The organism is Pseudomonas sp. NPDC098747 (assembly GCF_044760045.1).
In the GTDB taxonomy this organism is placed as follows: domain Bacteria; phylum Pseudomonadota; class Gammaproteobacteria; order Pseudomonadales; family Pseudomonadaceae; genus Aquipseudomonas.
Map to the genome: position 1 here is coordinate 1 of NZ_JBIWAL010000015.1, position 57,671 is coordinate 57,671.

Sequence of the window (57,671 nt, forward strand, 5' to 3'; positions counted from 1 at the left end):
TGGCGCGACCACGATCAGAAAGGGGTTGCCGAGCAGCGGAATGAAAGCCTGGCTGCCCAGCGGATGGCGTTCCAGCATGCAAACGGTCAGCGGCATGTCCTGCGCGTCGGCGCGGAAGATGCTGATGATCGCGTTGTCCTCAGGCTGAGCGGTTTCGACCGTCGCCAGTTTATGGAAGCGCATGGTCGAACCGTTGTTGATCATGAAGTGATCGCTGCCGTCGGTTTCGATCACGTCACCGAAAGGGGCGAAGGCTTCTTTGCTCAGCGGTTCAATCGTCAGTGTGCGCATGCTGGTCTTCTTACCTTGAATTCTGTGTTGTTGGTTCTATAGCCATCGCGAGCAAGCTCGCTCCCACAGGGGAATGCATTTCAAATGTGGGAGCGAGCTTGCTCGCGATTGGCCTCACCGCTTACTTCGCTACCTTGCCCAATACGCGCAGGCGACTCACGCCACCATCCGGGAACACGTTCAGGCGGATGTGGGTGATCGGGCCCAGTGCCTTGATCTGCTCGACGAAGGTGTGTTCGGCGTGCATTTCCAGCTTCTGGCTTGGCAGCAGATCGCGCCAGCACCGCGACTGGGTTTCGATCTGGCTGTCGGTGCCGCCCTTGACGAACGCGCCCTGGATCGAGCAAGTGTCCGGGTAGTTGCCCTTGAAGTGCAGGGTGTCGACGATAATTTTTTCGATCTCGCCCGGGTGGCCCAGTGCGACGATCACCCAGTCATTGCCTGGCGTGCGACGACGGGCAGTTTCCCAGCCGTCGCCCATGTTGATGCCACGGCCCGGGTTGAGGATGTTGCTCATGCGGCCGAAGTGTTCGTCGGAGCAGGCGAGGGCGCGGCCACCATTCAGGGCTGCTGCCAGGTCGATTTGCTCGTTGTCGCCAACCGCCGACCAGTCGCGATGCGGCACACCGTACACACGCAGACGGGCAACACCGCCGTCCGGGTAGATGTTGAAGCGCAGGTGGCTGAAGGCTTTGTCGTTGCTGATTTCGTGGTAGTGGTGGCTGTTGCCTTGCAGCTCGACGGCCGACAGCACTTCAGTCCACTGGGTGTTTTCGTCAGGCTCGCCCGACGCCAGGAAGCACGCTTCCAGAGAGGCCGATGGCGGGAAGTTGCCGGTGAAGAATGAAGTGTCGATGTCCACGCCTTTGATCGAACCCGGTACGCCCAGGCGGATCACTGCGCTGTCGAAGCCTTCGAAGCGCTTGCGGCGCGATTCCCAGCCGTCCATCCACTTGCCGTTGTCATCGAACACGCCCTCCTTCCATACGGCCGGGGTCGGTTGGAACAGACGATTGGCGTCTGCGAACCAGTCATCGGTGACCGAGATGATTTTGGTGCCCAGACGGGCATCGGCCAGGTTGACGAACTTCTCGAAAGGTACGGCGTAAGCTTTCATTCTTCTTGTCTGCCTTTAAATAAGTTGGCTGGGGATGCTTGCAAGGCCCAGGGTGCTTTCCGCGTTTAAGACACTCGGGCCAGGCTTGCTAAAGGGTCAGTAAACGGAACAGGGCGATCTTGTTGATCTCCGCCAGCGCGCACTTGAATTCGGTGTCGACCGAGTTGTGAATGCGCGTTTCGAACGCCGCGAGGATCTGATGCCGGTTGCTGCCTTTTACCGCCATGATGAAGGGAAACTTGAACTTGGCTTTGTAGGCGTCGTTCAGCTCGGTGAAGCGCTGGAACTCTTCGGCCGTGCATTGGTGAATACCGGCGCCAGCCTGTTCATTGGTGCTGGCTTCGGTCAGTTCGCCCTGGACGGCCGCGCGGCCTGCCAGGTCCGGGTGAGCGTTGATCAGTGCCAGTTGACTGGCGTGATCGGCGCTCAACAGGATGTCGCTCATGCGCTGGTGCAGGGTTTCGATCTCGTCGATCTCGTCGATCGAGGCGTCTGCGCCCAGGTCGTAGGCCTTCTCGGCCACCCATGGCGAATGCTCGTAGATGTCGGCGAAAGCGTTGACGAAAGCGTCGCGGCTCAGGGTCGACGGTTGCAGGGTTTGAAAGCAGCTCATTTGGCGGCCCCTTGGTACGGGTGGGTTTCGTGCCAGTGGCGCGCGATGTCAACGCGACGGCTGAACCACACCTGTTCATGACTTTTGGCGTATTCGATAAAGCGCTTGAGTGAAGCGATGCGACCCGGGCGGCCGATCAGGCGGCAGTGCAGACCGATCGAGAGCATCTTCGGCGCCTCGGCACCTTCGGCGTAAAGCACGTCGAACGCGTCTTTGAGGTATTCGAAGAAATCGTCGCCCTTGTTGAAACCCTGCACCTGAGTGAAGCGCATGTCATTGGTGTCCAGCGTGTACGGGATCACCAAGTGCGGCTTGCCGGTCGGGTTGTTCAGTTCCCAGTAGGGCAGGTCGTCGTCGTAGGTGTCGCAGTCGTAGAGGAAACCACCTTCTTCCATGACCAGGCGACGGGTGTTCGGACCAGTGCGACCGGTGTACCAGCCCAGCGGACGTTCACCGGTGAGTTCGGTGAGGATGCGGATCGCTTCGAGCATGTGCTCGCGTTCCTGCGCCTCGTCCATGTACTGGTAGTCGATCCAGCGGTAGCCGTGGCTGCAGATCTCGTGACCGGCCTCGACCATCGCGCGGATCACGTCCGGGTGGCGCTGGGCGGCCATGGCGACGGCGAAGATGGTCAGCGGAATATCGAATTCCTTGAACAGCTTGAGGATCCGCCACACGCCGGTGCGGCTGCCATACTCGTAAAGTGATTCCATGCTCATGTTGCGCGCGCCTTGCAGCGGCTGGGCGGCAACCATTTCAGAGAGGAAGGCTTCGGATTCTTTGTCACCGTGCAGAATGTTGCGCTCGCCGCCTTCTTCGTAATTGAGCACGAAGGACAGGGCCACGCGGGCATTGCCCGGCCAGTGTGGGTGAGGAGGGTTACTGCCGTAACCGATCAGGTCGCGTGGGTAGTCAGCGCTCACTGCAGTCTTCCTTCTTGTTCATGACTTATTCAAAGTCGGGATTACGTGGCTGCCTGGCGATGAGATTGCAGGCTGGCGTCACAGCGATGGGCTGATTGTATACAACTTTAATCGCACTTTGTAAGCCTGAATTTTCGCATTTTTCACCGATTGTCATCTTTTACTGCTATTGGCGTGAGCCTGCAAGAAACCTGCCTGACCAGTCAGTTAATGGTTGTGAGGTGCAATGCTCAGGCGCTTCAAGGGAAGATTGGGAGAAAAGTCCCGAATGGCGGGGGTGAAGCAAAAAATGTCGTTTTTATTGTGTACAATTTTTTTGAAAAGTGTCTTAATCAGTCGCTCGCCGCAGCTTTTCGTGCTCCGAAACGGTGCGGTCTCCTTTTCAACTGACTTCGGGAGGCGCGAAGTCTGACTGCTCCATGCAGGCAGGCGCGCAGAATCAATGGGACGTTTGACTACACACGTTTTGGACGCTGCACACGGTTGCCCGGGCAGCTCGATCAAGGTCGAGTTGTACCGCGTTGAAGGTTCTCAGCTGGAATTGGTCGCCAGCGCGACAACCAACAGCGATGGCCGGGTCGATGCGCCGCTGTTGCAGGGCGATGACTACCGTACCGGGGTTTATCAGGTTCAGTTTCACGCTGGGGATTATTACCGCGCCCGTGGTGTGCAACTGCCGGAGCCGGCGTTTCTGGATGTGGTAGTGCTGCGGTTCGGCATCTCTGCCGAACAGGATCACTACCACGTGCCATTGCTGATTTCGCCTTACAGCTACTCCACGTACCGGGGCAGCTGACCCCCAAGCAGCTGTCCCCACCGGGAAGCGACTGCGCATATAGCTTCTTTGGTCTTTCGCCCGCTCACACTGCGGGCTTTTTTTCGCCTGCCAATCAGCCGGCCTTCTCTGGCAATCAACAAAAGAGATGGCTGATCATACGCTCACTGAATCGGTCGCTGATGCTCGCAGCGATTGAGCACGCGCAAATCCGAATAGCTGATGTCGCGCAATGGATCACTCTCCAGAATCCACTTGCACGTTATCAGGCTGTATTTCAGATAACCCTCAGTGCCATCCGCCATGGCGATATGTTTGACGTCCACTTCCTTGTCCGCGATCTCGGCAAACTCCTCTGGCCAAGGCGATTTTTTATCCTTGGGCGGTTCAAAGAACCTTGCGTCGAGGCCGCCGGGATAAACCATGTCAAACGACAGGTCGACCGTATGAATAATCCCGTTGGCTGCGGTGACGAAGATCTGGTCGACCAGGTCTTCGGCGCCGTATTCAGGCACATGAAGGGTGGTCGACCCGAGATGCAACTGCGTGCCGCGCAATTCGATTGCACACTTGCCGAGCTGCGAAGCATCAAGCTCCCAGGTGGACGAATGGCTCAACCTGTTGCTGGCGCTGGCAAGGCCACCGGGGGTCGAGATGCGCAAGATCATGTTTTTGCAAAGATGCATGAGATAGGTCGCGCCTTCGCCTTCGATGCTGTCGATTCTGGTTCGCCCTGGAATGGATGTCAGCTTGCTGCAAGAGTTTTGGATCCCTAACTCAAAAGGCAATCTCTCGGGCAGTCGGAAGAAGTACGGTTCGGGCTTCATCTTCAGTGGCAAGGGAATATTGCTGACAGAGCGAGAAGTGCGTCCGGTGCGATGGATATATTGTCTCGGTGCCACCGCGAGTGCCTCAGTCAATTGCACGGTATGAACCTTGCTGTCCCGGAAGACCAGAACATAGCCATGATTGATCTTGTTATTCACTATTTTTGGCAGCGCATCTTCAAGCGTCATTTCCATGTGATGGGCAAATTCGCTGATTTCCAGCGACTTATTGCCGAAACGGAATTTGAACTTGCAGGAAATATAAATCTTGTCACTCGGCGAAGAGCGTATCCAATCGATGTTCGTATCGAAAATAACTTCGGCACCGGTCAATTCGGTGCTGTCGAAATCGAGAAATATCCGCGTGCCATACAGTGCTTCGCTTTTGCCTGTGATAAAGGTAGTTGACGGGTTATTACGCTGAACATAGTAGTCGGTGAGTTTGTTTGCAGGGACCGTACACAAACTGTCATAGAGAATCGTGACAGGCTCTTGTCCACCCTCCTGGGTCACCACGACCATGATGTCTACGGATTTGTCGTGTTCGATTTTTTCAGGGAAGTCGGGTTTCAAATGAAACTTGTCCCTCGTAACAAGGGTGAGTCTGTTATTGATCAACTGTCGGACATCATCGGACTGCCGGTAAACATCGTGGATGTATAGCTTGCTTAGGCGAATGTCATCAAAGTCGAATTTCAATGTGATTTCAAGGGTGGTCTTGACGACTCGCCATGTTTCAATTTGATCCATTCTCCAGTCCAGCACGATGGCGCTTTCCTCAATGCCATCTTCTGTGATCGATACGTTGTTGGCTGTTTGCGGGAGATGGTAGACATCCCTTCCTGACTCACCGAATGCAGCGGCACCGTCCTTGTACAGATGAATCGTGTCGTCCCCATCGCCCGTATGGATCGTGTCTTTACCCCGCGACACGATCACATTGGCTTCCTTTGAACCAGTGACGGTAGTTGTGCCGTTGCTCAGCGTATGAACATCATTGATACGCTCCAGCAGCGCTTTGAAAGCGTACGTGTTGCCATCTTCCGCCGAGGTGTCCGGGGTAAAAACATGCAACGTCCCGGCAGACAGGTCGAGGTCATATCCGCGACCGTTGGCTGGCGATATCTGCTCGCCATCGAACTCCAGCGTATTGCGCCCGGCACCGCCTCTCAATATCGAGTATTGAGTATCTTCGGCGTCGGCCTTATCGAGCACTTGAGCAGCGTTTTGCAGAACGAATCGGTCATTTTCAGCGCCACCGGTCAGGTCCTTCTTGCCGTTGGTGAAGTAAAAAACGTTGGGCTTTTTTTCGACACCGGTGATCGTGTCGTTACCGCCGCCGATGAGCCATAAAATACCTTTGCCGTTGCCAGCGGTGCCCAGTTCCGCACCGGGCGTTTGCGCTGTAATTCCATCACGAGCGTCGATCATATCGTCAGCATCGATGATTTGCGGGACGTAGACGAGTTTGGATGTCTTCAAACCCCAGTTAGTGATGTATTCCCTGCGGCGATGCATCTGGACCTCGAATGCACCATTGACCACAGCCTCGGTGGTGTTTTTCACGGTGTTGTCGAGGTACTTTCTGGCCGTTGCTTTCAATTGGCGAGTTTGTTCGGACCTGGCTTTGGCACTTTCATAACGATTGAGGATGTCCTGATCGACGTTTTGGAAAACGAACGTGAACCAGCCGGTACGCCAGCGCTCCTCCAGTGTGAGTTCGATGTAGTCATCAATGTCATCGACCATGCGTACCGCGCCGTAAATCTGCGAGCCGATGGCCATTATCCCCGCGGCCACCAGTCCGATCGGGCCGGCGAACGAAAAACCGGCCATTGCCGCGGAGCCCAGTACCACCGTCATCGCGGCACTGGCAACATTCAAACCTGCGCTCACGTAGTGGTCCGCTGCTGCTTTGCCGGATTTGGTTTCGGCTGCCTTGAACTCCCTTACCGCACTGTAAATGTCGAAGGGCAATGTCACCGCCCCTCCGATGAGCCCACCCGCGCGGGTCAATCTGAGTCCCGCCCTGGTTTTGGCGAAATCCTTGAAGGCACCGTTACCGGCTTCGATCATTCCCTTGCCCAATCGCGTCGTCACCACGTCGGCAGCGATTGAGACACCTTCTGTCGCGAGACCGATGCTGTTGAAAATGATCTCGCCCCGATCATTCGCTTTCACGGCGTCAACAATCCCGCGCAGCCCCATCAATATCCCGAAGAGTTGAATACCGACGCTTGCACCCAGAGTGCTGAAGTTCTTGATCGCTGCCCAACCGGGATAGTTTTTTCGTCCGGCACTGACCAGACGTAAATCAATTTTCTGTGCTGCATTCAATAGCTGGATGGTTTTCTTGCGAAAGCCACTTTCATCCGGCGATATATTCACTTCTTCCCTGATGATCGGGGGGGCGTCCGCGGGGCGCACCGTCGCAATCTCGTAGAGAAAGGTGGGCAGCAAATAATTTTCGCCAAATGAAGTTACTTTGATGCGCTTCTCTATTTCGCTGTAACTGAATTGCAGCGAATTGATGAAAGAACGCTTGGGGATACGGAATTGCGTGTTATAGCCCGTCAGCGGTTGACCATTAAGAGTGGCGCCGAGGGCATCCAGCGATCGGCGTGTGATTGTATAGGCGCCGATTTTCATGGGGCCGTGTAAGTCGTCGAGCACTTGCAGTTGGCTGGGTTTGCGTTTGATCTCAGGTGTATCACTGTTGCTGTCGGTGTCACTGAAGAAATCAATCGTAGTTGCAGTGTAGGGGGTGGGGTGATGATCAATGGCTGTAACTACAACAGAATCCTGCAGCAGAAAATTATGTTTCGCGGAACCACTCATTTGAACTTCCTTGTTCGATAACGCTGTAATAAATTTGCGCGTTCATGCTATTTGCAAGTTCAATATCTGTACACCAGTATGTCGTTACTGTGCGTTGCAAGGGTTTTTGCAGATGTTGCTTTATAAACTGGAGCAGCGCAGTGCTGCCCCAGACTCACTCTGTGCGGTTGTTTGGCCGCAAACACATTTTGATCAGGCGATGTACTTAGCTCTCCCGCACGATGTAAAGCGTGGGAGATGCGCGCTTCAGCTCAATACCGCCCACCAGGTAAATGATTTTTCCCTCGCTCAAATATTCAATAAATCTTTGATGCGTCGTTTCACCCACCGTGGCGCGAAACTGCGGGGTGGCAATTTCGAATCCCGGCAGTGCAGGGCGTTGTAACAGGTTGTGCGGATCGTCAGGAATCTTCAGAACAAATACGGCATCCAGTTTTTCTCGGTGAAACACCAAAGCGTTTTCGCTGAGTACACGACCACTGGAAAACACGCTGTAGCCGTTGTGCTGCAAAACGGTTCTGAACAGTGTCTGCAAGTTGGCGCTTACAGGTGCAGACAGGTAGGCGCTCCAGACGGGCAGGCTCGTTGGATCAAAATCAAGACGATTGAACTCCGTGGCACTGCGCGCCGGGAGGTGGATGCTCCAGGGCGGCGTTGTCGTGCCAAAGGTTGTCGGTAGCGTGGGCAACAGCATCAGTGGATCGCTCAGATCTCGGCGCGGTGAAAAGGTATTGGCTCTATCGCGCCAGTGGCGGAAGACCTGATTGAGTCTCGCCAATCCATTTCCGTCTATTGGCGCCTGATAGGCGGCCCGGTCAAATACATTTCTGGCAATGGCACTTGCGGAGTCATTCGCCAGGTAGTTGTAGGCGTTGGCGACTTGTTGAGTCAGGGGCGTCGCAAACGGCACGCGATTCTCCATGACCGTCCAGCCTTCATCGCGCTTTACCGCCCAAATGGGCTGTAACGTGGGTTCGTCCCCCAGCATCCGCTCGAATGCATCAAAACGCTTCGGCGAAAATCGCGGATGCTCCAGGTAGACCAGACGTGGATTGGCCTGCAGAGACTGGGAAACGATCCGATAGTGAAGCCCGTTTATTTCTATCGAGGCGGCCTCCGCCGGTTTTTGCGGTTGGCCCCAATTACGCCAATAAGCGGTGGAAAGGTTCATCGCGCCGCTGGCATCCAGTAGCAGGCGATCGGCGAAGATCTCCGTATCGGGCGTGATACGGTCCTCCGGTTCCAGTCGTGGACGCTTGCTCGGACCCGGTTGTGCGGATTCGGATTCGCCAGTCTGCTGGTCGACATCAAGTCGCGAACGCGGCTGTTCGGATGTCGTGGCGCGAGTGAGTTCTCGCCAGAGTTTGGTGCCGGGAACCTGCTCTACCAACGGACCGGAAGGCGTGCGCTCATCCGCACTGCATTGTTGATAGATACCGTCGGAATTTCTTCGGACCCTTACGGTGCTGCTCAAGTCCGATTGCGGGTCTGGCGTGCCTTGCATGTCCACGTAGGTTCTTTTTTTCCTGTCGAAGCGAAGCCCGTGGCCCGAGTCTTTTGCGTGGGTCAGCGTCTCTGCCAGTTGTTTTGGCAGAAACAAGGTTGAAGCAGGCCTGGGCGCCGAGGCTGCCTGGGGTGGCGGGTGGGCCGTAGGTGTTCGGAACCAGTCTGGTGCCTCGATCCGCCAGAGCGCCTGCCCGTCTATTTTTCTGAGGATCGGGCCCGGCAAGTGCGGGGTAGTGAGCATAGGCACCTGATAGTCGCCGGCGGCGTTACGCTCTGCCAGAAAGTAGCCCTCTTCGCCAACGTTGGCATAGGTGCTTCCGTCCTCACTCTTGAACAGCCCCGGTTCGTTTTCAATCGCGCGCAACGAGGCAATCTGCTCCGGGCGCAAGGAAATCATCGCGACGGCAGCGGCGACCTGCTCGGAAGCCGCGCCGGGTAACTGGCTGACCACCACTGACGGTTGTCGGGGTGTTTCGCTGGCGAGTGTTTCGACCGGCCGCCCACCACCAGAAGCATCGGATTGCCAGCTCGGTCCCGGCCCGCTAACCGGAGCGACGGGATGAGTGTTTTCCTGTGTCGCTGACCAGGCTGACGACGTGGCATCGTCCGATGAAACCGGCGATGGTGTGAGTTTTCGTGGAGGTTTGGCCATGGGGGTGCACCGCTGATAAATGAATCGCCATGATCTTCGAAGCGATTTTTTGATCGGCGGTACATATGTATAGGGCTGGAAAAAAACCTCGGCTTTTGACCACCCCTCGGGAGGTGCTGCCCAGCGCGAAGCCGCGCACAGCGCGGTTGAGAAACGTCTTCGCCGTGTAGCGGTTTTCCAACCGATTGGCTCTGCGTCAGAGCAGCGATATGCAGTGTTGCTTCAGTGCCACGAGCTTCTCGGCCTCAATCGGCGGGTCGGCCTGAAGTGCGAGCTGCAATAGATCCCGGCAAACATCGAGCTGATGTTCGCAACGGTTAAGTGCTCGCAGTTCGGTGAAGGCGAACGTTGTCAGAGGGTTGCCTGAAGTTGTCCAACTGCGATCACGCGGATCAAAAGCCAATTGCGCAAAACCGTCTTCTTCCCGAACGACGGCATTCTGAACGGCGAGACTCCCAGCTTGTGCAAACTTGCCCGGTAGCGCCTTGACGTAATCGAACTCGGGATCGAAGTAGCGTGCGTCGATGCTCTTGACGTAGATCGTCTCGAACTCGATGTCGACGGTGTGCACGATCCCCCCGCGAGTAATGACGTGTACCCGGTCGACCAGATCGTCCGGATGACTGTATTGCGGCAGATGGACTAAAGCCTCGCCGATGCGCAGGAGATGGTTGGCAAGGGTAATTTGCACCGCGCCAAATTGCGTCGCATCGAACTCCCACACCGAGGAATAGGGTAATCGCGCCGGGGCGCCGGCCAAAGCACCGGGGGTTGAGATACGCAACGTTATATGGCGGGTCAGGTGCACAAGATAGGTCGATCCCTCGCCAACCAGATGCTCGGTCGCGCGTTGCTTTGCGAAAGACGTCAAGCCAATGCAAGCGTTGCCGGTGCGCAACTGCCGCCCGGGATTGTCCGGTGGCTGAAGAAAAAGGTCACTGCTCATCTGCGATTTCAAGGGCAACGCAACGGCTGTTTTCCACGCTTTGGAGGTGCTGCTGCGAAACGTTTCGCTGGAAAAAAAACGGTCGGCCATGGCCGGTTGTTCGAGCCTCCAGGACACGCCGTCGTTCATCACCAGAATAATGTGCTGATTCAATGCCAGTGCGGGGCGGGTCAACCTGTCGTTGATGGCGATCGTCCCGACACTGTGGGAACTGGCCAGATTCTTGATCGCCACTTCATGCTGGCCGAACTGGATAGTCAGGCCGCACTCGGTATACATGATGCGATCAAACGCCAACTCGCGTTTGATTGTTGCGGTGTAGTAAGCCTCGACGCCGGACATCTCCTGGCTGTTGTAATCCAGATAAACCATGGTTACGGCTTTCGGTGAATGCGCGGTTACGCGCAGCGTGGTCAGGCGTTCGCCTCGAGGGATGTAATAGCGCTCGAATTTCTTTCGTGGATTTGTCTGTTCATCACCGTAAACAATCACGGGGTCAACGTAGCGGCCAAGCTTGCTGATCGTCACCTGAATGTTGATAGGCCCTTGCGTGTCGAGGATGCCAGGCAGCTCCGGTACGAGCTGGAAACCATCTTGTGTGATGAACAGCAATTTCGCGTTTTGCAGCACGCGTTGCCGGGTTTGCTGTTTGTAGACATCCTTGATTTTGACGATTCGTGTCAGGGCGTCATCCAGATCGAACCGCGAAACGATCAGCAGATGCGAGCCATCCAGCGTCCAGCTGACAATCAGATCCTGTCGCCAATCCAGTCCGATGATGCTGTCTTGCGCGCCGTCTTCGATGATCGACACATGACCGGCAACGTGAGCAATGTTGTAGGTATCCCTGCCGGTTCCACCGGCCACTGTGGTATGGCTGCCGAACACGTCGATGCGGTCATCACCGCCTGCGGCGTCGATATCATCATGACCCCACGACTGAATGATGTTGGATTCCTCTGTCCCCGTGACGTTATGGATGGCGCCGGCGAGTGTCGTCACATTCTCGATGCTCGACAGGGAAGTGTGAGGCGTGAGTTCTCGCTGCTGACGGGAGGGGGCGAGGGTGATGACGGACATCAGTCCGACGTTCAAGTCCACGTGGTAGCCAATTCTGCTGGCGTCTGGTTGATCAATGCGGTTGGCCAATACCAGCGTGTCGTTGCCAGGCCCACCGTCGAGGGCGGATAGCCGACTCTGCGCCGAATCGTTCTTGAGATGATTGGCCGCTTCTTTGAAGACGAACTGATCGTCGCTGTTGCCACCCGTCAGCTTCTTGGTGCCGTTTTTGTAATGGAACACGTTGGGTTTTTGTTCAACGCCTCTGATCTCGTCGTCGCCACCACCGATGAACCACAGCACGCCTTTGTGCTCGCCCACGGTGCCGATTGACGCACCCGGTGTTCGTTCATTCACCCCGTCACGAGCGTCAATGTTGTCATTGCCGTCATGGATCTGCGGGCGGTTGACCGTCGCGTACTCCAGCGTTTCACGCGACCAGTTGTAGAAGCGGATTTGCACCGGGTTCAATTCAGCGACAAAGCCACCATCGACCACTGCTTCAATCTGCTCCTTCAACGCTCCGTCGAGTAAGCGTCTTGCTGTAGCTTGGAGCATCCTCGCGTGGTCGGCCGTGGCCTTGGCGAGATCGTAACGGTTCTGCACAGCCGCGTCGGGCGCGATTCCCCAGACGGCAAACCAGCCGCTGCGCAAGCGTTCATGGGCGGTCAGTTCGATGTAGTCGTCAATGTCATCGACGGCGCGTATCGCCGCCCACACGCGGGCGCCTGCCACCAGGAACAGTCCGGCCAGCAATCCCACGGGACCCGCCGCCGAGAAACCAGCCAATGCTGCGGCGCCAAGCAGAACGGTCATGGCGGCGCTGGTGACACTCAGGCCAGCCTCGACGTAATGGTCAATCGCTTCTTTGCCGGTGGCCTTGGCCGCTGCTTCAAAGGCGTTGACCGCGGCAATGATATCGAAGGGCAATGTCAGTGCGCTGGCGAGCAATCCAGCGGAGCGCCCGAGTCGCACGCCGAACCGGGTTTGCGCGAATCCCTTATAGGCGCTGCGGCTGGCGCGGATCATCTGCTCGGCTTTTTTGGCGACGGACACTTCAACCGCTATTGAGGTGAACTCTCCGGCGAGGCTTGCGCCATTGAATACGGTTTCGTACCCATTCTTGTTTCTCAGGGCATCGTGCAGGCCCATCAAGCCGCTGTAGATGCCGAATGATTGCAGGCCCATGCCCATGCTGGTCATTCCGGCACTCTTCACTCGATTGACCCAGTGCGGCAGTTGCGTGGGCAGTTGCGCATCGCGAATGTCGAGCCGTTGTGCGGCGTTCAAAAGCTTGTACAGCGCCTGGCGGTTTCCGTGCAGATCGGTGTGCGCCGGGCTGTCTTCTCTGAGCATTGCGGGGGCGTTCAATGGGCGCGTGCTCGACAATTCGAAGAGCAGCGACGGCAGCAAATAATCCTCGGCACCTGTGGTTGATTTCATGTGCGCTTCGACGGCCGCCGGGCTGAACTGCAACTGGTTGAAAAAGGATTTTTTTGGCTGACGGAAAAACGTGTTTTTTCCATTCAGGTATTCGCCCCCAAGGGTTGCCCCCAACGCGTCGAGCGACGTTCGGGTGACTGAATAGGGACCGATTTGCAGTGGGCCGAAGAGTTCGTCGACTATGCGCAGCTGCGACAGTTTGCTGTTGTGGGTTGATTGCGTAGACGCATCACTGATGTGAGTGAGGTCGAGCGTTGTCGGCGTTTTTGGATTGGCGCGTAGGCCAATATCGGTGACGACAACCGTGTCATCCGCATCGATAGGTGGGGAAGACGGAGGGGTAGGCAATGTGAGCATCCTTGTTCATTTTTGCTGTCTTTTTTACCGCTGTTCAGCGAGATCGGTCGGTGGGTGACAGCATTCTTGCGTAGGTAATCGCAGGAATGCTGCCATCCATCCCGAGTGTCAGCGCTCTCTGATAATGAACACGGATTCAGGCTTCGATCTGACGTTGAGAACGCCGCCGAGCAGCCAGATCAACTTGTTGTTCGCATGTGCCGTCAACACCGCTTGATAGGCTTCTTTGCCAATCCTTGCGGGCAGGAAAGGGTCCGCGAGTTCGGTGCCGGGCTGGGTGTGCAGGGTAATGGCATTGCCCTCGACCGCTCCCAGTTTCAAAAAGAACACGTCATCTGTCGCCGGCCCCCGGAAGATCAAAGTCGGCCCTAGGTGTTGCGGCGTCAGCGGGAAAACGTCGTAACCGGCACGCACCAGCAGACCACCGGTCAACTGCCGCAAAGCCTGATTGGAGAGGGTTCTGCAGTAGTAATTCCAGTCTTCGGGGAAACGTTGCGGATCGAAGGTCAGGCGATGCAACGGTGCGTCTGTTGCCGCGTCGATCGAGAGGTAGGTTCTCGCGTTTTGTTCGACTCTCGGGGCCGGTTGCAGCATAAGCAGTGGATCGCCGAGTGACGGAACGCCGGCGGTGGCCCGCCAGTTCCAATGGGTCAACACCTGAAGAATATTGTTCAGACCGGTGGTCGTGATTTGTTGGGAGTTATCCGCGCGCTCGAACAGGTTTTTGGCGACCGACTGTGCCGTCGCTTCCGAGAAGTCGGTAAAGCGCTCGGCAACGGACTGAGACAACGGTTTATGAAAGAGCTTTTGCGACGGTCGAACTTCCAGCGGATCGTTGGTATAGCGGTAGATGGCGACGGGTTGCAGCGCGGGCGCTTCGCGCAGCATCCGTTCGAACTCATCGAAGCGGCTCACCGCATATTCCGGGTTCTGTAAAAAAAACAACCTGGGCTGGTTGTGAGACTCCGAGCCCAGCGGCACGACCGAATAATCAAATCCGCCGAGCCTGACGGAAGCACCTGAAGGAGGCCCTTCATAGTGTCCCCATTGCATCCAGGAATATGGACTTTCGACGGACGCTCGGGAAACTTGCGCTACGGTTTCCGGGCTTTCAACGGGATCGGACGAAGCGCGACTCTCTTCCAGCCGTGGCCGTTTCGTCTGGCTGGCACCCGTATCGGCATCGATGTCGGGCGACTCATGGATATACAGCCGCGGACTGTCGGGGGCAGAAAACGATAGTTCGGGCGTGCGTTGCCACAGACCGGTGCCTTGGATTCGCTCAACTAACGGACCCGATGGAAGCCGCTCGTTGAAGTCGCTGACCTGATATTCGCCATCGGCGTTTTTGCGAATCAGCACTGTACCTTCGTTAGGGATATCAACGTAGGCCCTGCCCGTTTTATCGTGACGAATGCCATCCATCGGCCTTGCAGGCGACAACAGGTTGGCCAGTTCCGCAGGCAGTACCTTGAGCGGTGGTGCGGTCTGGGGCATGGCAGTTTGCGCGGAAGCCTTTACCCAGCCCGGGCGATCAATGCGCCAGTGCGGCTCACCGTCGATCCTGGCCAGAATCGGCCCTGGCACGCCGGGTGCGAACGGGAAGGGCACCTGATAGTCGCCCAGGCTGTTTCGCTCGACCATCGTCTTGCCAAGCCCCTTGATATCGGCGAACAAGGTGCCATCGTTGCTGGTGAACAATCCCGATTTCCCCCTGAACGGAACCAGTTCGTCCAGACGGTCTTTCGGCCAGGTGATGGTGCTGAGCGCGGACTCGACCGTGACGGTGGCGGCACGCGTGGGCGACCCTGGCATTTCAGTCACGATGACCGCGGATTGGGGCGTTGTTTCACTTGGAGTCTCGGTATTGAAGCGTCGGCCGGAATCAGAGTCAGCGGCGTTTGCATGCAACTCCGGAAGTTGAGTATTGACTCGGGTTGTTTCGGTTAAGTCGTCCGTGGTTCTGTTGGGGTTCGCAGAGTTGTCTTTGCTGGATGGGTTGATTTTTTTTATGGGCTTTAACATTTTCTATACTTCGAGTTGATAGGTTATAACTTGGTGGTGACCAAGTTTGATGTTGTTTGACGCTGAGGGCGGGCACAGCAGACAGCAGCTGTCGCACATCAAGTTTTGTCAGCTTTGAAGTCTGCGATCCGGATGGCTGGATTGAGTACGGTGTGTTGCTGAGGATTACCGGCCGGTAGATATAGAGAATGAAATGCAGGCGGGGAAGCAGGGGCTGGATGCTGAGGTGTTGAAGCGGCTTCCATGAAGCATGGAGAGTTGCAGGAGCTTGGCCATATAGAACTTCCTTGTTCTGGCGTTGATGGTCAGTTGCGCTCGTATATTAGGTAGGAAGTTTGATTGGTGTATATCGAAGTGTTGTTGCGTAGTGTTGCGCGTATCGCGAAGTGAAATTTTGTAAGTTTATGATTTGGTTAAATCCAGCCGAGCCAGGGTTTGTAACTTCTGCTATCCGCACACTCAGAAAGGCAGTCGTTGCAAACCCGTCGCCATAGGGCTGTTTTTTCAGGAATGGCTGCCGAGCAGGGAAGCCGCTCCGGCCCCGCCGAACAGACCTGCGCTGATCCGGTTGAACCAGCTCTGTCCCTTACCGCTGCGCAGGTAACGTGCCGCACCGTGGGCACCCAGCCCGTAGGTCAATTTGCACAGCAGGTCCAGCACCGTCCAGGTCACGATCATCACCAGCAGTTGCGGGAAAAATGCTTGCTCGGCGCTGAGGAACTGCGGGAGGAATGCGGCAAAAAACAAAATGTCTTTCGGGTTGCTGGCGCCGAGCACGAACGCTCGGCCAAACAACGCGCGAAACCTTGGCACAGGTGCTGCTTGCGGCACTTCGGCAGCCACCGCTGGCTGACGCGATTGCTGCCAGCTCTGCCAGGCGAGATAAAACAGATAGATCGCGCCGACGATTTTCAGTGCACTGAAGAGTTTCTCCGAAGCCAGCAGCAAGGCGCCCAGCCCCAACGCCGATGCGCTGAGCAGGCAGATGGAAGCAATCACGCCGCCGAGAAACGCCGGGTAGGAACGACGCAAACCGTAATTCAGACTGTTGCTGATCATCAGCAGCGACAGTGGCCCCGGAATAAGGATCACCACCAGCGCAGCGCCGCTGAACAGCAGCCAGGTTTCCAGACTCATCACTTTCTCCTTTTTTTGTTGTACTCAAGAATGTGCAAAAGCCCCACCCGCAAGGGTGAGGCTGTTTTGACGCTTGAACCGCGTGACGCTTACAAGAAGATGAACTTGGCGATGAAGATCGCGCAGAGCACCCACAGGCTGACGGAAATTTCCTTGTACTTGCCGGTACCGGCCTTCAGCGCCACGTAGGTGATGAAGCCCAGCGCGATGCCGTCGGCGACCGAAAAGGTCAGCGGCATCATGATCGCGGTGACGATGGCCGGAATAGCGTCGGTGGCTTCGTCCCACTCGATGTGGGCCATACCGCCCATCATCAGCATTGCCACATAGATCAGTGCACCGGCAGTCGCGTAAGCGGGAATCATGCCGGCCAGCGGTGCGAAGAACATCGCCGCTATAAATAGCACACCTACGGTAACCGCGGTAAGACCAGTCCGACCACCAGCGGCCACGCCGGCAGCACTTTCTACGTAGCTTGTGACTGGCGGCACACCGACCACGGCGCCGAATACGCTGGAAGCGCTGTCGGCTTTCATGGCGCGGGAGAGGTTTTCGATGCGGCCGTCAGCGTTCACCAGGTTGGCACGCTGGGCAACGCCCATCAGGGTGCCGGCGGTGTCGAACATGTGCACGAAGAGGAAAGCGAGGACCACGCTGATCATGCTGACGTTGAATACGCCGGCCACGTTCATCGCCATCCAGGTCGGTGCCAGGCTTGGCGGGGCGGACATGATGCCCTGATAGTGCACGAGGCCCAGGCCCCAGCCGGCCAGGGTGACGGTGATGATGCTGATGAGGATCGCGCCAAATACGCGGTGGTAGCTGAGAATCGCGATCATCAGGAAGCAGATCGCAGCGAGCAGTGGGCCAGCTTCATGCAGGGAGCCCAGTTTGATCAGCGTCGCCGGGCTATCGACAACGATGCCAGCGGTTTTCAAACCGATCAGCCCGAGAAACAAACCGACACCGGCGCCCATCGCGTGGCGCAGGCTGACCGGAATGCTGTTGAGCAGCCATTCGCGAATCCGCGAGAAGGTCAGAATCATGAACAGCACACCGGAGACAAACACCGCACCCAGGGCGGTTTCCCAGTTGTAGCCCATGGTGCCGACCACGGTGTAGGTGAAAAACGCGTTGAGGCCCATGCCCGGCGCCAGACCCACCGGCCAGTTGGCGTAAAGGCCCATCAACAGACAGCCCAATGCGGCGGCGATACAGGTGGCGACGAACGCGGCACCGTGGTCAATCCCGGCATCGGCCATGATGTTGGGGTTGACGAAGATGATGTAAGCCATGGTAATGAAGGTTGTCAGACCGGCAATCAGCTCGGTCTTCACCGTGGTGCCATGCAAGCTGAGTTTAAACAGGCGCTCAAGCAAGCCATTGCGTAACGGCGGCGAGAGATCCTGCGTCGATGCTTCGGATTTGCGGCTTTCCACAGCGAGTACTCCTCAAGAGTTTTATTGTTATTTCCAGGGCCGGACCCATGAGGGGTGGCAGCGGCCCATTGAGGCATACGCGAATTTGTTGACCATGCGGTCAGGAACTCGCACGCTGTGGATTATGCTTTTGTGTACAAATAAAGCAAATATTGTTTTCTGTTTTGTTTACGAAAAGTCCGTCGATAGGGATATATCGCCCTTACTGGCCTCATCGCTGGCAAGCCAGCTCCCACAATGATCATGGGTGTTCACGATAATTGTGTTCACCCAAAACCCTGTGGGAGCTGGCTTGCCAGCGATGAGGCCAGACCAGTCAATCGAGAACCGCCTGACTGTCCCCCAACGCCAGATTCACCGCCAACCAGCCATTCACCGCCGCCTCCCCAGCCTCGGCAAACACCCGCTCTAGCAATTTCACCTGTTCACGCCGCAACACCTGTTCAAACTTCGCGCCTTCCGCCGTCAATTCCAGCAACCGTTTACGCTTGTCCGTCTGCGACGCGACGCTGTCGACCAGATGCATTTCCTGCAATTGGCGCAGCGGCATGTTCAGCGCCTGCTTGCTCACGCCCAGCAAGGCCAGTAGTTCCTTGACGCTCAAATTCGGGTAGCGGGCGATGAAAAACACAATGCGCTGATGCACCCGTGACAAGCCTCGGCGCTCGAGCATTTCATCAGCCTTGGCGGTGAACGCCTGATAACCGAAGAAAAACGCTTCCATGGCCTGCTGCTGACTGCTGGGGTTTTTAAGGTCAAGCATATTGACGTACTCGCTCAAGCTGTCGTAGTTTCAGTCAACAAGTTTGACTCATTTTTCACACGCCTTGCTACCGGTGACCTCCATGGCTTTTTCCGAACGTGTCTCGCGCCTCAAAAGTTCTCTGATCCGTGAAATCCTCGCCGCGGCCCAGCGCCCGGAAGTTATGTCGTTCGCCGGTGGCTTGCCGGCAGAAGCCATGTTGCCGAAAGTCGAATGGGCCGAAATGCCTCTGTCGCTCGGCCAGTACGGCATGAGCGAGGGCGAGCCAGCATTGCGCGAAGCCTTGGCGGCAGAGGCGAGGGCGCTGGGATTGGCCTGCGAAGCGAGTCAGGTGCTGGTGGTCAGTGGTTCCCAGCAAACCCTCGATCTTGCGGCCAAACTGTACATCGACAAGGGCACCGAAATTCTGCTGGAGGCGCCGACTTACCTGGCTGCATTGCAGATCTTCCAGCTGTTCGGCGCCGAATGCCTGACCGTGGCGCAGGAGGCCGATGGTCCCAACCTCGCGCAACTGCGTAGTCGCCTGGAACGGCATCGTCCGGCGTTCATCTATCTGATTCCGACGTTCCAGAACCCGTCCGCCGTACGCTACAGCGAAGCCAAGCGCGCAGCCGTCGCCGCTTTGCTCGACGAATTCGGCGTGACCCTGATCGAAGACGAGCCGTACCGCGAACTGACTTTCGACGGCGGCAGCGCTAAACCGATCGCCGCACGCCTGAAAACATCCAGCTGGATCTACACCGGCACCGTGTCGAAAACCCTTCTGCCCGGTCTGCGCGTCGGTTACCTGATCGCCAGCCCGGATCTGTTCCCGCATCTGCTCAAACTCAAGCAGTCGGCAGATCTGCACACCAATCGCATCGGCCAGTGGCAGGCGTTGCAGTGGATCGGCAGCGAGAAGTATCAGCAGCATTTAAGCGAGTTGCGCAGTTTCTATCGTGAGCGCCGCGATAGCTTTCAAGCGGCACTGGAAACGCACTTTGCCGATCTGGCCGATTGGAATGTCCCGCAGGGTGGGCTGTTTTTCTGGCTGACGTTGAAGCAGCCGCTGGATACGCGGACGTTGCTCAACCAAGCGTTGGCCAATGATGTGGCGTTCATGCCGGGGGAGCCGTTCTTCCCCGATCCGGACAACCATCATGGGCATTTGCGTTTGAATTTCAGCCACATCGATCCGGCGCGACTGGATGAGGGGCTGAGGCGATTGGCGGCAGTGGTGCGCCAGGCGCAGATGGAAAAAGCGGCCTGAAAATAAATAAACCGTGGGTGGGATGGGGCAATTTCCGGATCTCGGGACTGAGCTAAACCCTGAAAGTACTGCACCTCCATTGAGCAAGGTGGAAGATGGGGGGAAATCATACCGATACGCCAGGATGAAAAGCGCGATGTACGACTTCTTCCGGACTTAGTAGGCTCTCTGATGATGGTAATTCAAGATGTTACCAAAAGTGTTCGGCAACGAATTACTATATTCGATTGTGAAATAATCGAGCGCGCAATTATTCACTCGCCGAGTGGCCGTGCAGTGCCCTCATGTTTCATGCACATGTTGCCGACTCGTTGGTTTCGCTTTTTTCCTAGAGATTTTCCAATCCATGTCTAACACGGACGCCTTGAGTGGTCAGCGGGCAGCAAAGCTCCCGCTGCAACCCACCTTAAAATCGCACTTGGTCTACACCCTGTTGTGTGGCCTTGTAGTCATGCTGATGCTCAGCCTGGTCCGCTTGGGCCTGTTGATCTACAACAGCGACATGATCGGTGACACGCCAATGTCGACGGTCGCAGAGGGTTTCCTCAATGGCCTGCGCTTTGATCTGCGCGTCGTCGTCTACCTGGCTATTCCGCTACTGCTGGCCACTCTCAGCGTCCGCGCCATGGCTGCCCGTGGTCTATTCCGGGTTTGGCTGACCCTGGCCTCAAGCATCGTCATGCTCCTCGGCCTAATGGAACTAGACTTTTACCGTGAGTTCCATCAGCGTCTAAACGGTCTGGTGTTCCAATACATCAAAGAGGATCCGAAAACCGTGCTGAGCATGCTCTGGTACGGTTTCCCAGTAGTACGTTACCTGTTGGCGTGGATTCTTGGTACTTGGCTACTGAGCCTGCTGTTCAAGGGCATCAATTGCATAACCCTCCCACGTGTCTGTCCAGATCAGATGGCCCACGGCAGCGGGAACGCCCCGTGGTACGTGCGCGGCGTAGTGTTCTTCGTGATCCTGCTGGTGGCGATCATCGCCGCGCGCGGTACCTTGCGCCAGGGCCCGCCGCTACGATGGGGGGATGCATTCACGACCGACTCGATCTTCGTCAACCAGATAGGTCTCAATGGCACCCTTACCTTAATCGATGCGGCCAAGAGCCGTTTTGGCAAGAACCGCAGCAACGTCTGGAAGTCGACCATAGAGGAGACAGAGGCAACCCAGACCGTACGAAACATGTTGTTGACCGACAACGACAAACTTGTCGATGGCGATAGCGCCGCTGTGCGCCGTGATTTTACCCCACCGCTTGCCAATACCCTGCCGATCAAGAACGTCGTAGTGATCCTGATGGAGAGCTTCGCTGGTCATTCGGTTGGCGCACTAGGCAGCCCGAACAACATTACACCGTACTTCGACAAACTGGCCAAAGAAGGCGTGTTGTTCGACCGCTTCTTCTCCAATGGTACCCATACCCACCAAGGTATGTTCGCCACCATGGCTTGCTTCCCCAACCTGCCAGGCTTTGAATACCTGATGCAAACGCCCGAGGGCGGCCACAAGTTATCAGGCCTGCCGGCGCTACTCAGTGCCCGCGATTACGACGACGTTTACGTCTACAACGGTGACTTTGCCTGGGATAACCAGTCCGGCTTCTTCGGCAACCAAGGTATGACCACTTTCATTGGCCGTAATGACTTCGTCAACCCGGTATTCTCCGACCCTACTTGGGGTGTATCCGACCAAGACATGTTCGACCGGGGTGCCGAAGAGCTAGCGAAGAACTATGGCAAGAAGCCGTTCTATGCTTTATTGCAGACCCTCTCCAACCACACCCCGTATGCGCTGCCCCCCCAATTACCGGTAGAGCCGGTTGTAGGCCAGGGACGTCTGGATGAACACCTGACCGCGATGCGCTACTCTGACTGGGCTTTAGGACAGTTTTTCGAGAAGGCGCGCAAAGAGCCATATTTCAAGGAAACCCTGTTCGTCATCGTCGGTGACCACGGTTTTGGCAATCACCAGCAAGTAACCGAACTGGATTTGGGCAGGTTCAACGTACCGTTGTTGCTCATCGGTCCAAGCATCCAGGAAAAATTCGATTCAGTGAACCACACCGTGGGTACGCAAATCGACATTGTGCCGACCATCATGGGCCGCTTGGGTGGCGAGACCCGTCATCAGTGCTGGGGTCGTGACCTGCTCAATCTGCCGGCTGGCGATCCCGGTTTCGGCATGATCAAGCCGTCGGGCAGTCAGCAGATCGTCGGTCTGGTCCAGGGGGACCGCATAATGATTAAGTCCGAGAACCAGTCACCGCGCGTGTACCGCTATGAGCTGGGGGCCAACTTCAAAGCCGAGCTGATTGAAAGCGCGGACCAGAAGGACCTGACTCACAAGGTCGAGTCGTTCATCCAAACCGCAACCAAAAGTTTGCTGGACAATACCGCAGGTATTATCCACGGCGTACCAGAATAACGGTGACTGTTTTGCGTTGGGTCTAATCCTGAAATAGGTCTATACCTTCCATTTCAACGCCCGATGCACCATCGGGCGTTTTATATTTCGAGGGCAGCTGGAAGCGTTCCGATACTTATCTGCTGCGATGCCTGTCGGTTTCTATAATTTTTGGCTACGGCGTAAAGCAACATTTCGCTTTTCATTACTGGTACCCCAATCACTAAATTAAATCGGTAACTGTACCGGAGGTTTCCGAGGACTCGTAGAATAGAATCGGTTACATGATAAGTAAATGAAGCACGGGGACTCTACAGCAAACCCGTCTATCGTCACGAGCGGCCCCAGCATAATTTTTGGGTCTACTCACTAGAACGATTAAATAATGTACTTCCAAGTGAAAGTATTCGTGGGGGGATGGGGCAATTTTCCGAATTTAGTGACTGAGCTAAACCCCGAAAGTACGGCGCCTCCATTTAAATTTGGAGGCGTCGTCAAATGTTCCAACCTTTCGGAAAACTGGGTGATTTTTGGGTAAAAAATGGATAAGAAGTGGGCAATAATGGGATAAAACACCGCCCGACCGACTTATCCCGAAATGGCCAATCCATCACGACCTGCTGTAAACCCAACACACCTGACGGCGCAGCTTTCCAACGTAGTGACTATCAGACTCGATGCGGCGAGCACGATGTAGGTCTGGTAACGGCTATGATCCAAGCGTTTGGAGCAATCTGATGTTGCGCTTTGACGAAGGCCTGAAAGTCTACCCGCATCGGGATGCCGTCGATTTCCGAAAAAGCATCAACGGCTTGTCAGCATTGCTCGAGCAATCACTGGGACTGGACCTTTTTGCCCTGGCGGTCTACCTGTTTCGCAACCGCCGAGCCGACCGCCTCAAACTGCTGGGCTGGGACCGTAACACCCAGCACGGATTTTTAACCGCAACCAACAGGATGCGAAATTGCACTCCACTTGAACACCCGTTTGCTTTCGACCTGACCAGTCGTTTGCATTCGTTCTGATCACCGATTGCATCGGATTTGACCAGCACGCTTTGTAACTATGATCGGCAAAGAACGGCCAAAAGCGGGCAGGCAGTCTGATCCTGCGGCGAACGCTCAAGCGTCTGCTCCCCTCCAAAACCGCCGGATGCAGTACTTCGGCTTCTAAACCGAAGCTGGCTCAGCGGAAAGAAAGGTTGCTATGTAACTGCCTTTTGTCACAAAACGCACTTGCAGTCTGAACGGACAGCATTCACGACCGTCGGCCGTAGTACACGTCGCCCGGCAAACATGTCAGAGGTCCGCAGAGCCGCCATCAGGCCTGCGGGGCCTCGATCGCCTCGTCAAGCTTGATAACGGTCTCAAGCATGCGTCGAACGATAACTGCATCGAACTCTTCCGCCCGATCCCCTTCATGGGTCCCTTTGTTCAGGCAGTTCCACTCGACTTTGTGCTTATCGCGGTATCCAAGTATCTCACCCAGGTGCGGCACGGCCTCCTGGAAAACGGCCACGTCCTTCCCGCCGAGGAACTTGTGGAGCCCCGTCGCCAAGCTCATAAGGTCAGGGTCTCCCGGCCCCCTCAGAGCGGTTGTTTTGAGTCGAACCGTCAATTCATTTAATGCAAGCTGTCGAGTTGTGGTCAGACGCGTCACCATACCTTTCGTAGTCTCCGGTCCCTAGATTTACTGTATGGTACTGAATTTCGATAAGATTAAATTCACGGGTATTTGTCCATATAAAATCATTTCCAAATGTTGAACTGACATCCCCCCACTCGCTATAAAGCGTGCCTAAGACACGTACTCCATCATCGCGTGAATATTCGTCGCGGAGTCCTAGCCGACCTCCCACGCTTACGCACTTGTTTTTCACCTCCTGATGTCTGGCATTGTAGTTTTCATTGGTAAACCACTTGCTCGGATTAACGGTGCAAATGGTCGGGAAGCCGCCGGCCACGTTGTAAACTTCAATATTCACAGAGCCTTTTGACTGCAGATATATTTGTGCCCGATTAGGAGTGCTATAGCTAGGGAAGGTCTGAAGTAGCCATGTGTTTTTGGCTGACTTCGGATCGGCGGTCTCAAGGAAAAAGTGCAACAGTCAGTTAATTATCTTGAGCTTGCTAATCACGAAGCTGAATGCAATCCCGTCTTCGAAACATAATTACCACTTGGCGTCTGAACGAACCGATCCTACCTGACTAAGCACAATTCCACTGCCGAAGGCTTGGCCGTGATCAAGCCCCTCGGTCGCTTAAATAATGGCTATACATACCCCCCTCCATCGACGAGGTGACGGCCTGGAATGACACGATAGAAACAGCCATTAGACGCATCCACCAGGTAGCTTGGCGGGGGGGGGGGGGGCTTGCCCTTACCGTTCAGTTTATCGTTTCAAGCTTGTTGGTCGCGGAAAACTGAAGATGATCCACCAGCACCTCAACTGGACATTTCCAGGCCAGTGTCTGACGGGGTCAGGTGTTGGGCAAATCAGCGATTTCGTCCAGTCGTGCCTGCGTCACCTGAGAGGATCTGAGCCTTTTTGGGCGGTGCTGACGTAACAAACCGTTCGTATTTTCATTGCTATCACGCTGCCAAGGGCGAGTGTGGATCGGAGAAATAAATCTTCATCCCCGTGCGCGCAGTGATTTCGGCATGACGGGCCATTTCGCTGCCTTGATCATGCGTCATTGTTTTTAGTAACGATGGCGCCATCCGCGACATTTTCCTCACAATGGCTTCTGCCGCCGCCTCTGCGGTGGGGGCTTCGAGCTTGGCGAGAATGACATAACGGCTCGTACGCTCGACCATTGTGGCAACCGCTGAGTGATTACTGGCGCCCATAATCAGATCACTCTCCCAATGCCCACGGACCAGACGATCCGCGACCTCAGGGGGGGGGGGGCGTAGATGAATACTCAGTTGCGCGGGTAGCGTTCTCGACGCTGTTTGCTCTGTGTTCGCTTAGGACGTTTACCGTCAGCCTGGCGTAGATAACTGATCAGCTGGCGTTTCAGCTCACCGCGCGGATAGGCGTAGATGGCGAGGTAGATAGTTTCGTGGCTCACATGTCGCTCGGATTGGTCGGGCCAGATACTGCGTAGTCTGCGGGCAATTTGTTGCGGTGACCAGCCGATGCGGAGCATTTCGACGACCACTTGAAATAGCTCTGAGTCTGGAGATAAACGCCGCTGACGGCGAGGCACTGAGTCCTGCCGGTAGCTTGGATGGCGCCATAGTGCGACTGCTGGGGGTTGCGTTTGATCTCACAACTAACGGTGTTGGGGTGACGGCCTAGCAACGCGGCAATAGCTCGCAGCGTCTGTCGTTGAAATAGCATCACCATAATGGTGACGCGTTCCTCGGTACTCAAGTGTTTGTATTGGGTAGACATGGCTACACCTTACATCAGATGTTGCACTTGTTCCTTGAAACCGCCTTACCCCAGACAACTGCTGAATGCCGCTTTTGTATGGCTTATTACCTATATTAAACACATATCCACGGTGTACTGATGGTTTACTATGTTCTTGGCATCAATTGCCTCCAACATCCCTAGACTGTAGCCTGGCCTAAGGGCTAATTCATGCACACTGTCCATTGAGTTGAACTAGCCCAATTATCATGCCATTTGCCATCGGTAAGCCTCACTATTGTAACTTGTGCAGGTCCCGCATGTTCACCTGCCTGTGTCCAATAATGACTATCCATGCCTGGCCATCCATACGCCCCCATATTACCCCATTCTGAAAACAAGCCCCCCATCATACGTTGTTCTTGGTTCTGGCTCAACGTTTGCTTTGTAAGTGGAACTATTCCTTTATCTATAGCGGAGCATTTAGATTTCGCCTGCCCCAAATTAGCTTTATAATTAGCCTGTGTAAACCAATCTTTCGGATTGACGGTGTAAATGGTCGGGTTGCCGCCCGCGACGTTATAAATCTCAATGTTAACTCGGCCTTTTGACTTCAGTTTTACGCCCGCGTCCTCACCGTCATCACTCTCAGCATAAGCTTTGGAGTTATCGGTGGAAACATAAGTAAAGTCTTGGCGCCCATTCAAGCCCTCAAATTCAAAATAAGCCCCTTCAAAGCCAGTACTAGGGAAGTCGCTCTCACTGAACGAGGCCCCATTGGCCCATTTTCTGCCGGCAGCGGGTGCAGCGGGTGCCGTACCGCTCACACATAACCCGCGCTCGCCTGGTCTCGAGTCTGTATAAGAACCGTTTAAACTGCCAGTATTAAGATTTACAGTTTGATGCTCGTACAGATTCGTGCCTTTGGTGCCGGTCCAATAGCTATTGGCTGTGTTCACACCATAGGCGGCCATGTTGCCCAATGACGCATGCAACGCTTGCAGCTCGGCGGTGGTGCCGGGGCGCTTGTTGCCATTGCTCTGCCTGGCGCAGGTTTTCGCTATGTCGAACCAGGTGCCTTGGCCGAGCGGTGCGTTCCAGGCAATCGAACTTCTCAAGCCTAATGTCGCGGTGGCCAAGGCGGCCTTTTCTTCAGTGACCCGATTAAGCCGATTCGCTACAGCGGGACGTTTTGAGACTTCCACTTTTAGCTCTTCGGCTGCGCTGGCCGAAGGAATGGTCAAGGTCGAGAAGGCAAAGGTTTTCGCCGTCGCACCGTTTACGGCGGCGCCTTTCCAGTACCATTGATAGGTCAAGTCGGCTTCGGTGCCACCAGTGATGGTGGTGTATTTGGCCTCGAAGGTTCCACGGGCAGCCGTCGGCTTCTCGATGGTCAACCCGGTGATGGTCAGACTCGATACGATTTGCGCACTGACCACCGAGACTATCGTGCCCACCACCGTGTCGTAACTGGCTGGGGTGATTTCGACCATCAGGTACTTGCCCGCATCAGCAGCGTCGGGGGTATAGGTTTTGGTCGTGGCACCGGCCCCGGTGGCGAGGACTTTGCCGCTACCATTGTTGGCGGTGGCGGTGTACCACTGAAAGCGCGAGCGATCCGGAATGGTGGCATTGCCGTTGTAGGTATAGACCGCCGTGACAGGTGTACCGACCGCGGCGGTGGCGGGCACGCTGGCGGCTGTTACTGAGGGGACCCTCTCTGGGGCGCCAAATTTGGCGCAGGCAAACCTGTAAGTGTTGGTGATGACGTTGCTGGAGCTGCGGCCATTTTCGCCCAGATAGACATATGTGCCTCGGTCGACGGTAGCAGCGCTACTCCAGTGAACGTTGCCCCACCCATAAGTTTTATTGATATCGTTTTCAGAATCTTCACCTGCTGTATTGGCGCGGGTATAAGTCGTAAACAACGTTTGTAATTCGGTCACGGAAGGCAGGCGAGAATTCAGCCCCGCACAATGCATGTAGGCATCCCCCCAGCTCTTGCTGCTTGATACTTCGGTATATTCACCGGCCAGTTGCGTACGCGAAGGCAACACTGGTGCCCCACTCTGCGGGCTGGTCACCGCCGCCACGGCGCGAGCTGGGTCAGTGGTCAGCGGGTTGGTGCCGGGAGTGGCATCAAAGGTCAGGAACTGCTTGAGTTGAGTGGTGGTAGGCGTAAACGTCTTGGTGGTCGCGTTGGCAATGTTGCTGCCCTCGGCCTTCCATTGGAACACGCCTTTGGTCACATCCTCGGCGTCCCCGTCGGGATCGGCAAAGACATAGGTGGCTTCCAGCTGATCCCCAACGGCAGGGTTTTTCCCTGGGGCGGTCTTGTTGGTGAAGGTTGGGGTGGTGGCGGTCGGAGCGCGGCCCATGACTTCCAATGTTGCTGGCGAAGCAATATCAGCGGAGAACGCCGGAGCACTGTACAAACACGCGATCAGGAAAGGCGAGCAAGCCAGTGCAAGACGACTTTTAGTCGGCGCAAACGCATTTGATTTCAGTATGCGGCGCCCCACGCTTTGGCTGGCTGGCATTTTAAGTTTCCTTTAATCAATTTTTTGTCGGGGTTGACGTTGAGCATAGTTCCTTATGTGTCAACGCCGCCCCAAAACTGCCCCCAGGGGGATGCGGACGAAAACTTGGACTCTCTAGGAGATCATCCATGTATTCGTACACAGACCGCATGAAAGCCGTGCAACTCCAGGTCACTGGTGGCTTTACGTCAGGGAACAATACGCGCAGCGGTACGGTTGACCTCGCTCGCCGCAAGGATGCAAAGGCGTGGATAGACGGCTATTGCGCCTACCGCGACGAGCCAGAAAACCGGCAGGTTTGCGGTAATGGCGAGGCTGTATATGCACCAACTTACGGCCATCACTCCCGCGACACGGAACTACAGGCGTCTTTTGATGCTGGCTACTGGGTCGCCCAAAGAAGGCAAGCCCAGCGAGCTGCGAAAAGCGCCTAAAACGACCTCGCTCCGGTTTGCCGGGGCTTCAAGGAAAACGAGCCATGAGGCTGACGAAGAAACAGCGCATCGAGCTTCACGCGAAATTCGCGGGTTGCTGCGCGTACTGCGGGGTTTTGCTGGGCGAGAAGTGGCACGCGGATCATTTTGAGCCGGTTGTGCGTAATTGGGGTGAAGAAGCAAAGATAGTGCCTGCTCTGCGCCCGAATAATCACAACCTCGCCAATATGATGCCAGCCTGCATCCCCTGCAATCTGAGCAAGAGTTCATACACCTTGGAAGGATGGCGTGCGTGGATCGCTGGCCACGTTAACAGCCTGAACAGCTATCACCCGATCTATCGACTTGCGAAAGCTTACGGCCTGATCGTGGAGACGGACAAACCGGTAGTATTCCACTTCGAAATAGTGGGTTTGCAGAACCCCAGCCAGCTGTAGGAAAAGTGAAATGAAATATTCTTGGCCCTCTTTTTTGATTTATGTCCTTGTTTGTGCGGGATTCGCCGTAGCGAACTACTCCCAGGGAGTCGCCCTTGAAGTGCTGTTTCAGAGCTGGGGAGGGTCGGTGATTTTGGGGGCAGTGTTCTTTGGCGTAATAGCCATTTTCAGATCGCGACGCGCTAGCTCCCAACGTCAACCAAAGATCTAGGATCGACCGCTATGCAAGACGTAACTGAAAAAGACGAACAGGTGGTGATGGCGGTAACGACTGAGCCAGCATTCGCGGTGGATGGTCGGACTGTTCAGGTGAAAATCACCAATCCGGACGGCACCACTTACAGACAAAAATTTGACCTTGTTGAAGGCCAGTTCGAGTGGATTTCGGTGCCGCGGCGTCTGGTAAACGGCAACGTTCGTTTTGGATAGGAAAACGCACCAGGTACACCACAAGCCCGGCCTAAAAAACTGGGGCCGTGGACGTAGAAGCGCCGGACTGGCCGGCGCCGATTGAAGGAACGATCCGATGAAAGCACGTATTACCTTGGGTGAACGGTTTTTTTCCTGATGCGGTGAAGAAGCTATCGATGTCCTTTTTCTGTACCCGGTACTCCTCTGCGTACAGTTTGCATTGAATGGCGTGGTACTCGCCGGTACCTCGAGTTTTGGCAACCAAGTCGATGCCGGTATCACGTCCGTCTACACCCTGCTCCATAGCCCAATCACAGAACGACCACACCTGTTCGTACAGATCGCGGTAGGTCGCTTCATTACGCAGGTAGGTGCAGATCAGTTCCTCGAAATAGGTCCCCTTTTCACGCTCGGAAAGTGAAGCTGCGCGGTAAGTGTTTAGCAGGACGGATAGGGCGGACATGGATGGGAATTCCTTTAGGCTAAGCTGGTGCATCACGGACACCAAAATTTGAGGGAGTCTATCAATTGACAAGGCGGGAAGCAGCCTATAGAAAACCCCGGGAGTACCTAGCCATCTCGTTTTTTAGGTTAAAGCCAGTAATTTTTGTCAGCCGGACTCTATCTGAGCGGGCTTTCCTACCTAGCTGCGTGCTCAGTACTGCTGCTAAAATATCAGTGGCAATGAAGTTCAACGTTGCTATCGACATCACTGGAGGGCATTGCGATCCGATTAGATGGATAATCCACCAGTTCAACAACATACAGAAAGCCACAGTGGATTCGGGGCGGAATTTTATAGTGGTAATTTTTTCTGTGCTAACATATTTGGCAAGATATAACGCCCTGTAATAATCTAATGTAACTAGGCGCGCATGCCAAAATAGTTTTGGTCGAACTTTTTTGCTTAGTGCGTTTTGTTATCATGCTTGCCTCCAATTTTTTTTAATTCGAGCCGGGTGCGTTGATCAGCGTAGTGTCCAGTTTTGTTCTGATTTTCCTCGTGCGCGCATAGGTTTACGCATATGCTGTCAACTTTGCCACGGACGGGTAACTTCAAACAACTTTCTCATCCGAGCAGCCCGCTATTGGTTCAACTTGTTGTGGTACGTATGCTTGCGCTCTTCCGAATCAAAAGTGCGGTGTTTTTTAAAATAGGCGATTTTTACCCGATCAAAATGGTGCGAGCTTCCAGCTCACGGCTTTTCTATCACCCAGATATAAGGCTTTGCTCTGCAGAGTAACGCTATGGGCTTTTTTTCTGAATCTTGTAGACCGCGCGGCAAAGCAGACTCGACTATCGATTGGGCAGCGAGCTTCGATATGGCCATGATTTTGATCTCGAGGCCTGCGGCCTTGCGTTTAAGATCTGTAAAGGAGCGACGTTGCTTGGTCATTAGACACCTCTACAAGAAAAATATTCTCGCCTAGAGGTGTCCGAACTCCTTAGGAAACTACAATTATGGATGTGCTGAATGCTCGCGAGATTTACACTTACGGCGAGGAGCAAAACCTACTAACATGGCAGTCAACGGACTTAGGCATGCTAGCGGGATCCACCATAATCCGCTTCGCCCGGCTCCTCGTAAGCATTTAATTTGAAGTACAGCTAATGACCAACACAAGGACAACAGAATCAGCAGACCAATTATTTCAAGCCACAACATATTGTTGTACTCAATGTAGGAAGATACTGCTCCGGAACTGCGATCAAAAATTCCGACAAGGATTCTTGCAACTCCATACTTCCATGGGTAACTTGAAGCAACAACAAACACGGGAATAAGAATGAACAATATAGTGGCGTGCAACCAATAATTTTGCTTACTGATGCTGCCAAATGGCGAAAAAAGCAACTCTAAGGTAGGGCTTAGCCGATGACGTTTTTTTTCAGATTCAACCGTTGTTGTGCCTTGAGCAAAGTGAAATTTAACTGCAGCACTTGATGCGCCAAATGTTGCGCTTTTTCTTTTGCGGGGAACAAGTCCGACGAGCATTGGCGCGAGCCAATGTAAAACTGTTAACGGCAGCCACCACAGAATATGGCGCTCGGCGTCTCTCAGGCGCTTTATTTGAAGGAAAAATAGCCCCCACCAGAGTATGTAGTTTGGCAATAATGATAGCAGCCCAATAAATTCAAAATCTGGATTTTCTGATATCTCATTTATGAAAATAAATGTTGTTTGCCCCAGCAGCCCGCCGTCTCTTGGTTCGAAATACAGATTTAGATAATCCATTATTCCAAACTCCCAGCCGGGGTAGATTGGGGCGCTCGCATTCGTTTCCGGCATATACAGGTTTCGCGCGCGCCAAAGGCTCTGCACTACTAAAATCACAACGGACCACATCCAAAACTCTTTTGCACCAACTGTTCCCGATGGCAAAAAAAGCAAGCGGACAACATCCAAAGCTTTTAAATTTTTTTTACTTTCAACATTTGTCTCGCCTGTAGTGTGATGGTGTAATGATTTCAGTGCGGCATATGAGACTTTCCAAGCTTGCGCCTCTCGAAAATCATAATTAGCACAGTGCGTGATGTTTTAGACACTCTAGATTGCATGAAGTCCCCATCCAACATTCCCAACTTGTTAAGGTGGCGTCGAATTAAGTGGTCTTAACGTTCCGAGTGCTGTCGCTGTAGATTGCATCGGCGGGATACAAAAGCCAGCTTCAGGACTCTTCAGCATCATCGTTGGATTCTAAAAAATCGATCGGCAGCATCACTATATCCACCAATGCATCCGCCGGTATTGTGACCACTGTCGCAATAGGGCAGACGATCATCATGTAGCAGACTCTAGTTAAAACGTAATGGTCATTCCTCTGTCCGCCAAATCCCAGCAACTGCATGCTAGTATCCAGACTTTTAAAATATTCGATGTCGGGATTATCCATCTGTCTACCAAAAAATGTGCCGCATCCGGAAAGCATTACAATGACAGCTAACAGCGCCGAAAGTTTGGCGATGTTTTTTGCTTTCAAATCTATAAATTTCGTTTTCACTACCGCTCTCTCATATAAATTTCCAATTATTTTGCTGCTCAGCTCATTCTCAGCTTCTAATTTTATGAGCAAAGTTGGCTTCATTCGAAGTATGAGTTTGGTGTCGATACGCTATAAAGATTGTCGGCGACTCTTCTAACCCTTGATACTTTCGGGGCGACCTTGTAGATCTTTGAGGCTTGGCTATCGCGCGAAGGCTCAATTCTCATCACAATTTCTCCGGTAACTGGAAACGTCTGAGCACGCTGAAATCAAACGGATTGGGTGAGCGTTGGCTGTGCAGCAGGTAACTGACCCGCTGGCCCGCCAGATCGGCTTTTAACATCAACACATCACGGCTACGGTGATGCTCGATGTCCATCATTTCGATCAAACGAAACAGTGACCAAGGGCCGGTGTTCTGTTCAATGCTCAGGCGTCGCCCGCGTAGCTCTTCCAACACCAGGCTGCTTCGACCGGCCTTCGCCGGCCAACTGAATTTCGCCTGAGCAATTGGTCCGTGTCGATATTCCAAGTGCTGGTCATCGAGCTCAAAATCGGCGCGGCTGAGTCTGGAGTCAAGAGAGTAAGGCTCCAGCTTGAACAGTACCTGCGGTTCATTCGGGTTTTCCGCGAAAAAGCTGCGTTGGATGGTGCTTACGTGCTCAAGCTGCGTAAGGATGGCTGGGGACATGGGCAATCCTCGGCCTTCAATTTTGCGCACCTCATAAACGCCGTTGGTGTTACTGATAAAGGGGTTTAGGTAGTGCTCGATGAACCGTTCAGCAATACCTCCGCTCTTGAAAAATTCACGGAAATCCGCCAATTCCACGTTACTCTGGCTACGAGCAGAGAAAGGATAGCGTTCTTGTAAGGATTCGCTGTAAGGGGCATACAATTCGTCCTGGTAGCGCTGATTCAGGTAATGATGGGCGTCGGTGAGGACTAGCGTCCAACTTTCATCGGCAGCAAGAGTAAGCCAGGTGTTGAAGGGGGCTGGTAAGCGCTTGGCAACCCGACTGACTTTATGGATCGAATCATGTTCGCCAGCCATGCGAGCCTTGGCCAATTCGAACGCCGCAGCTCCGGGGGCATTAACCTGAGCAAGGTCGCCCAGTTGTTGTTGAAGCGCCTCAAGTGCTTGGAGCGCGCGGATGAGGTCTGGCCCCGCATTTCCTTCCTCATCCAGCAGTTCGTGCCAGGAAACGAAGCGGCGCTCCAGTGCCTGCCACCCACTGTCTGGCAGCAGGTTCAAAGGCGCGATGGGCATTTTGCTGGTGTCGGGGACCTCAAGTTTCTCGTCGGCGCCCCCAAGTTTATTGGCTGCGTTCGCGGCTAAATCGACCGGCCCAGGCGGGACGGGGCCTGCCGGCGCTGGCGGGATGGGACGACGGGTGTTGTCCCTGACGTCCCGCAGCAGTTGCAATAGGGGTGAATTGACGGCGGTCAATGCACCCAGTTGTTCCGCGCCTTGTGCCGTAGTGCGAATGGGCGCCAGGTTGAGGTGGCCGATGGCGGAAGCCCAATGATTGGCATAATCATGAAAGTACAACTGCGAGACTTCATCCAGCAGGTGCTTGAGCACCATGGGGTTCACCGCTGTGGCTTCGCCCAAGACCCAATTATCGCGCAGCAGATCCTGAACCACCTGAGTCCCTTGGCCGAGAAGGAACTGCTGATAGCCTTGTTGAGTGTACAGACCGGGAATACTGTAGTTGCTGCCAGCAAAGAACACCGCGTGACGCCCGAGATTCGAGCCGAGATGATAGGCTGCCAGGCCTCGCGCTTGAGTTACCAAGTTCCTGTACACCACCTGACTCAAGGCCTCATTGCGCAGCATTTGCCGCGCCTGATCCACCAGCTGCACATTGTGGCGGTAGGGAGGAAATGTCGCGGACAGAAGGCGTTCGAAATGCGCGTTTAAACGGTTTTGCACCTCTGTACGCCCGGTATAGCGCTGCGACCAATTGGTCGCCATCCGTTCCTTCAGAAACGTAGTATCGCGATGCTCCTCCAGGCCGAGCATCAGATACGCGCGAAGACTGTTCAACAGATCCTCGCGGTCATGCAGATTGGCGCGAACTTGGGCTTCCAAGTGTCTTCCGACGCGGGGCAGTAACTCGCGTACCAACAGCTGTTCATAGGTCTGTTGCATGACGGGCACGACCACCTCATCTTGGTCCAAGGCACCGCTTGGTAGGTAAGAGGCGGCACCTTGAGGGAAGACCTGTGTCGCGGCATAAGCACTGTCCAAAACCTCGAGGGCCTGCGCCGCGTCATCCTGCACACTGAGCGTGTCCTGCTGCCCCTTCAGGGTTTGGCTCAGGCCCAGCAGTTGCGCCATTCGCTCATGGTTGCTGGCGAAGGTGTTCGTCCAAAGCAGACCGCATACGATCAGGCAACCCAACGCGCCCGCGCCGATAGCCCCTTGCCGCCAATAAAGGCCGCGCACCGCTTGTGGGTCCAGCTGCGCCAAAGTCGATTCCGGAAAAATCACGCGGCTTAGCAAATGCTTGATAAAACGCGGTTGGCCGCAACGAATGCGGGGGAGTGGCGGCGGCGTGATTGAGGGGCCAAGATCCATGGCGAGAGGCGTTTTCTGGCTGTTGGTCACAGTGTCAGTGGGCGTGACCCAGTACGGCGCACTGGTTAAATAAAATCCCCGCAATTGGCTACCGCGCAGATGACGACTTCCCGCGAAGGCGCTCTCGATCAATTGGCACAGCCCCTTATCGATAGCTCTCAGTTGCTGGGGGAAATCCAGGATACGCTCCCGGCGTTTCGGATCTTGTTCCGCTGCCAAGCGCAAGATCACTTGCTTGTCCAAGTGGCACAGCAGCCGCTCGAATTCTTTTTTCAGGTCGTGTGCGTCGTGACTGTTCTGTTCTTTGTCAAAACTAACGCCAAAGACCTGCTCGCTTTCTTCGCAGGACAGCTGACTGAAAAATTCATCAAATCCGGGTAATTGATCGGCTTTGCTCAACACCAGATACACGGGCACATTGACGCCCAGGTACTGGTGGATTTCCTCCAGGCGTCGTCGAACCAGCCCGGCGAGCGCTTCCAGCTCGTCAACGGGCTTTCGGTATAAATAGTGGACGGGGATATTCAGCAACACGCCATTCAGCGGTCGGGTACGGCGTGTGCGCAACAGCCCCAGCAGGGTTTTCCACATCGCCGCATCCACCGGTTCATCCGGTTGCACGAGCAGGCTGCCGACGGCGTCAATCAGTACGGCATGATCAGCCACATACCAGTCGCACGGGCCCGTGTCGCCAGGTTTCTCGCTCCCTTTTCGAGGATTTTTCGCACCTGGTTGAAATTGCAGGTCGGAAAACTCCAACAACGACGTTTTTCCACTCTCCTGCGGCCCCAGCAGTAAATACCAAGGCAACTCCGTGCGCCATCGCTCTTCACGGCGCTGGAACAGTCTCGATCCGCGCAAAAAACGCTGAACGTTGTTAAAACGTGCTGTCATTTGCGCGCGCTGGCGGTTGATCGTGCGTTCGCAACGCAAGCGCTCCTGTCTGGCGTCTTCGCTTTCATCAGCGAGTTTCCGCACGTGAGCCTTCCAGTGCTTGAACACCAGCATCAATCCCGCAACTAAGCATAGTAACCCGATGGAGAGCAGGCGGCTGCTGGACGAGGCCCAAACCAGATGATCGTCGATGGACAGCCATGGTCCTGCAAACCACACCAACAGCGCCAGGATCAGCAATACACCGCTCTTCCATACCCATGGGACGCGGACTACGGCAACGAGCAGGCTGAAAAAATCCTTCATAAGATGTCCGGTCCTGGTTACGGCTGAGAGGGCGTAGAGGTGATTTGTTGGTGTAGCTGCATGAGCGTGTCGCGTTGTTCACTCAAGACCCAAGCGAGGCCACCGTACATTGCGCCCAGAGCGATGAGCGTACAAAGGGCGACGACCCGCCAAGAAAACATCCGCACGCGCGGCTGAGCCGGCTCTGTCAGCCCTTGCCAGTGGGGTGACACCTCACGGGAGCCGTCGGCCTGTAGCGGACGCAGTTGTCGAAACAGCTCGTCACGGATAAGTTTCAGTGTTTGCGGGCCGCCAGCCTCACGGCGGTAGCGGCCTTCAAAACCCAGCGAAAGGCACAGGTAAATCAATTCGAGCATTGACTGGTGTTTGACGGGATTGCACTTCAGTCCGGCGAGCAACTGGAAAAACTTCACGCCGCCAAATGTTTCGTTATGAAAAGCGCTGAGCAGGCTCATCTGCCCCCAATGCTGTTCTCCCCACGACGTAGAGCCGATGGTTTCATCCAGCATCGCGCACAGGAGATAACGTGCGGCCATGACTTCACGACTGTCGACCCCCGCCTGTAAGGCGCGGTGCTGAAATTGCGTGATGGCGGCGCTCAAACCCGTGTTCAGCGCAGTGATGTCGGTGACCTGTGGACAGTTTTTGAGCCGCACGCATTCGGACAGCAAGGGCGAGGCAGCAGCGACTATCGGGTTGGTGGTGATTGGCAGGAGGTTGAACGGTCGTTCGGCATAGAACAAGCGTTCGGACAACTGTTCAAAAGAAGGCGGCGCACTGAAATCCGTCAGTGGCTCCTCAGGCGATGCCTGTTCCAGGCGACTCAGGATCACTGTTCGGTCATCGCCCGCAACATCCATAGGCTTTGGCATCCCGTTCAATCTCGAATCGCCCACAGCTTCAGTTCAAGGCCCGGCAGTTCACCGGAGACGTGAAAGGCGATACCGCCGCTTTTCACCAATTCAGCTTGTTCGTCGCTTGAAAGCGTTAGGGCAAAGTAGGTTTTGCCGGAATGGAAGGCGATTTGCCGGGGCGCAACCGGAAGCGCCTTCACTTTGAGGCCGGGCAAATGCAGGTTGACCAACTGACGGATAGTCTCCGTCGTGCCCACTTTGAGATGCGCGGGGAGCCGTGTGCGCAGCTCTTCAGAATCGCATTGCGCACTGGCGGCCAGCACAAAGGTAGCTGAACTCAGCAAGGTTTTGTCTGGTAGCTGGGCAACTTGAATGTTGTACTGGCGCGGGTCCAACGGCAGTTCAATCGCGTGTTGTTCCAGCACCATCGACAGCACAGTGCGAGCTTCTTTCATCAGCGCGCGAAAAGACAAGCCTTGATCGCTGTGCAAGTACTGGCCTTCCAGCTGCGGCCGCTTGGTTTCGCTGGCAAAGGTGGCCAGTTCCCCCAACAAACTCAGCAGATCGCGGTAAATTTGCTCGGGATGGACCAACTCCATATTCAGGTAATGGCGCAACATCGGCTCATAGCGGTTGATCAGTTGAAGCATCATGAAATCACCTACTTCCGCGCCGCCCACTTTGCCCGACGCGCGCATCCGTTCGGCGAGCGTATCGCCCCGATGCCCCAGCAAGCCGATCACTTCTTTCAGGCAGGTCAATAGGTAGCTGGACGAGCGGAAATTGACATAGGTCGGGCTGAATTCGGTTGCCAGCGTAATCTGTCCGCTAGAGGATGAATTGATGATTTCACAGACTTTGAGCTTGATGTACACCTGATCGGCCTGTTGCTCACCCAGCAGCAGGCGAAAATCAGGGCTACCGCAAACAACCGCGCTGGAGAGATTCGCGCCCGCGTTAGAGTCCGTCACTTCCTCATCGAAGGCGATGTACCGAGCCAATACATCGTGTTGATCCCGACGGCGACTTTCGATGTGATTGCCGGTGGTCAACGGAAGCGCCAAATACACCAGGGTGCTGCCGGTATTGGGTGGCACATCCAAGCCCAAAGGGTCGCGTCCCGTGCCTAATTCGAACACCGTGCCATCAGGAAAAACGCCACTGGCTTTACTCACCACCAACTTGCCCGTCTTTAAAAACTGCTCGTCGATGTCCAGTTCAAAAAAACCCCAGGCATAACTGCCCAAGCGCTGGGTCCGCACCTTAAATTGATGATCGTAATAGCGATCGTTCTGTTGAAGGTGCTGTGGACGCAACAGCATGCCTTCCTGCCACAGTACTTTATGTCGGCTCATGAATATCTCCTTTGAATCGGATCGCCTTCCAATTTGACGTCGTGAATATGTTGATCACGTTTTTACAGGACTGCTGTCCTTCGCTTGGTTAGTCTCGTCATGCAAATCTTCCGACGAAGGCTTACCCAACGGACGGTAATCCTTGTCGCTGGATTTGTAATTGCCGGAACAGCCTGACAACGCCATTATCAGGATTAATACCGTGAATGATCGGAAGTGTTTTTTCATCTAACTAGAGTATCTTCTGAAAATTGAAAGCACGGTGCCTGCACATACATCACTTTTATTTGCCCACGCCGCAACACTTTAGATAGCGCTTTCGCAAGCCAATCAAATTGATATGCACACCGGATCGAGGCAGGCATTTTTTTTGGCGCCGCCATTAGTCTTTTGGACTCTCACAAACACGAACGGCAAAATAGTGTTTCCTTCCCGCCAACGTCGCCACTTGCTGTTCCTGACTCAATACCAACCGGTCGTGCATGAAATAGGTAAACAGGTCGATGGTCGTAGCGTCTAATGCGGAGACAGGTTGAGTTGTCCACTCCTGTAACAATTGCTGTTGAATTAGGAATAACTCTCGGTTTCTTCCCGTAGACTCTACGCCATCCAGATTATGGCGATTACGCAATACGGCGGCCTCCTCAGCGACTTCCTTCAGCCACCCCAACTTTTGTTGTAGCGTGTCACGCTCCTGACGAACCTCCTTTGTGCGTTGCAGTCGTTCTTCACGGTGTGCGCTGCTTTCATGGGGACGTCCCAGCAAGCCACTGATCGTATTGCTGTCAAACTGGCTGGCGTGCAGACGATCGTCTTCTTCGTTCAATGCTTTCAGCGCAACGCTATACGCTTGCCATAAGTGAGCCAACCATCGAATGTACAGGCGCATATGTACGGTAAAACCTTTATCGCCCGGCGCATGCTGGCCACTGCTGCGCAGATAATGCTTGACCAAGGCTTCCGCACCGCGTTGATTAATTTGGTCCTTAAACTTGAAAAGTTCGGCGGTATCAGGATCGACTTTTTGTAGGCTCTCAAGCTGCGGAAACGGTACGCCCGCTTTGTAGGCACTGCGATACATCTTGTGCAAACAAACGAGTGCTAGATCGGCACTTAACTTTTGTTCTCCAGCGGCGAGGCCACCTCCGATGTCTTCGCTGACACCGGGCATTAATACTTCGCTCCAGCCGCGTCGCTGACCACCCAGCAGCCGAACTTTGCGATAAAAGCGCCGTTCGTGGGCAGCGATCAAATGCAGGACCGCCTGAACCTGTTGTGGCACAAATCCTTTATCATCCAGCTTGTCTGGCAGATAAAGTTCGTCAATCGGTTCATTTGCGGAACTACGGTCAACCGCATCAAATAAACCAGCGAAGACCAGTTGCAACTCGACGCCCGGAACAGGTTTTTTGAGCAATTCGCGTAAAAAGGCTCGCGCGAAAGTAGCGCCCAAGTCAAACCCGAACACCGAAACTTTAATGGTACGCAGCACGGTATCACTGGATTGTTTTACTTTTTCACACTCCTGGCGAAAACGGGCCAACGCATCAATTAAGCGTGTATCGGTGCCGCTGTTAACCGCCACGCCAAACCACTTTGAATCCCGTAATGCGGGAACAGCTTCCACGCCAGTCAATAACAATATTTTGATAGCGTCGGTTGCAGTGTTGCGCCCCAGAGCTTTAGCTCCTTTTAAAGGCTGACTGCGGATCTCATTTATATCCCGTTGGAAATTCTCCCACCATTTATCGACACTCCTGGCTTTCAAGACAGATTTTGCCGCTTGCATCTGAACCGTGCCCTGCACAGCTTCTGCAGTGGCTCTGATGGCCGTAGTCGTCGCGCCAGCAACAATGTTGCTCATGGGGGCATCATACGGAGCGCCCAAGCCGGAAACATATATAGAACGGTAAGAGTTGAAGGTGTCATCCTTTAGAGGGTCCGGATAAGCCGTAAACAGACGCCCGACGTTACTCACTTGGTTTACTGCATTCTTTCCAACACTACATCCAAATCCGTCGAAGAATACGCCAAAATGCAATGTACGACCACAAGGCGGATTGCCAGTACCGCCTTCCGGAACTGTGCTGCTCGCGCACAGGGCCTGTGCTTTTTCTACCGTGTCTAAGTTCATGGGGTGTCCTGGTTCAGTCGGGCCGGTTTGTGCGATGAGGCGTCATTTTCGTAAGGGCTATAATGGTCCGCGCTCCAGGCCACGCGTACTTGGTCATTAGGGAGAAAGTGCACATGCAGCGTGTCGTCCTGTCGCTGTCGGGGCGGATTGGGAATCAATAGTTCGACTGGTTCCTGTTTTAGTCCCTGATTAACTTGTTCATATGTACGGCCTTTGATCCAGGCCACCTCCAGTTGATCGCCGACGATTGACGAGCAACAGGTAATCTTTCCTCCGCCGTTAGCGGAGGCATTTCCGCCCCAACTGCCGTTCACCCAATAACTAAAAATCGGTCGATCGGTATGGTTATGGCTGTAAAGTGCTGCGCCTTGTGGCGTGAAGTAAGTCCAAAGCAAGGAACCGCCTACTGCCGTTAACGTCACCCCGAACAGCGTCCATTGCACACTCGAAGGGAGGGTGCGAAATACCATTGAAAACAAACTCATTCGAAACTGGCCTCTAGCGCGGTTGCCAACGCACGACCCAGTCCGTACTGGTGCTGTTGCACCAACCGCATGTCCTCCCGCCAAATGGAGTCCTCACTCGGTGGTTTACCTTCCAACAGACGTATCGTCGCAAGCAACGTACGGCCGCAAGGGAGATTGCCAGTACCGCCTTCCGGAACTGTGCTGCTCGCGCACAGGGCCTGTGCTTTTTCTACTGTGTCTAAGTTCATGGGGTGTCCTTGTTCAGTCGGGCTGCTTTGCCGGATGAGGCGTTATTTTCGTAAGGGCTGTAATGGTCGGAGCTCCAGGCCACACGTATCTGGTCATTAGGAAAAAAATGCACATGCAGCGTGTCGTCCTGTCGCTCTCGGGGCGGATTGGGAATCAACAATTCGTGCCGTTCCTCTTTGAGCCCTTCTCGAGCTTGTTGGCCCGTCCTGCTCTTAATCCAGACCACCCGCAGTTGATCGCCGACGATTGACGAGCAACAGGTAATCCCACCGCCGCCATGGGCGCCAGCATCCCCTCCCCCTTTGCCGTTGACCCAATAGCTGAAAATCGGTCGTTCGGTGTGGTTATGGCTGTAAAGTGCTGCGCCTTGTGGCGTGAAGTAAATCCAAAGCAAGGAGCCGCCCACTGCGGTTAACGTCACCCCGAACAGCGCCCATTGCACACTCGAAGGGAGGGTGCGAAATGCCATTGAAAACAGACTCATTCGGAACGGGCCTCGAGTACTGTTTCCAATGCACGCCCCAGTTCGTAATGTTGCTCTTCCACCAACCGCATGGCCTCCGGCCAAATCGGATCCTCATTCGGCGGTTTACCTTCCAGCAGATGTATCGTGGCAAACAGGGAGATGTCATCCGGATGCTTGAGACCACTTTTACGAGCACCGTCTAACGCCCCTTCGACTTGTTTGAGGCGTTCATCATGGTCGGCAGAGGTGAATACTTCCGGTGCCTGTTCAAGCAGGGTTTTCAGTAGCGCAGACGCCTGAGGATCTGCACCCAGCTCTTGGATCAGCGCACTGTCCAATTCAATGGGCGTGTAATCGGGCAAGGACTTCAACCCCCCACCCGAAAATGAAACTGGGCCGTGAGCACTGTCATAGACGGTCCAGCGATTAATAGGGCCAAACAACCAGCTCTGCCAAGGGTGTTCCGAGTGCGCATGAAGCACGCTCAGAACATGCGGAACATAGCTGCGCAACAGTACGGTTTTTCCATTGTTGTCCTGCGCGAGCAGTGCATCACTTAAGTGTTGTGCAAGCTCTGCCAGCGGCAAGTAACTGGTGAGATGTCCGTGTATCGCAGTCTTCCCCAAGTCCTGCTGAAGACGCGTGAACTCAATATCTGGTTGCTCGCCTAAAGCCACTAACCAAGGGCCCTCTTCACGCAAATGGGCAAACTCTTCCTGGCTCATCAACGCAAGGCGTGGAAGAGCGTAACGCGCCCAATAGGATCGCTCTTGGGGGCCGATGGTGGGCTGTTCAACAATTGCATAGTGGTACTCAGGCGTGCTGACGTCCGCAGGCAATTGATCCTTGGTTTCAACGACAATAGACATATTATTCTCCCCCTAAAAATGGTTGGCGTTCACGCATAGCTTTGCGCCAGCATTCAACACAGATTTTCTTCGGCGCTTGCAGACGAGGAACCTGAGCAAGCAGCGAGGGGGCATCGCCCGTTTCAATCACACGACTACTAAAAATCCCACCGCCCGTGATATGAATGTGCTCTCCACCGGCCTTGAGGGTCAGGCTGGAAGCCGCCTCAAAAATAATGTTGGCGCCGGACTTGATATGAACGTTGTTCCCCACTTGATAAACCAGCGTCTGGGCAACGTTTAGAAAATCATTACTCTCCAGCTGTGCGATCCGGTCCTTGTTGACGGTGGTTCGGCTTTCGTTGGCCACGTCGAGCTGGTAGTCGTGTTGTACGTATTGCTCCAAGTCACGCTCGGCGCGCAGATAAATCTTTTCCGCCCCTTGCCGATCCTCCACATGCAGTTCGTTATACCCGCCACTGCCCTGGGTGCTTTGGCTACGAAAGACCGTCCGAGTCTTGTGCTCAGGCAACGGATAAGGCACCGGTGTTTCCGCATGGTGCAAACAGGCCGTCACGAAAGGTTGATCTGGATCACCTTGAAGAAAACTGACCTCCACCTCCATGCCGACACGCGGAATGGTGACGCTGCCGTAGTGCAGTCCCGCCCAGTTGGAGGCCACCCGCAGCCAACAACTACTTTGGTCATTTTGCTCGCGTCGGTCCCATGGAAAGCAAATTTTGACCCGCCCAAAGCGGTCGCAATGTATTTCTTCGCCCACAGGCCCCACGACTTTGGCGGTTTGGCTGCCCGACATCCGAGGTTTAAGGTGAGTCAGCGCAGGCCGATAAGGTGTCTCCCATGGGGTGGCCTCGAAAGTATTGCGGTAACCCTGGGCTAATTCGCCCTTGCCAACTTCGGGACGTTCAGCCGCGTATTGCTCTAGCACTTGTGGTTGTCGCCCTTCGTGCTCGATAGCGGTGAGCAACCAGAGTGTGTTGCATTCGGCGCGCGGGTGGCCGGTGAGTTCGAGAAAATGCCCGCTGCATAAGGCTGGTTGATCACTGCGGCCTTGGGCGAGTTGGTAATCACTGCGATGACGCTCCAGTACACGGCGTGTGATGTGCTTACCGCGATCCGTATGCGTGTAATGACCCGGAAACGCGTAATCCTCCAGCACTGGCGTAAAGCTACTCGTTGTGTCGCTTTCCAGCGTCAGCCGAGGCTGTTCGAAGTCGTAATCACGGCGACTGACCTGGCTGGTCCGTGCGGCCAACCGCACACTGAAATGTTTGATGACCGGCCTATCGGCGACCATGCCAGCGCCTTGAGCGTAACGGTCGGGCGCCAGCCGCTGGAACACGGTTTGGTCATCGCCAAAGACCAGCAAATGGCTGTTGGCGGAGTGCCGAAAATGAAAATGGATACCCGCTTCTTCGCACAGACGATGGACGAAATGTAGATCTGATTCCGCGAACTGGACGCAGTATTCGCGCTCCGGGTAGACCGTCGGACCGAACTGAAATATCACGTGGGTCTTGTGCAGAATGCCGTGCTCTTTCAACACCTGGGCAAGGATTTGCGGCACCGTCATGTGTTGAAAAATGCGTTGGTTGTAACTGTGCTCCAAATAGCTGAGGCTCGGCACCAGCTCAAGGTGATAGTGCATCAGACTAAAGCCGCACGTGCCCAAGCCGATGGAATAAACACGACCATGAATTCCCACGCCGCCTGGGGCGATCTGCAAGAACGCGGCTTGGTGTAGGAAGCTGTCCAGCTTTAGATTGGGGCGCTCGCTGACCAATTCCACGTTAATGGAAAAGGGCTGATTCATGCCTTCTTTACCCTTGAAGGACAGCACTTTGAAATCGTGCTCGGTGCCCTCGATGAACAGGCTAAATTCTGCGGTATTAGCGGGAGCAAACATGGTCGGGTCTCCGTAATCCAAGACGGTGCATGAGGGGCTTCTGTGCGATGTTCAACGTTGCTAGTGCACCTCGTATTTCGGTTGCCAAGCCGCGCTGGAGAGTGCGCTCAGAAACTTGTTGACGGTGCCGCACGGTGACCGACTTCATCTCGTCCCTCCTGTGTGTTTTTGGCTCGCCAGGGTGACGACACCGTCTGCACGAGCCTTACCCAGCCAACTGGTCCACCCCAGGCGACAAGGATTGTCCGCGCCAATACGCAGCTCACGGATCTCTTCGGGGCGAAGCTCCAGGCGAATGTCGTAATTCAAAGGATCGCGCAAGGTGAAGCGAACCAGCGCGCACAGCGGTTGGTAGTTAACCCCGGTCGGAAGAAAGTCATGAAGCTGCTCCCAGCTCAATTCACGGACATGGATGCGGAATTTTCCGCCTCGATCTCGCACGGAAGTTCCCAATACAAGGCTCTGACTCAGGCGACTGTTGGCGGACCCTAAGCGATTCAGTTGCTCGTCGAGAATGCTCGCTTCTCGCTCCACGCACTGTTCGATCACGAGTGCGCCGTGCTTGAAGTAATACCGCAGGACCGACTCGATGAGGGCGGCCGAATGGGCGCGTAAACTCAGCAGGCCCAAGTACGGCAGCAAGCGTTTCCAATTCAACTCCGGAGCATCACGAATGACTTCGCCGCCCAGACCAATTAACGCAAAGACCTGGTTGGAAAACGGGTCATTGGCACCGCTTTGGAAGCGGGTGTAATAGCGGTACTTTTGCCACGTGGGTAATAGCAGTCGCTGCAAGCGGTCAGCAAACAGGTTCAGGAACTCACGGGTGAGATTACCGTTCCCACTGTCACCCAGCGCTTGGTCACTGTAGAACACCGGCAAAGGGGACCCGGCGCCCATCAGGCTGAGCAGGTTCAGGCGTATGCGGGCGCGTAATTCACCGTATTCTTCAAAGAGCTCCACACGATCGACATCACAGCCAGGAAAGCCAAAGCTTGGGTTCGCCTGAAACTCTATGTGTTCAAACAGCGCCGCATCACCCAGCGTGGGGTGTGCCGACTGGAGATGCTGGAGCACCAGAAACACCGCCTGGAACACGCTGTACTCTCGTGTGTCAAGATTCAGCGGCATTACATCAACGGTTGCAGCCCCATGCGTGGCGTCCATGTATACGTCTCTCCTTGAGTGCTTTTAACGTGCAATTCGTGAAATGAATTAAGGCTGGCGTACAACGCAAAGAACTCGTTGAGGACTGAGGCAAAAAGAAACATGTCACCTTCGCCCAGGGTGCCTTCCGGGTTGATCGTCAATTCGGTACGTACGCCACGGATGGGCAAACCCAGATGCAGGCGGTCAATGTGTACATGCTGGATGTGCTGGAGGCCATTGAGTTGTTGGCGGCTAACGCTTGCGGCCTGTCGGTCGTAATAGCGCGGCAAGTCGTAGGTTTCCAGAATCACCTTCAACGCCTCGACATTGGCCAGCGACAGGTAGTTCAGTGGCATGTTGCTGATCAGCTTCCAGAGAAAGTCCTGATGTAGAGGCGGGGCGTAACTCGGCGTGACGGGGCTGATATTGCGAAAGCTGAGGAAGTCAGGTGTGCCCTCAGCGGGCAGGCAAATCTTCCCCACTCCCAGCTGACACGCCAGGTCCTGATTAGTACACGTCAGCTCAACGGAGACGGTTGAGCCCTGAGTCAGGCTGCCTTGGCTAAAACTCAGGTAGGTTTCAATCTCGCTCCCGAACATCGACGGTTGTTGGCGCACGCTGTAGTGCGGGCGCGCATCAGCGATGCCAAAACTGCGGTCATGCTCGAAGGACTCAAACGGTACGTACTCTTTATAGCCGGCTCCGTCGGGTTTCCAACCGATGACGCGGTCAACGGAAAAGACACCACAGTGGCTGGGATCAAGTTCATCGGGGAGCAGCCGGTATTGCTCTTGTTTGCCATCTAACCGGATAGGCGTCGCTTCATGGCGAAACAGATTCACCACCGGCGTGCAATACAAGCGCACGTTATCCAGGGTTGGGCGGATGTGCTGCACGCCGACTTTGCGAATGTCAAAACGCAGTTCGAATCCCCGCGCGCGCTTGAGCCGTTCAACGGGCTGTCGACTGAGGCGATCCATGCCCTCTAGATCGACGAATAAAAACTTCTCCTGAAAGGCGAAGTATTCCTGAAGATAACGGTAACCGCGAAAGGTGTTGAGCGGATAAGGAATCAGCGCCTGATCTTCGGCAAAGCCCAGCGGATGGACTTGTTCGGTCTCCAGCGCCAACGCTGGCAGCGGTTCCCCGTCTTCATCGCGCAGCGGATGACCAGTGTCGTCCAGCAGCGTCATTTGCAGGCCGTCGAGGTGACGCAACAGGCTCAAATACAGCAGTTGGCTGATGCTGCGATCTCCAGCCAAGTGCAGTCGAAGGCTTTTGAACTGAAGCTCGTCCAGGTGGCGCCCCGGCGGCATTTGCAGACGAAGGCTGAGATAGGCGCCATCCCCTTTGATGGAGTAGTCCAGCGCATCCAGTGTCAGCGGCAACACTTGCGTATCGAATACCGTACGAAAGCGGCAATGAATCCCTTGAATTTTTTCAGAGTTCACCGAGGTGTGGCGCGGAACGTGTACCGCCTGCTTCAGCGGATCGAATTGCAGCATGCTGAACGAGGGCAGTGGGCGCATGTAGTTCGGCCACAGCAGGTGCATCAGTGAATGCGTCAGCTCCGGCAGCTCGTCATCGAGTTTCTGCCGCAAGCGACCGGTAAGAAACGCAAAGCCTTCGAGCAGGCGCTCGACGTCGGGATCGCGACGGCCTTCCCCGAGAAAGGGGGCTAACGCCGGGTTGCGTTCAGCAAAGCGTTTCCCGAGTTGACGCAAGGCGGTCAGCTCACTCTGGTAGTAATGGTTAAACGACATGTGCGGTTATCATCCTTGCGTCATCGAAGTCGTGAGCCCTGTGGAAGGCGTGCACTTCATCACGGTCCACCGTTCAATTATTTTTTGTGACTTTGACCTGGCCGCTTCCATTAATACCGGCTGTAAAGCTCACCTGCCGCTTCAAATCCTCGACCTCTAACAGGCCTTCGATCCTGAAGGTCAAACGCAATTGATCGTCGCCGGGTAACGCCGTGACTCGCACCTGATTCAAGCGCGGTTCGTAGGCTTCAATAAACTGTTCAATGGCCAAGCGCGCCTGACTGAGGGAGTCGTGCAGGCTCAAATTCATGTCATTGAGGTCGGGGAGTCCGTAATCGGGGAGCGTCTGCACGCTGCCTGCGCGGGTACTGAGCATCTTGGCCAAATGCGCTGCGACCGACGCCATGGCGGCATCCTCTCGACTCCAGCCGAGGCGCTTATCTGTTTCACCGCAGAGGCGTTCGAACAGACTACCGTAGCCAGTCATGCGAGGGCTCCGCTTACGCGTTGCTCTGCGAACTCACTAGCCACAGGGATAAGCCGGTCCACAGCAAGCACGGGGGTGTTGGCCGACTGTCGCGGTATCAACCCCGCACGGCACTTGGCATTGGCTTTGACCATGGCTTTACTCCTTGCAGTGGGTCTCGGGTCTATCCGAATCACGCTTTCCGTTACGCCCATTCAACGACTGACCCCATGAGCAAAATACCCGAGGCGCATCAGTGTTTGAGCGGATACTTCTGAATGAAGATAGTTGGTGCGGGCAGCCCATTAATGGAAGTCAATTGCTGTCAGAAATGCTCAAAAGGAGGCTTTCAGCCCCCGCTGACAAATGCTTGGATCCTAAGGGGTACTGTGAAGACGGTGACCCTGTGTATTCGAACATCGCGAATGATCGCTGCGCAAAGGAGCGGCCATTGATGAACTGGATAGACGCGCCGAGCACGACCAAAAAACAGGAGAGGTAAGCACCTCCGGAAAATGCACCAGAGCGCAAATTGACGTTTAAGGTCGTGATGATCGTGGCGCGACCATGCATGACGGATTACGCAGTACGTCTACTGATTGTTTTTCATATCGAGTGATTTCCATCCGCGCTGGGGATAAGGCAACAATGACGCCTTTATTACTGCGCTGGTAGGGATGTGAGTCACCGTGGAAAAACTATTTGCCATGCTTACCCTCGATACCAATCAGCACCAATCAGCCTATCGCCAATGATGGCTCAGCGAGGCGCGACGTGTTGTGTTGTGCGTGATTGCACCACGTACAACACCCAAACAGACCGAACCACGATGACGCTGGCCGTAGTAATGAACCTTAGAAATCCAGCATGACCGAACCGACTCTGAAAACCCTCGAAGGCATGCAGCAACTGGCTTTGTCACGCGGCGGACGCTGCCTATCGGATGCCTATCAGAACCTGTCCACGCGGCTCGCTTGGCGCTGTGCGGAGGGGCATGAATGGCTGGCCGACCCTTACCGCGTTGTCCGTGGAAGCTGGTGCCCAGTGTGTGCCCGCGTGCAACGGCGCCACACCCTGTCGATGGCGCAGCGTATTGCTGGCGAAAGAGGTGGTCTTTGCCTGGCCACTCACTGCAAATCCGGTCGTGCGCCTCTGGAATGGCAGTGCGAGCAGGGGCACCGCTGGCAGACGACGCTGACGAGCATCAAACAGGGCAGTTGGTGTCCGACCTGTGCCCGTTTAGGCAAGCGCGACACCTTGGAGGAGATGCAAGAGATTGCAACTCAACGGGGAGGGCTCTGCTTGTCCGAGAGCTATGTCGACAGCGCCAACGCCCTGCTCTGGGAGTGCGGGCAAGGACATCGCTGGGAAGCGGTGCCGGCCAGCGTCAAACACCGTAGCTGGTGCCCGGTTTGTGCCGTGGCGGCGCGGTGCAACACCTTGGAGCAAGTGCAGGCCGCCGCCCGAAAACTGGGGGGAGAGTGCCTGTCTAAGCACTACGTCAACGGCATCACGCCTCTGACTTGGCGTTGCGCTGAGGGGCACATCTGGGAGGCGCGACCTGCGCGCATTCTGCAAGGTTCGTGGTGTCGCCAGTGTTATCACGACAGCATGCGCAGCGATATTAAAACCATGCAAGCCATGGCCCGCGCACGCGGCGGGCAGTGCCTTTCGGAACGTTATGTCGATTCGCAAACCAAGTTGCAGTGGATGTGCAGCATCGGGCATACCTGGATGGCGATACCTCACTCCATTACACAGGGGCGCTGGTGTCCGCTGTGTTCGTTTCTGTCCAAGTGCCGCAATAACAACAAACGACGCAAGTACTCACAAAGTCGATAATTTTCTCGGCGCGATATTTAAGCAAACGCGCCACCTCCCCCCTTGAGTAACAGTGCCAACCCGCCTGAAAGCTTGGCCGCGAGACTGACATTGTCAATTCTGAGGAAACTCCATGCGTTTGGTTGACATGTTCGTCCCGCGCCCAACCTTCAGGCACGGTCTGCAAACTGCAAAAAAAGAACGAGGGATCACCAGGAGGAACCACTCTTCGCGGCCAACTCCCGCCGGCTGTTAGCCCGCATCGCTTTTATCAGCGATACCGTCCCCACGAGCAATATAATCCCGGCAAACAGAAAGTCGATTTTGTACAACTGAAAGTCGTTCGGCTGCCCCAGCAACACCATTCGCGTCGCCCCAATACTGACCAGTGTGGCGAGAAAATCGATACCCGGCTCGTCGCGATAAAACACATGCAGCATCGGCAGGCAGATTGTCAGCAGCAACAGCAGGACGATCACCTTAAAGGAGCCGTTGCGCTCAATGCTAAACGCGCACTCATTGCTGGCATAAGATTTGTAATCCTCCTCGCGCACCTGTGAGTTTTCCTCGTTGATGTACCCTGCGCGGTTGTATTTTTTTATCGGCGTAAACGTATTCGACATTTCCATACTGGTAGTGATGTGTCTGAACTTTAGGTCGATGCGATCATTGCCCTTGAGGTAATACAGCACCGGGGTGTAGCCGTAGCGGTAGGAGTCAAACGGGAAGTCTGTCATTCGTCCTCGCACACCAATAGCGCGCGGTTCGAGTTCGGCATAGGCACTTTTGTTCGGGGAGGACAGGTTACGACTTAGCGGCAAGATCTTGACCTGCTCAAGAAAATTCGGCGTGCCTGCATACGACCATTGCAACGGCTCCAGACGCAGGCGCAATTCGTTCCGTCCCAAGTCATGCCGATTGAACGTACGTTCGGAAACCACGACAGCGCCGCTGAGCATAAACTCGCCGCGCACATTGTTAGTGATGCGCAACGTCAGGTGATCCTTACCCAGCGCCGCAGCATCGGCGACTGGCGGTGTGCCGCACCATGCCGTACTGCCCACGGAGCCACTTAACCGCCCATCATGGTTTTCCTTGAACACATAAATGTAGCTACCCCACAGGAACAGCATCAACACCAGCGCCATCAACCCTAGGATTTTTTTTCCCGCACTCAAACCAGACTCCGTTATGACTGCCACCCTGATAAGTCGCGAACTATACATGGCGTTTTGTCAAAGAGGCTCGTCCACGAGGTCAATTTGTAGTGAGCTCCGTGGACACGAGATCGAAGCGTTCACCCAGTAAAGAGCGAGCTATTTTCGCTCGTCAAGGTCTAACCAACTCACCCGCGAGTCAGTTCGCACCAGCGATTGCGTGCGACTCGGTAATCATGACCTGCCACTCGAGCCACGCCATAACCGTTACAGCCAGCCCTCGGGGGGATCTTGCGAAACGAATCAATGGAGTCACGACGCACCAGACATGATTGATGAACGCGTATTAACCCAGCATCACCCGCTTCGATATCCCGCAGCGCCGTTTCGCGCTGCAGCAGCCACTCCACACCTGCCGCGTCGCGGGCGGATACATATTTGCAGTCCGACCAGAACACCACGAACAGGACGGAGTCGCACACTTCTAGCGGGGCATACCCGTGCTCGTTTCGGGATTTTTTGTAGCGTTTAAGCTCCATTGTGGCCTCTCTTTGCTTTTCAACTTCCTTCAGCCCTACGCCGCGCATCTGATCAATCGTTTGAGCGTGTATGGCACTCTCGGCCTGTTGTAGGGGGGCGCGACTGTACGGACAGCTGTCTATCCCAAATCCCGACGTCCTTCAGCCATCCATAACGCGGCGGTCTCGACAACATCTATGCTCAACTGCGTTAGACCGCTGGGCACCATCAGCCGCTGACAGGCGCGCGCCAGTTCAATGCTATCGCGCCAGTAGCCCTGACTCACCTGCATAAAACGTTTGGCCGTGGCCCGCTCGACGTTGCCGAACAGCGGTTGCAGCACATAGGCTTGACCTTCATCGATGCGGCGCATGCGCGTCAGGTGCAGTGTCTTGGCGCCAATGCGCGAGGCCAACTGCGCCAGATACACCCCGGTTTGCGGGGTGCGAAACTGTCGGTTCATGATGTCGGTGCCCATCAGCAATAAGGCCATTCCCGCCTCATCGGCGAGAAAACGCAGGCCTTCCAGTTGCGGCCATTTCAGGTGATTGGCTTCATCGACGATCACCAGTCGATTGCGGACTTGCGGGCGCAGGCGAGCAATCTGCGTCGCTGCGCTGCCACCGGACACGTCCAGGCCCAAGGCCATGCATAAATCCAGCATCAGGTTTTTGGTGGTCATGCCCTGATATGCGCAGACCCGCACCGCATTCAGTTGCGTTACCAAGTAATGAGCGATGGTGCTTTTGCCGGTGCCAGGCTTCCCGTCAATTTTACCCACGCGGTTGCTGTCGGCGCTGAGCAGGGTTTGCGCCAGGGTCAACGCCTGTTGCACGGCTTGGGTTTCGATCACCGGGTTCATAGACCACCGTCCGAACGATCTGCTGCCCCTATAACCGATGGCGCGGGCGAATCAAATTCATCCTCGGACGCCTCCTCGCTTCCCCCCCGGACTAAGGCCGTCAATCGGGCATTGGCTGGGGTGGCCCATTGCGAGGCCAGCCGTGAGGGTCGTTGAGCTGGTGGGCGGTTTTGTTGAATATGGTGGGCTTTGACCGCCTGAAGCATGCTGTTCATGCTGGCGGTCAATTCGATGCGGTGTCCCTGTGGACTCTCCGGTCTAGGGTCGGCCAGTTCGGTACGCCGCTGCATGGCCTGTTCCAGATCCAGACGCACGGTATTACTGCGCAATTCTCGTAGGTGGCGTTTCAGCACCTTAGCCCGCCTGGCTTGTTCGCGGGCGCCCTCACCGCCAAAAAAGGCAAACGACTGGGCCGGTTGCGCGGCGCAGATCAATTGATTGCGCTCATCAAAGACAAACACATAACGCTCGTCCCACTTGGCAAAACGAATGCACAGCCTTTCACCGGCCCGCGCGATCAGCGCGTCATCGAAATAAGTCTGGCCATTCCAGCTGACATACCCGCCAGCCTGAATCAGGCGCGTCTCCTCGCTGGAAAAGGCGACGCGCAAGGCCAGGGGATCCACCTGCGGGGCTCCATCCCAGCCCGCGCTAATGGCGGCACTCAGGGCTTGATTAGGGCTGCCGCCCTGCAAGTGGCGGCTGCGCGGTTGAGCTCGTGCGTGGTAATAGGCCAGAGCCTGATCAAACGATTGGTGAAAGGCCTCCCAATCACCGGGATAGGCGTGCGGTGCACGGCCAACGTTGTGGGTCTTCTGGCGCATGCGATTACCGCCAATCCAGCCCGGCAGCATGGACAGTACCTGTTGTTCAAGGACCGCAAAAATGCCTTCGATGGGTTTGGCTTGTGCATTGTAGGGCCGGGCTCGGACGACCGGATTCAGGCGGGTATCCAGTGCCGCCCCGGTTAACCGGCTTAATTGTGCAAAACCGCTCATCATGTCTTGCCAACCGTATTCGGCACCGTTGTCCAGGTACAGTTGGCGCGGCAAACCCCAAGCGCTGCACATGGCGGCAAACGACTGAGCGACGTGCACCTGTTTGACCCCTTCGCCTTTTTCCAGCTGAATCAGGGTCACGTGCAAGCGTTGGGTGGCCACGTCCAGCCAGGCAATCGCTCGTGGCATCACCGCCGTGCCATCGGCGCGGGTCAGCTTGATATCAATGGGGTGGACATCGCCCACGACAATGTCCATCGGCTGCAGTCCTTCACGGTGCCGGCGAATGCGCGGCACCCGCGTATCGAAAAACAACCGGGCATCTTTGTCGTGCATCGCCAGCAACGCATAACGGCGAAAGTGTTCGACGTAGTGACGACTCAGTTGGCACTGCGCCAGCGTCACGTCAGACCAGCCGGCAGCCACGGACAAGTCAAACAACACCGCGCTGCCTAATTCAGCCACGGTGCGATAGCCCGGTGCACCGGCGGCCCATAACGAACGCACCTGCTCGGCCAGTTGTTCGGCGATTAGGGCTTGAGCCTCGGTTGCCAATGGGCAGGCGCTTTCCCACTCACGGGTGATGCCAACCAACTTACGACCGACGTCGCTGCGCGGGCGACGCATCAAGGCGGTCAGACCTTGGGCTTCGTAGCGGGCCACCCAGTGGTAAAGGCTGTCGAGACTGACGCGGCGGCGTCGACCGTCGGGGCTGGCATGCGCACTCAGGGACAACAGGCGCAGCTGCTCGCCACGGGCGCGCGAGTGTTTAGGGTAGGCCAAGGCCGGTTGAATCAGTTGCCACTTCCACAAGGCCACATCTCGGTGCTGGGAGGCTTGGCGATCCCATGCGAGGGGGCCACTGTTCAGGGGAAGGTGATGAGAAAACGGTGTCCCCCGCGCGCTGGATGTCGACGCGGTGGAGAGGTCTGGGGCGAACAATTCGGCGGGCAGGCTGGCGGCGTGGACTTCGTAGAGGACGTTTGTCTGGCCATCCAAAGTCGGTGCGGCACGCACGTGCAGCCTACTGCCACGCCAAGGTTGACCGAGGGCGGATTGGGCGAGGATTTGCTGGGTTTGAGATTCGGGGAGGTTGGCGAGCGATGCGAATGCGGCAGCGTTCAGCCATAACTGAGAGGTCTCGCAAACAGGCGAAGAAAAAAAGGGTGACGTATAGGGGGAAACAATGGCCGTCGACATGGCGGGCATGGTGGAACTCCTGAACCAGTTGAGTTCGCCATTTCCGCTGCAAAACGAAAGGTGGCGGACTGTACGCAGGTTTGCAGACCGGGTTCAGGAACCGGTAGGCCGAAGCCTCCTGCGCACAGCTCGCCATAAAGCGAGCACAAAAAAACCGCTTGCGCGGTATTGTGCGCCTGAACAATTTCGGGCTGCAAAACCCGTATCGCAGGATTGACTGCGATGAGCGCAATTTAGCCCGATCTTTGAAATGGGTGCAAGCGTGATTTCAAAACAAGCTGGGTGTGGACGGTGGGGTGAGATTTCGCTTTGCCGTGACGCCGAACTAGCGTCACGTCGCGAGTTATACGTGGGGGCACATTGACGTACCTAATCGTCCTTTCAGGCGAACTTCAGCGACCAATAGAAGCTAGAGCTGGGAATAGCCGCAGGCCGATGGATGGCCTTCACTGAGTTAAGGCGTGATGATGCCCCCCGAACAGTCCTGGCGTCGTCAGCCATAACTGACAGAACAACAAGCCTGTTTACTAAATTTCCACGACCATTCTAATTACTGACTTCATTCTCCGATGCAGAGGGATTTTCATATGCCTCCCATGGAGGCACATCGTAGAACACCGCTTGTCCCACAAGCGCAGTGAGAGGGGCGCCGTCCACCAACGACGCATCCGAAGTACTCGGTTGTCGCCGACTCCGTAAACCCAGCTAAACGAGACCGTCTTCACGATTTTGCATAGCTGGAGGCACTATTGGTATTTCGGCACCTTGCCAGCCTCATCACTGACCGTTGGCCATGAATAAAGCCCCCTTCGTGCTCGCCAAGATTCGGCAAGACTCGACAAGTCTCACTTGCCCCCTCCCTAACCCAATAAACGATCTCATTGCACTTCACCCCGCCTCATTGCACTCCACCCCACTTAATTCTCACCGATTTGGGTTTTACCTACGACCAAATTCGAGAAAAGAAAGATCCCAGCTAACCGGCGCATGGGCCGGTTTATTTTTGTCTGGGATTTGCGGTGTCTGGGATGGCTCCATCGCTGGCAAGCCAGCTCCCACAATGATCTATGGCGTTCACAAAACCTGTGGGAGCTGGCTTGCCAGCGATAGGGCCATCAGCCCCAGCAAAAATCCATCAGACCGTCGCAAATCGCTTATCCAGATAATCAATAATCGCCTTGGACTCATACATCCAGGTCGTCTGCCCATTCTCTTCAATGCGCAGACACGGCACTTTGATCCGGCCACCCTGTTCCAGCAGCGTCTGGCGATCCTGCTCATTGTTCTTCGCGTCCTTCAGCGCCACCGGCACATTCAAGCGACGCAAGGTGCGGCGGGTTTTCACGCAGAACGGGCAGGCGTGGAACTGATAAAGAGTCAGGTCGTTGGCAGCTGCATCGACTTGCGCCTGAGCAGCGGCGGGGCGCTGTTTCTTGCCCGGACGGGTGATGAAGTCGACGAAAATAACCAGTTGGCCGAGGCCGACACGAAGCGCTTTGACGAACACGTTGAAAGCCTCACGGTGCAGATTGAGAAAGGCGCGCAGCTTACCCGATTTTTCACGGGCGAAAAAAAACCGGCGATCAACGCCGGTTTTTTTGTGTGACGAGTTACTTGATCAGGCTGAGGAATTCGCTGCGGGTGGCGGCGTTTTCCCGGAACTCACCGAGCATCACCGAAGTGATCATCGACGAATTCTGCTTCTCGACACCGCGCATCATCATGCACATGTGCTTGGCCTCGATCACCACGGCAACGCCCAGCGCACCGGTAACTTGCTGCACCGCGTCGGCGATCTGGCGGCTGAGGTTTTCCTGAATCTGCAGGCGACGGGCGTACATGTCGACGATGCGCGCAACCTTCGACAGGCCCAGCACTTTGCCGCTCGGGATATACGCGACATGTGCCTTGCCGATGAACGGCAGCAGGTGGTGTTCGCACAACGAGTACAACTCGATGTCCTTGACCAGCACCATTTCACTGTTGTCGGAGCTGAACAGGGCACCGTTGGTGACCTCTTCAAGCGTCTGTTCGTAACCACGGCAGAGGTACTGCATGGCTTTGGCGGCACGCTTTGGCGTGTCGAGCAGGCCATCGCGGGAAACGTCCTCGCCCAATTGGCCGAGAATCGCGGTGTAATTCTGTTCCAGGGACATGAAACTACCTGTGGGGATTTTCGCAAAGGGCAAGGGTACGGGGGCGGACACGACCCTGCAAGTTCGGTGTAACGCGATTATTCGTCGCGACCTTCCATCATGGTGCGTTTGAGCATCACGTACACCGCGCCGGCGCCGCCGTGTTTGGCCTGGCACGAGCAGAAACCCAGCACTTGCGCGTGCTGGCGCAGCCAGGTGTTGACGTGGCTTTTGATCATCGGCCGCTTGCCGTCCAACCGCACAGCCTTGCCGTGGGTGACGCGCACGCAGCGGATTTCGAATTTGGTCGCTTCGGCGAGGAACGCCCAGAGGGTTTCGCGGGCCTTTTCCACGCTCATGCCGTGCAGGTCGAGGCTGCCGTCGAACGGGATCTGACCGACCTTGAGCTTGCGCATCTGACTTTCCTGCACCCCGTCGCGGGCCCACATCAGCTCGTCTTCCGGGCCGACGTCGATCACGAACTGATCGGACAGACCGTCAATAATGGTGGCATCGGTGCGTACGGTAGCCGATTGGCGCAGCTTGGCGATCTGTGCGCGGTCAGCCTTGGGTTTGCCGGTGTCGGCGCGATCGTGCTTGATCGGCTTGACGCCGCGCAGCTCGTTTTTGAACAGAGAAAAATCGTCGTCTTGCATGTCAGCCTCCGCGAAGGGCGGCCAGTTTACCCAAGTCGAAACAAAACGGCCCGGCAAAAAGCCAGGCCGTCGATCAGTCGTGTTTTTTCATCAGGTGTGGGGACATGTTCAGTTCCCTCGATTGCCGTGCGCGACGGCGGCAGCGACGCCACAGGGCGACACCGAAATACAGAAACAGCAAACCGACCGCCAGAATGATCGCCGAGCCCATGGGCGTGGCGTTCAAGTCACCGAGCGCCGGCGGGCGTCCCAGCAGGCTGGCAGCACCGGCCATCGCCAGCAGCACGCCGAACGTCGCCAGAATGGCGGCGAACGCAGCGCCGAAGCGA

The 57,671-nt window shown here is 55.4% G+C and carries 44 protein-coding genes and 2 pseudogenes (1 of these 46 running past the window's edge); 8 read left to right on the top strand and 38 right to left on the bottom strand.

All coding sequences use genetic code 11. From position 1 onward, the window contains the following. The 4 genes from ACIQVE_RS11955 to puuE form a co-directional block, all read right to left on the bottom strand. Nucleotides 1–291 (bottom strand): ureidoglycolate lyase (locus tag ACIQVE_RS11955; protein ID WP_401234945.1); only part of this gene is annotated, 291 nt, incomplete at its 3' end. A gap of 121 nt (nucleotides 292–412) precedes the next feature. Continuing rightward, on the bottom strand, nucleotides 413–1,408 hold the full coding sequence (gene alc, locus ACIQVE_RS11960; RefSeq protein WP_402808222.1) for an allantoicase: 996 nt from the start codon (nucleotides 1,406–1,408) through the stop codon (nucleotides 413–415). Nucleotides 1,409–1,496: 88 nt separating this feature from the next. Continuing rightward, entirely contained in the window at nucleotides 1,497–2,021 is a 525-nt protein-coding gene (gene uraD, locus ACIQVE_RS11965) for a 2-oxo-4-hydroxy-4-carboxy-5-ureidoimidazoline decarboxylase (protein WP_402808225.1), read from the bottom strand. Next, nucleotides 2,018–2,944: an allantoinase PuuE gene (puuE, locus tag ACIQVE_RS11970; RefSeq protein WP_402808227.1), complete on the bottom strand. Its 927-nt coding sequence runs from the start codon at nucleotides 2,942–2,944 to the stop codon at nucleotides 2,018–2,020. Before puuE ends, uraD begins: the two co-directional genes overlap by 4 nt. Nucleotides 2,945–3,386: 442 nt before the next feature. Here puuE and uraH point away from each other — a divergent pair, with 442 nt between their 5' ends. Continuing rightward, nucleotides 3,387–3,740, top strand: a complete 354-nt coding sequence (uraH, locus tag ACIQVE_RS11975; RefSeq protein WP_042558430.1) for a hydroxyisourate hydrolase — start codon at nucleotides 3,387–3,389, stop codon at nucleotides 3,738–3,740. Between the two features lie 143 nt (nucleotides 3,741–3,883). Here the strand turns inward: uraH and ACIQVE_RS11980 are convergent, their stop codons facing one another. The 7 genes from ACIQVE_RS11980 to ACIQVE_RS12010 all read right to left on the bottom strand — a co-directional run bounded on the left by ACIQVE_RS11980 (nucleotide 3,884) and on the right by ACIQVE_RS12010 (nucleotide 18,711). Further along, nucleotides 3,884–7,384, bottom strand: a complete 3,501-nt coding sequence (locus ACIQVE_RS11980; RefSeq protein WP_402808231.1) for a calcium-binding protein — start codon at nucleotides 7,382–7,384, stop codon at nucleotides 3,884–3,886. 205 nt (nucleotides 7,385–7,589) lie between these two features. Next, entirely contained in the window at nucleotides 7,590–9,542 is a 1,953-nt protein-coding gene (locus ACIQVE_RS11985) for a hypothetical protein (protein WP_402808234.1), read from the bottom strand. Nucleotides 9,543–9,738: 196 nt separating this feature from the next. Next, entirely contained in the window at nucleotides 9,739–13,338 is a 3,600-nt protein-coding gene (locus ACIQVE_RS11990; protein WP_402808448.1) for a calcium-binding protein, read from the bottom strand. Nucleotides 13,339–13,455: 117 nt separating this feature from the next. Continuing rightward, a complete protein-coding gene (locus tag ACIQVE_RS11995; RefSeq protein ID WP_402808236.1) occupies nucleotides 13,456–15,372 on the bottom strand; it encodes a hypothetical protein in 1,917 nt (638 codons plus the stop codon). A gap of 504 nt (nucleotides 15,373–15,876) precedes the next feature. Further along, nucleotides 15,877–16,509, bottom strand: a complete 633-nt coding sequence (locus ACIQVE_RS12000) for a LysE family translocator (protein ID WP_402808238.1) — start codon at nucleotides 16,507–16,509, stop codon at nucleotides 15,877–15,879. 89 nt (nucleotides 16,510–16,598) lie between these two features. Beyond that, nucleotides 16,599–17,948 carry an NCS2 family permease gene (locus ACIQVE_RS12005; protein ID WP_402808240.1) on the bottom strand — a complete coding sequence of 450 codons (1,350 nt, stop codon included), beginning with the start codon at nucleotides 17,946–17,948 and terminating at the stop codon, nucleotides 16,599–16,601. Between the two features lie 316 nt (nucleotides 17,949–18,264). Beyond that, complete coding sequence (locus ACIQVE_RS12010; RefSeq protein ID WP_402808243.1) at nucleotides 18,265–18,711, bottom strand: MarR family winged helix-turn-helix transcriptional regulator; 447 nt, start codon at nucleotides 18,709–18,711, stop codon at nucleotides 18,265–18,267. A gap of 82 nt (nucleotides 18,712–18,793) precedes the next feature. Between ACIQVE_RS12010 and ACIQVE_RS12015 the strand changes: the two genes are divergently transcribed. The 3 genes from ACIQVE_RS12015 to tnpB all read left to right on the top strand — a co-directional run bounded on the left by ACIQVE_RS12015 (nucleotide 18,794) and on the right by tnpB (nucleotide 23,392). Beyond that, a complete protein-coding gene (locus ACIQVE_RS12015) occupies nucleotides 18,794–19,960 on the top strand; it encodes a PLP-dependent aminotransferase family protein (RefSeq protein ID WP_402808246.1) in 1,167 nt (388 codons plus the stop codon). Between the two features lie 346 nt (nucleotides 19,961–20,306). Continuing rightward, complete coding sequence (locus tag ACIQVE_RS12020) at nucleotides 20,307–22,388, top strand: LTA synthase family protein (RefSeq protein ID WP_402808248.1); 2,082 nt, start codon at nucleotides 20,307–20,309, stop codon at nucleotides 22,386–22,388. Nucleotides 22,389–23,104: 716 nt separating this feature from the next. Next, entirely contained in the window at nucleotides 23,105–23,392 is a 288-nt protein-coding gene (gene tnpB, locus ACIQVE_RS12025) for an IS66 family insertion sequence element accessory protein TnpB (RefSeq protein WP_402808251.1), read from the top strand. 295 nt (nucleotides 23,393–23,687) lie between these two features. Here tnpB and ACIQVE_RS12030 read toward each other — a convergent pair whose 3' ends face one another. The 3 genes and pseudogenes from ACIQVE_RS12030 to ACIQVE_RS12040 all read right to left on the bottom strand — a co-directional run bounded on the left by ACIQVE_RS12030 (nucleotide 23,688) and on the right by ACIQVE_RS12040 (nucleotide 28,268). Continuing rightward, nucleotides 23,688–24,029, bottom strand: coding sequence for a hypothetical protein (locus tag ACIQVE_RS12030; protein ID WP_402808254.1), 342 nt, complete (start codon nucleotides 24,027–24,029; stop codon nucleotides 23,688–23,690). 725 nt (nucleotides 24,030–24,754) lie between these two features. Further along, nucleotides 24,755–25,767 (bottom strand): annotated as a pseudogene (locus ACIQVE_RS12035) (IS30 family transposase). A gap of 185 nt (nucleotides 25,768–25,952) precedes the next feature. Next, nucleotides 25,953–28,268 carry a hypothetical protein gene (locus tag ACIQVE_RS12040; RefSeq protein ID WP_402808256.1) on the bottom strand — a complete coding sequence of 772 codons (2,316 nt, stop codon included), beginning with the start codon at nucleotides 28,266–28,268 and terminating at the stop codon, nucleotides 25,953–25,955. A gap of 128 nt (nucleotides 28,269–28,396) precedes the next feature. Here ACIQVE_RS12040 and ACIQVE_RS12045 point away from each other — a divergent pair, with 128 nt between their 5' ends. The 3 genes from ACIQVE_RS12045 to ACIQVE_RS12055 all read left to right on the top strand — a co-directional run bounded on the left by ACIQVE_RS12045 (nucleotide 28,397) and on the right by ACIQVE_RS12055 (nucleotide 29,568). Next, complete coding sequence (locus ACIQVE_RS12045; protein WP_402808258.1) at nucleotides 28,397–28,702, top strand: hypothetical protein; 306 nt, start codon at nucleotides 28,397–28,399, stop codon at nucleotides 28,700–28,702. A gap of 44 nt (nucleotides 28,703–28,746) precedes the next feature. After that, nucleotides 28,747–29,139 carry an HNH endonuclease gene (locus ACIQVE_RS12050; protein ID WP_402808261.1) on the top strand — a complete coding sequence of 131 codons (393 nt, stop codon included), beginning with the start codon at nucleotides 28,747–28,749 and terminating at the stop codon, nucleotides 29,137–29,139. Nucleotides 29,140–29,361: 222 nt separating this feature from the next. Then, complete coding sequence (locus tag ACIQVE_RS12055) at nucleotides 29,362–29,568, top strand: hypothetical protein (RefSeq protein WP_402808264.1); 207 nt, start codon at nucleotides 29,362–29,364, stop codon at nucleotides 29,566–29,568. Between the two features lie 88 nt (nucleotides 29,569–29,656). Here the strand turns inward: ACIQVE_RS12055 and ACIQVE_RS12060 are convergent. The 16 genes and pseudogenes from ACIQVE_RS12060 to tssE all read right to left on the bottom strand — a co-directional run. Beyond that, nucleotides 29,657–30,013: pseudogene (locus tag ACIQVE_RS12060) on the bottom strand (restriction endonuclease); the annotation flags it as partial. A 733-nt stretch (nucleotides 30,014–30,746) separates the two neighbouring features. After that, nucleotides 30,747–30,947 carry a hypothetical protein gene (locus ACIQVE_RS12065; protein WP_402808266.1) on the bottom strand — a complete coding sequence of 67 codons (201 nt, stop codon included), beginning with the start codon at nucleotides 30,945–30,947 and terminating at the stop codon, nucleotides 30,747–30,749. A 63-nt stretch (nucleotides 30,948–31,010) separates the two neighbouring features. Further along, complete coding sequence (locus ACIQVE_RS12070; protein WP_402808269.1) at nucleotides 31,011–31,787, bottom strand: hypothetical protein; 777 nt, start codon at nucleotides 31,785–31,787, stop codon at nucleotides 31,011–31,013. 433 nt (nucleotides 31,788–32,220) lie between these two features. Further along, entirely contained in the window at nucleotides 32,221–32,553 is a 333-nt protein-coding gene (locus ACIQVE_RS12075; RefSeq protein WP_402808272.1) for a YceK/YidQ family lipoprotein, read from the bottom strand. A gap of 208 nt (nucleotides 32,554–32,761) precedes the next feature. Further along, nucleotides 32,762–36,316: a type VI secretion system membrane subunit TssM gene (gene tssM / locus ACIQVE_RS12080; RefSeq protein WP_402808273.1), complete on the bottom strand. Its 3,555-nt coding sequence runs from the start codon at nucleotides 36,314–36,316 to the stop codon at nucleotides 32,762–32,764. A gap of 17 nt (nucleotides 36,317–36,333) precedes the next feature. Further along, on the bottom strand, nucleotides 36,334–37,188 hold the full coding sequence (icmH, locus tag ACIQVE_RS12085; protein ID WP_402808442.1) for a type IVB secretion system protein IcmH/DotU: 855 nt from the start codon (nucleotides 37,186–37,188) through the stop codon (nucleotides 36,334–36,336). Nucleotides 37,189–37,193: 5 nt separating this feature from the next. Then, complete coding sequence (tssK, locus tag ACIQVE_RS12090; protein WP_402808275.1) at nucleotides 37,194–38,525, bottom strand: type VI secretion system baseplate subunit TssK; 1,332 nt, start codon at nucleotides 38,523–38,525, stop codon at nucleotides 37,194–37,196. A gap of 382 nt (nucleotides 38,526–38,907) precedes the next feature. Continuing rightward, complete coding sequence (locus ACIQVE_RS12095) at nucleotides 38,908–40,659, bottom strand: hypothetical protein (RefSeq protein ID WP_402808277.1); 1,752 nt, start codon at nucleotides 40,657–40,659, stop codon at nucleotides 38,908–38,910. After that, on the bottom strand, nucleotides 40,656–41,144 hold the full coding sequence (locus ACIQVE_RS12100; protein WP_402808280.1) for a DUF3304 domain-containing protein: 489 nt from the start codon (nucleotides 41,142–41,144) through the stop codon (nucleotides 40,656–40,658). Before ACIQVE_RS12100 ends, ACIQVE_RS12095 begins: the two co-directional genes overlap by 4 nt. Continuing rightward, the gene (locus ACIQVE_RS12105) at nucleotides 41,141–41,374 is read right to left on the bottom strand and encodes a hypothetical protein (RefSeq protein ID WP_402808282.1); all 234 of its coding nucleotides are present in this window, start codon (nucleotides 41,372–41,374) and stop codon (nucleotides 41,141–41,143) included. The genes ACIQVE_RS12100 and ACIQVE_RS12105 overlap by 4 nt, the downstream gene beginning before the upstream one ends. Continuing rightward, a complete protein-coding gene (locus tag ACIQVE_RS12110; RefSeq protein WP_402808284.1) occupies nucleotides 41,371–41,859 on the bottom strand; it encodes a DUF3304 domain-containing protein in 489 nt (162 codons plus the stop codon). The genes ACIQVE_RS12105 and ACIQVE_RS12110 overlap by 4 nt, the downstream gene beginning before the upstream one ends. Next, nucleotides 41,856–42,710: a DUF4123 domain-containing protein gene (locus tag ACIQVE_RS12115; protein ID WP_402808285.1), complete on the bottom strand. Its 855-nt coding sequence runs from the start codon at nucleotides 42,708–42,710 to the stop codon at nucleotides 41,856–41,858. Before ACIQVE_RS12115 ends, ACIQVE_RS12110 begins: the two co-directional genes overlap by 4 nt. A 1-nt stretch (nucleotide 42,711) precedes the next feature. Further along, a complete protein-coding gene (gene tssI / locus ACIQVE_RS12120) occupies nucleotides 42,712–44,616 on the bottom strand; it encodes a type VI secretion system tip protein TssI/VgrG (protein WP_402808288.1) in 1,905 nt (634 codons plus the stop codon). Between the two features lie 144 nt (nucleotides 44,617–44,760). After that, nucleotides 44,761–45,783, bottom strand: coding sequence for a type VI secretion system baseplate subunit TssG (gene tssG / locus ACIQVE_RS12125; protein ID WP_402808291.1), 1,023 nt, complete (start codon nucleotides 45,781–45,783; stop codon nucleotides 44,761–44,763). Beyond that, on the bottom strand, nucleotides 45,747–47,528 hold the full coding sequence (tssF, locus tag ACIQVE_RS12130; protein ID WP_402808293.1) for a type VI secretion system baseplate subunit TssF: 1,782 nt from the start codon (nucleotides 47,526–47,528) through the stop codon (nucleotides 45,747–45,749). Before tssF ends, tssG begins: the two co-directional genes overlap by 37 nt. Nucleotides 47,529–47,601: 73 nt before the next feature. Next, nucleotides 47,602–48,015, bottom strand: coding sequence for a type VI secretion system baseplate subunit TssE (tssE, locus tag ACIQVE_RS12135; RefSeq protein ID WP_402808296.1), 414 nt, complete (start codon nucleotides 48,013–48,015; stop codon nucleotides 47,602–47,604). A gap of 846 nt (nucleotides 48,016–48,861) precedes the next feature. Here tssE and ACIQVE_RS12140 point away from each other — a divergent pair. Continuing rightward, complete coding sequence (locus tag ACIQVE_RS12140) at nucleotides 48,862–49,836, top strand: hypothetical protein (protein WP_402808298.1); 975 nt, start codon at nucleotides 48,862–48,864, stop codon at nucleotides 49,834–49,836. A 188-nt stretch (nucleotides 49,837–50,024) separates the two neighbouring features. On the opposite strand, the gene ACIQVE_RS12145 is transcribed toward ACIQVE_RS12140, so the two are convergent. The 8 genes from ACIQVE_RS12145 to ACIQVE_RS12180 form a co-directional block, all read right to left on the bottom strand. After that, nucleotides 50,025–50,993: a hypothetical protein gene (locus ACIQVE_RS12145; protein WP_402808301.1), complete on the bottom strand. Its 969-nt coding sequence runs from the start codon at nucleotides 50,991–50,993 to the stop codon at nucleotides 50,025–50,027. 167 nt (nucleotides 50,994–51,160) lie between these two features. After that, entirely contained in the window at nucleotides 51,161–51,559 is a 399-nt protein-coding gene (locus ACIQVE_RS12150; protein WP_402808303.1) for a hypothetical protein, read from the bottom strand. Between the two features lie 71 nt (nucleotides 51,560–51,630). After that, nucleotides 51,631–52,353, bottom strand: coding sequence for an AAA family ATPase (locus tag ACIQVE_RS12155; protein ID WP_402808305.1), 723 nt, complete (start codon nucleotides 52,351–52,353; stop codon nucleotides 51,631–51,633). Further along, nucleotides 52,350–54,368 carry a Mu transposase C-terminal domain-containing protein gene (locus ACIQVE_RS12160; RefSeq protein ID WP_402808306.1) on the bottom strand — a complete coding sequence of 673 codons (2,019 nt, stop codon included), beginning with the start codon at nucleotides 54,366–54,368 and terminating at the stop codon, nucleotides 52,350–52,352. Before ACIQVE_RS12160 ends, ACIQVE_RS12155 begins: the two co-directional genes overlap by 4 nt. 1,318 nt (nucleotides 54,369–55,686) lie before the next feature. Beyond that, entirely contained in the window at nucleotides 55,687–56,058 is a 372-nt protein-coding gene (locus ACIQVE_RS12165) for a glutathione S-transferase N-terminal domain-containing protein (RefSeq protein WP_402808307.1), read from the bottom strand. Nucleotides 56,059–56,161: 103 nt separating this feature from the next. Beyond that, nucleotides 56,162–56,707 (bottom strand): GTP cyclohydrolase I FolE, encoded by a 546-nt coding sequence (gene folE / locus ACIQVE_RS12170; protein ID WP_402808310.1) that lies wholly within the window; start codon nucleotides 56,705–56,707, stop codon nucleotides 56,162–56,164. 77 nt (nucleotides 56,708–56,784) lie between these two features. Then, nucleotides 56,785–57,342 carry a Smr/MutS family protein gene (locus ACIQVE_RS12175; RefSeq protein WP_402808312.1) on the bottom strand — a complete coding sequence of 186 codons (558 nt, stop codon included), beginning with the start codon at nucleotides 57,340–57,342 and terminating at the stop codon, nucleotides 56,785–56,787. A gap of 73 nt (nucleotides 57,343–57,415) precedes the next feature. After that, on the bottom strand, nucleotides 57,416–57,671 hold the 3' portion of the coding sequence (locus ACIQVE_RS12180) for a hypothetical protein (RefSeq protein WP_042558444.1). 65 nt of this gene lie beyond the right edge of the window; 256 of the gene's 321 nt are visible here — the last part of the coding sequence; its start codon lies beyond the right edge, outside the window; the stop codon is at nucleotides 57,416–57,418.

Bases quoted from the DNA above. Each gene is read 5' to 3' on its own strand.
- uraH (WP_042558430.1), top strand. From the start codon at position 3,387: ATGGGACGTTTGACTACACACGTTTTGGACGCTGCACACGGTTGCCCG.
- tssE (WP_402808296.1), bottom strand. From the start codon at position 48,015: ATGACTGGCTACGGTAGTCTGTTCGAACGCCTCTGCGGTGAAACAGAT.
- ACIQVE_RS12175 (WP_402808312.1), bottom strand. From the start codon at position 57,342: ATGCAAGACGACGATTTTTCTCTGTTCAAAAACGAGCTGCGCGGCGTC.
- ACIQVE_RS11985 (WP_402808234.1), bottom strand. From the start codon at position 9,542: ATGGCCAAACCTCCACGAAAACTCACACCATCGCCGGTTTCATCGGAC.
- ACIQVE_RS12030 (WP_402808254.1), bottom strand. From the start codon at position 24,029: ATGGTGACGCGTCTGACCACAACTCGACAGCTTGCATTAAATGAATTG.
- alc (WP_402808222.1), bottom strand. From the start codon at position 1,408: ATGAAAGCTTACGCCGTACCTTTCGAGAAGTTCGTCAACCTGGCCGAT.
- tssF (WP_402808293.1), bottom strand. From the start codon at position 47,528: ATGTCGTTTAACCATTACTACCAGAGTGAGCTGACCGCCTTGCGTCAA.
- ACIQVE_RS12055 (WP_402808264.1), top strand. From the start codon at position 29,362: ATGCAAGACGTAACTGAAAAAGACGAACAGGTGGTGATGGCGGTAACG.
- tssM (WP_402808273.1), bottom strand. From the start codon at position 36,316: ATGAAGGATTTTTTCAGCCTGCTCGTTGCCGTAGTCCGCGTCCCATGG.
- ACIQVE_RS12045 (WP_402808258.1), top strand. From the start codon at position 28,397: ATGTATTCGTACACAGACCGCATGAAAGCCGTGCAACTCCAGGTCACT.
- ACIQVE_RS12150 (WP_402808303.1), bottom strand. From the start codon at position 51,559: ATGCGCGGCGTAGGGCTGAAGGAAGTTGAAAAGCAAAGAGAGGCCACA.
- ACIQVE_RS12065 (WP_402808266.1), bottom strand. From the start codon at position 30,947: ATGACCAAGCAACGTCGCTCCTTTACAGATCTTAAACGCAAGGCCGCA.
- ACIQVE_RS12000 (WP_402808238.1), bottom strand. From the start codon at position 16,509: ATGAGTCTGGAAACCTGGCTGCTGTTCAGCGGCGCTGCGCTGGTGGTG.
- ACIQVE_RS12020 (WP_402808248.1), top strand. From the start codon at position 20,307: ATGTCTAACACGGACGCCTTGAGTGGTCAGCGGGCAGCAAAGCTCCCG.
- ACIQVE_RS12105 (WP_402808282.1), bottom strand. From the start codon at position 41,374: ATGAACTTAGACACAGTAGAAAAAGCACAGGCCCTGTGCGCGAGCAGC.
- ACIQVE_RS11995 (WP_402808236.1), bottom strand. From the start codon at position 15,372: ATGTTAAAGCCCATAAAAAAAATCAACCCATCCAGCAAAGACAACTCT.
- tssG (WP_402808291.1), bottom strand. From the start codon at position 45,783: ATGGACGCCACGCATGGGGCTGCAACCGTTGATGTAATGCCGCTGAAT.
- ACIQVE_RS11980 (WP_402808231.1), bottom strand. From the start codon at position 7,384: ATGAGTGGTTCCGCGAAACATAATTTTCTGCTGCAGGATTCTGTTGTA.
- ACIQVE_RS12100 (WP_402808280.1), bottom strand. From the start codon at position 41,144: ATGAGTTTGTTTTCAATGGTATTTCGCACCCTCCCTTCGAGTGTGCAA.
- ACIQVE_RS12095 (WP_402808277.1), bottom strand. From the start codon at position 40,659: ATGAACTTAGACACGGTAGAAAAAGCACAGGCCCTGTGCGCGAGCAGC.
- folE (WP_402808310.1), bottom strand. From the start codon at position 56,707: ATGTCCCTGGAACAGAATTACACCGCGATTCTCGGCCAATTGGGCGAG.
- ACIQVE_RS12115 (WP_402808285.1), bottom strand. From the start codon at position 42,710: ATGTCTATTGTCGTTGAAACCAAGGATCAATTGCCTGCGGACGTCAGC.
- tssI (WP_402808288.1), bottom strand. From the start codon at position 44,616: ATGTTTGCTCCCGCTAATACCGCAGAATTTAGCCTGTTCATCGAGGGC.
- tnpB (WP_402808251.1), top strand. From the start codon at position 23,105: ATGTTGCGCTTTGACGAAGGCCTGAAAGTCTACCCGCATCGGGATGCC.
- icmH (WP_402808442.1), bottom strand. From the start codon at position 37,188: ATGCCAAAGCCTATGGATGTTGCGGGCGATGACCGAACAGTGATCCTG.
- uraD (WP_402808225.1), bottom strand. From the start codon at position 2,021: ATGAGCTGCTTTCAAACCCTGCAACCGTCGACCCTGAGCCGCGACGCT.
- ACIQVE_RS12070 (WP_402808269.1), bottom strand. From the start codon at position 31,787: ATGGATTATCTAAATCTGTATTTCGAACCAAGAGACGGCGGGCTGCTG.
- ACIQVE_RS12110 (WP_402808284.1), bottom strand. From the start codon at position 41,859: ATGAGTCTGTTTTCAATGGCATTTCGCACCCTCCCTTCGAGTGTGCAA.
- ACIQVE_RS12155 (WP_402808305.1), bottom strand. From the start codon at position 52,353: ATGAACCCGGTGATCGAAACCCAAGCCGTGCAACAGGCGTTGACCCTG.
- ACIQVE_RS12140 (WP_402808298.1), top strand. From the start codon at position 48,862: ATGACCGAACCGACTCTGAAAACCCTCGAAGGCATGCAGCAACTGGCT.
- ACIQVE_RS12040 (WP_402808256.1), bottom strand. From the start codon at position 28,268: ATGCCAGCCAGCCAAAGCGTGGGGCGCCGCATACTGAAATCAAATGCG.
- ACIQVE_RS12015 (WP_402808246.1), top strand. From the start codon at position 18,794: ATGGCTTTTTCCGAACGTGTCTCGCGCCTCAAAAGTTCTCTGATCCGT.
- ACIQVE_RS12050 (WP_402808261.1), top strand. From the start codon at position 28,747: ATGAGGCTGACGAAGAAACAGCGCATCGAGCTTCACGCGAAATTCGCG.
- ACIQVE_RS12010 (WP_402808243.1), bottom strand. From the start codon at position 18,711: ATGCTTGACCTTAAAAACCCCAGCAGTCAGCAGCAGGCCATGGAAGCG.
- tssK (WP_402808275.1), bottom strand. From the start codon at position 38,525: ATGAGCCGACATAAAGTACTGTGGCAGGAAGGCATGCTGTTGCGTCCA.